39 protein-coding genes are annotated in these 46,666 nt (G+C 49.0%); 8 read left to right on the forward strand and 31 right to left on the reverse strand.

All coding sequences use genetic code 11. The features are described from left to right. Positions 1-124 precede the first annotated feature (124 nt). Entirely contained in the window at positions 125-730 is a 606-nt protein-coding gene (locus J4G07_07865; protein ID MCE2413903.1) for a hypothetical protein, read from the forward strand. A gap of 97 nt (positions 731-827) precedes the next feature. Here J4G07_07865 and J4G07_07870 read toward each other — a convergent pair whose 3' ends face one another. The 15 genes from J4G07_07870 to J4G07_07940 form a co-directional block, all read right to left on the reverse strand. Continuing rightward, complete coding sequence (locus J4G07_07870; protein MCE2413904.1) at positions 828-2,294, reverse strand: DUF2779 domain-containing protein; 1,467 nt, start codon at positions 2,292-2,294, stop codon at positions 828-830. A gap of 130 nt (positions 2,295-2,424) precedes the next feature. Further along, the gene (gene mdh / locus J4G07_07875; GenBank protein ID MCE2413905.1) at positions 2,425-3,363 is read right to left on the reverse strand and encodes a malate dehydrogenase; all 939 of its coding nucleotides are present in this window, start codon (positions 3,361-3,363) and stop codon (positions 2,425-2,427) included. Positions 3,364-3,914: 551 nt separating this feature from the next. Further along, positions 3,915-4,820 carry a phytanoyl-CoA dioxygenase family protein gene (locus J4G07_07880; protein ID MCE2413906.1) on the reverse strand — a complete coding sequence of 302 codons (906 nt, stop codon included), beginning with the start codon at positions 4,818-4,820 and terminating at the stop codon, positions 3,915-3,917. A 95-nt stretch (positions 4,821-4,915) separates the two neighbouring features. Next, a complete protein-coding gene (locus tag J4G07_07885; GenBank protein MCE2413907.1) occupies positions 4,916-5,779 on the reverse strand; it encodes a sugar phosphate isomerase/epimerase in 864 nt (287 codons plus the stop codon). Positions 5,780-6,017: 238 nt separating this feature from the next. Continuing rightward, positions 6,018-7,238, reverse strand: a complete 1,221-nt coding sequence (locus J4G07_07890; protein MCE2413908.1) for a radical SAM protein — start codon at positions 7,236-7,238, stop codon at positions 6,018-6,020. Positions 7,239-7,375: 137 nt separating this feature from the next. Further along, positions 7,376-7,792 (reverse strand): peptide-methionine (R)-S-oxide reductase MsrB, encoded by a 417-nt coding sequence (gene msrB, locus J4G07_07895; protein ID MCE2413909.1) that lies wholly within the window; start codon positions 7,790-7,792, stop codon positions 7,376-7,378. 91 nt (positions 7,793-7,883) lie between these two features. Next, the gene (locus J4G07_07900) at positions 7,884-9,098 is read right to left on the reverse strand and encodes a glycosyltransferase family 2 protein (protein ID MCE2413910.1); all 1,215 of its coding nucleotides are present in this window, start codon (positions 9,096-9,098) and stop codon (positions 7,884-7,886) included. Positions 9,099-9,121: 23 nt separating this feature from the next. Beyond that, positions 9,122-11,023 carry a DUF4340 domain-containing protein gene (locus J4G07_07905; protein MCE2413911.1) on the reverse strand — a complete coding sequence of 634 codons (1,902 nt, stop codon included), beginning with the start codon at positions 11,021-11,023 and terminating at the stop codon, positions 9,122-9,124. Then, positions 11,020-12,615, reverse strand: coding sequence for a GldG family protein (locus J4G07_07910; protein ID MCE2413912.1), 1,596 nt, complete (start codon positions 12,613-12,615; stop codon positions 11,020-11,022). Before J4G07_07910 ends, J4G07_07905 begins: the two co-directional genes overlap by 4 nt. 3 nt (positions 12,616-12,618) lie before the next feature. Next, positions 12,619-13,344, reverse strand: a complete 726-nt coding sequence (locus J4G07_07915; protein MCE2413913.1) for an ABC transporter permease subunit — start codon at positions 13,342-13,344, stop codon at positions 12,619-12,621. Between the two features lie 103 nt (positions 13,345-13,447). After that, positions 13,448-14,191 (reverse strand): chlorite dismutase family protein, encoded by a 744-nt coding sequence (locus tag J4G07_07920; GenBank protein ID MCE2413914.1) that lies wholly within the window; start codon positions 14,189-14,191, stop codon positions 13,448-13,450. Between the two features lie 182 nt (positions 14,192-14,373). Continuing rightward, on the reverse strand, positions 14,374-15,939 hold the full coding sequence (locus tag J4G07_07925) for an AAA family ATPase (protein MCE2413915.1): 1,566 nt from the start codon (positions 15,937-15,939) through the stop codon (positions 14,374-14,376). A 78-nt stretch (positions 15,940-16,017) separates the two neighbouring features. Then, positions 16,018-17,052 (reverse strand): methionine synthase, encoded by a 1,035-nt coding sequence (locus J4G07_07930; GenBank protein MCE2413916.1) that lies wholly within the window; start codon positions 17,050-17,052, stop codon positions 16,018-16,020. Between the two features lie 126 nt (positions 17,053-17,178). Beyond that, a complete protein-coding gene (locus J4G07_07935; GenBank protein MCE2413917.1) occupies positions 17,179-17,340 on the reverse strand; it encodes a hypothetical protein in 162 nt (53 codons plus the stop codon). After that, the gene (locus J4G07_07940; protein MCE2413918.1) at positions 17,337-18,905 is read right to left on the reverse strand and encodes a DUF2088 domain-containing protein; all 1,569 of its coding nucleotides are present in this window, start codon (positions 18,903-18,905) and stop codon (positions 17,337-17,339) included. Before J4G07_07940 ends, J4G07_07935 begins: the two co-directional genes overlap by 4 nt. Positions 18,906-19,216: 311 nt before the next feature. Here J4G07_07940 and J4G07_07945 point away from each other — a divergent pair, with 311 nt between their 5' ends. Continuing rightward, positions 19,217-20,371, forward strand: coding sequence for a transposase (locus J4G07_07945; GenBank protein ID MCE2413919.1), 1,155 nt, complete (start codon positions 19,217-19,219; stop codon positions 20,369-20,371). A 265-nt stretch (positions 20,372-20,636) separates the two neighbouring features. Here the strand turns inward: J4G07_07945 and J4G07_07950 are convergent, their stop codons facing one another. The 7 genes from J4G07_07950 to J4G07_07980 all read right to left on the reverse strand — a co-directional run bounded on the left by J4G07_07950 (position 20,637) and on the right by J4G07_07980 (position 30,967). Continuing rightward, positions 20,637-22,604, reverse strand: a complete 1,968-nt coding sequence (locus J4G07_07950) for a hypothetical protein (GenBank protein ID MCE2413920.1) — start codon at positions 22,602-22,604, stop codon at positions 20,637-20,639. Between the two features lie 17 nt (positions 22,605-22,621). Further along, positions 22,622-23,842 (reverse strand): alcohol dehydrogenase catalytic domain-containing protein, encoded by a 1,221-nt coding sequence (locus tag J4G07_07955; GenBank protein MCE2413921.1) that lies wholly within the window; start codon positions 23,840-23,842, stop codon positions 22,622-22,624. A 184-nt stretch (positions 23,843-24,026) separates the two neighbouring features. Then, a complete protein-coding gene (locus tag J4G07_07960; GenBank protein MCE2413922.1) occupies positions 24,027-24,611 on the reverse strand; it encodes a Uma2 family endonuclease in 585 nt (194 codons plus the stop codon). Positions 24,612-24,849: 238 nt separating this feature from the next. Continuing rightward, complete coding sequence (gene sat / locus J4G07_07965; GenBank protein ID MCE2413923.1) at positions 24,850-26,046, reverse strand: sulfate adenylyltransferase; 1,197 nt, start codon at positions 26,044-26,046, stop codon at positions 24,850-24,852. A 69-nt stretch (positions 26,047-26,115) separates the two neighbouring features. Next, positions 26,116-28,215, reverse strand: a complete 2,100-nt coding sequence (locus J4G07_07970; protein MCE2413924.1) for a hypothetical protein — start codon at positions 28,213-28,215, stop codon at positions 26,116-26,118. Positions 28,216-28,244: 29 nt separating this feature from the next. Continuing rightward, the gene (locus J4G07_07975) at positions 28,245-28,913 is read right to left on the reverse strand and encodes an endonuclease III (GenBank protein MCE2413925.1); all 669 of its coding nucleotides are present in this window, start codon (positions 28,911-28,913) and stop codon (positions 28,245-28,247) included. Positions 28,914-29,146: 233 nt separating this feature from the next. Next, positions 29,147-30,967, reverse strand: a complete 1,821-nt coding sequence (locus J4G07_07980) for a hypothetical protein (GenBank protein ID MCE2413926.1) — start codon at positions 30,965-30,967, stop codon at positions 29,147-29,149. Positions 30,968-31,268: 301 nt separating this feature from the next. Between J4G07_07980 and J4G07_07985 the strand changes: the two genes are divergently transcribed. The 6 genes from J4G07_07985 to J4G07_08010 all read left to right on the forward strand — a co-directional run bounded on the left by J4G07_07985 (position 31,269) and on the right by J4G07_08010 (position 37,874). Continuing rightward, a complete protein-coding gene (locus J4G07_07985; GenBank protein ID MCE2413927.1) occupies positions 31,269-32,897 on the forward strand; it encodes a hypothetical protein in 1,629 nt (542 codons plus the stop codon). 462 nt (positions 32,898-33,359) lie between these two features. Next, positions 33,360-33,707, forward strand: coding sequence for a hypothetical protein (locus J4G07_07990; protein ID MCE2413928.1), 348 nt, complete (start codon positions 33,360-33,362; stop codon positions 33,705-33,707). A 2-nt stretch (positions 33,708-33,709) separates the two neighbouring features. Continuing rightward, entirely contained in the window at positions 33,710-34,207 is a 498-nt protein-coding gene (locus tag J4G07_07995; GenBank protein ID MCE2413929.1) for a type II toxin-antitoxin system VapC family toxin, read from the forward strand. Between the two features lie 285 nt (positions 34,208-34,492). Beyond that, positions 34,493-35,566: an agarase gene (locus J4G07_08000; protein MCE2413930.1), complete on the forward strand. Its 1,074-nt coding sequence runs from the start codon at positions 34,493-34,495 to the stop codon at positions 35,564-35,566. Continuing rightward, complete coding sequence (locus tag J4G07_08005; protein MCE2413931.1) at positions 35,563-36,738, forward strand: hypothetical protein; 1,176 nt, start codon at positions 35,563-35,565, stop codon at positions 36,736-36,738. Before J4G07_08000 ends, J4G07_08005 begins: the two co-directional genes overlap by 4 nt. Positions 36,739-36,821: 83 nt before the next feature. After that, a complete protein-coding gene (locus tag J4G07_08010) occupies positions 36,822-37,874 on the forward strand; it encodes a Gfo/Idh/MocA family oxidoreductase (GenBank protein MCE2413932.1) in 1,053 nt (350 codons plus the stop codon). A gap of 128 nt (positions 37,875-38,002) precedes the next feature. Here the strand turns inward: J4G07_08010 and J4G07_08015 are convergent, their stop codons facing one another. The 9 genes from J4G07_08015 to J4G07_08055 form a co-directional block, all read right to left on the reverse strand. Next, positions 38,003-38,737 (reverse strand): SDR family oxidoreductase, encoded by a 735-nt coding sequence (locus tag J4G07_08015; GenBank protein MCE2413933.1) that lies wholly within the window; start codon positions 38,735-38,737, stop codon positions 38,003-38,005. A 213-nt stretch (positions 38,738-38,950) separates the two neighbouring features. Next, a complete protein-coding gene (locus J4G07_08020; protein ID MCE2413934.1) occupies positions 38,951-39,766 on the reverse strand; it encodes a J domain-containing protein in 816 nt (271 codons plus the stop codon). Positions 39,767-39,888: 122 nt separating this feature from the next. Further along, a complete protein-coding gene (gene infA / locus J4G07_08025) occupies positions 39,889-40,089 on the reverse strand; it encodes a translation initiation factor IF-1 (GenBank protein ID MCE2413935.1) in 201 nt (66 codons plus the stop codon). A 440-nt stretch (positions 40,090-40,529) separates the two neighbouring features. Further along, the gene (locus J4G07_08030; protein ID MCE2413936.1) at positions 40,530-41,321 is read right to left on the reverse strand and encodes a competence/damage-inducible protein A; all 792 of its coding nucleotides are present in this window, start codon (positions 41,319-41,321) and stop codon (positions 40,530-40,532) included. A 14-nt stretch (positions 41,322-41,335) separates the two neighbouring features. Continuing rightward, entirely contained in the window at positions 41,336-42,376 is a 1,041-nt protein-coding gene (locus J4G07_08035) for an acetylxylan esterase (protein MCE2413937.1), read from the reverse strand. A gap of 166 nt (positions 42,377-42,542) precedes the next feature. Further along, positions 42,543-43,823, reverse strand: coding sequence for a DUF1015 domain-containing protein (locus J4G07_08040; GenBank protein MCE2413938.1), 1,281 nt, complete (start codon positions 43,821-43,823; stop codon positions 42,543-42,545). A 183-nt stretch (positions 43,824-44,006) separates the two neighbouring features. Further along, complete coding sequence (locus J4G07_08045) at positions 44,007-44,936, reverse strand: cysteine synthase family protein (GenBank protein MCE2413939.1); 930 nt, start codon at positions 44,934-44,936, stop codon at positions 44,007-44,009. Positions 44,937-44,946: 10 nt separating this feature from the next. Further along, complete coding sequence (locus J4G07_08050; protein ID MCE2413940.1) at positions 44,947-45,588, reverse strand: hypothetical protein; 642 nt, start codon at positions 45,586-45,588, stop codon at positions 44,947-44,949. 19 nt (positions 45,589-45,607) lie between these two features. Further along, positions 45,608-46,414, reverse strand: coding sequence for a sugar phosphate isomerase/epimerase (locus J4G07_08055; GenBank protein MCE2413941.1), 807 nt, complete (start codon positions 46,412-46,414; stop codon positions 45,608-45,610). Between the last annotated feature and the right edge of the window lie 252 nt (positions 46,415-46,666).

Here is a 46,666-nt window from a genome sequence, read left to right on the forward strand (position 1 = left end):
AGAGGTATTTCTGTTTTACACCAAAAACATACTTATTCCTACTAAATTGACACCTATGGTGCGGTTTCTAACCGCACCGATCAATTATGGACTTTACTATAATGTCATATGGGAGATTCAATCAATGGCTTATAGCAATTTTACGCTGGAAGCAGTGGTGACGGGGTTTCAATTAGAAATCGTTGAATCCGCGGCACTCTTTGCTGAAATAGAAGCGGTAGTTCCAAGCCCCTATCTTACAGAAGTCCTAATGAAAAAGGTTCAGTTAGCTACCGCAATAGGGACAGAGAAGGCAAAGTCGGAACTGATTGTTGCTGATATTTTGTTTGAACTCCGTGAGCAATTCAATCATCGGATCAGTTTTTTTTCTGGCATTGAGTTCAGTGTTGATGAGGAAAGCGGATTAACCGGGGTATGCGATTTTTTGGTGAGCCTCTCACCCGTGCAGCATTTGTTACAGGCACCTGTCATCGTCCTTGTTGAGGCGAAAAAGGATGACCTGAAACTGGGTATGGGACAGTGTGTCGCCGAGATGCTCGCCGCCCAACGCTTTAATGCTGAAAGAGGAAATGATATCCCTTGCGTTTACGGAGCTTCCACGACAGGAATAGATTGGCTGTTCCTCAAGTTGGACGGAAAATGCCTGCACATTGATATGGTAACCTACGCGATTGAGCGGTGTGACAGAATCCTCGGTATCCTCTCCAGCATGGTCGCCCAAAAAGCATGAAACGAAAACAAGTGGATGTAACGAGACTTACGTTATGTGCAATTTCTTCTTGTGGGCTTCTGCCGAACCTATTACAATTTCTTTAGCACCTATCATATTATGCGGGGTAGGTGCTTTTTTCTTGCAACACCTTATGGATTTCGACCATCGCAAGCGTATCGAGTTTACAGTAAGTTCTCAAACGTCGATCCCATTCTTGCTTTTCGGTTTCACTGCTCGCACTGAGCATCAAATTCCAAACCGCTGGCGCGTCTCCGCCCTCTTGGATGTCTAAAGTCTTATAGGAAAGCGAAGGCACTAATACAGGAAGGACCGTCTTGAGGGATTTAGACCCACAGAAATCCGGGTGTTCGTAGTGTTTTCTGAGCACCGTTAACTGATCCCAGAGTCTTTTAATGATTGATCGAAGTGCCGAAGCGTATTCCGGAAAAGATTCAGCCAAACCTCTGAGTATCCGACGTTCGGTGGATAGATTGTAAACGACGATGGAACCTTGGTCGGAGATGTGCGCGAGCAGGGAGTGCAAGAGCGGCGGACGTGGATCGGTTGTATCAGGATGCAAGTATTCGTGATGTGTAACCACACCATCAGATTGAAGAATGTGACAACTGAACTGAAACGGAAATTCTTCGTATACCTTGAAACCGTTGAACCGTGGGACCACAGGTCTATCGGCTTCAAAGTCGAGAAAATGGATCGGATATTGCAAGTTTGCTAACGCTCGTCGAATTGCGGCTCTGTTGATGACTGGTCTGTTTTCGAGAACGCTGTCAACATAATTGCTTTGTGCCGGTGTCAACGGGAAATCGGTTGGGAGGTCGGAGAGACGAAAAATGCCACTCTCTGCCAGCAAAGTCGCTTCAGGATCTTTGATTTTCGGAATAGTAAAGACCGAATTTTTAGGCATAAACGCCCAACAGGGTGTCTTGAACGGGCATCTATAGGGTCGGTTACATAGATTTTTCCCAATCAGGACGCTCGGTTCAACATCGCTGTGGCGTATCGTATTGAACGTCCGTAGAGCGTCAGGGACTTCCTGTTCTAACACATTAACCTTATCCGTCACATCTTCAAAAACAAACAGATTGGACAAATCAGGATAGACGCACGCTTCGTTTAGGAGCAGCAATTGCGTCGCAGAGATCGGTACATCAGATGCATCCAATATGTGCTTTTGTAGAGCCAAGTTAAGGAGATATTCCTTTTTGATCTTCTTCGATGCTCTAAATTCAATGATGTGCCACCCTTTTTCGTTTTTTTGGAGAATATCGGATTGGACGAAAGCACCATTTGAATGGAAGGCAGCGTTGAAGATACAGGATTCGCCACGGCTTATTGCGGTTTCGGTTTGCCAGACGGCAACATCAGGCTCTTCAGCGTCAATGTACACACCCTCTGGGAATCCGGAGTAGACGAGGGTTTTTAACGCTTTGCGTTGCTCGAAAAGTCTCTGTTGGAACAAGGAGAAGGGCGGTGCTTTTTCGGGATGTTTTTCTTCATACCAGAGCCGTTTGAGACAATGGATGCCGTTCAAATACTTTGCTGTTGTGAGGTAGCTTGGCATTGATACGTTTGGGAATAATGAAGGTTGGGCGGGCACTAAACCCGCCTCTTAATTGTGTTTCGGCGATCTAACACGCAGAACGGAGTGCTCAGTTGAAATGCTGAGGGTGTGGAAAGGTTACAAAGATTACTTAGTACCCCAGCAATTCGATGCCTTCTTTATAGGTCGCTGCGGAATGTTGTAAAGAGCCGATTTCGTCATCCGTTAATTCGATCTCAATGATCTCTTCCACACCGTTTCCACCGAGTTTAATCGGAACACCGATATAGAGGTCGTCAATACCGTATTGTCCGGTGAGGTGTGCAGAGCAAGGGAGCAGCCGTTTCTTATCGAGGATGATAGCTTCTGCCATCTGTGCCAACGAGGCACCGGCGGCATAATAGCCACTCGTTTTAAGAAGGTTAACGATTTCAGCACCACCGTCGCGAGTCCGTTGTGCCATCGCTTCGATGCGGTCTTCCGGTATGAGTTGCGGGATCGGGATACCGTTGACGGTCGTATAACGTGGGAGCGGAACCATCGTGTCGCCGTGGCCACCGAGGACAAGCGCATGGATGTCTTCCATGGAGACACCGAGTTCGAGCGAGATGAAATAGCGGAACCGTGCCGAATCCAACACGCCTGCCTGTCCGACGACGCGATCGGATGGGAAGCCTGAGACCTTCCACGCATGGTAGGTCATGATATCGAGGGGATTCGTGAGCATCATGATAATGCAGTCTGGCGAATTTTTTACGACGTTCTCTGTGACGCTACCAACGATATTGGCGTTCGTTTGCAACAGATCTTCACGCGTCATTCCCGGTTTTCGTGGGGAACCTGATGTGATAATTACGAGATCGGAGCCTGCGGTTGCTGTGTAGTCCAGATCTCCGTCGATTGCAGCATCAAACATCTCTACGGGACCCATTTGTGCCATGTCCAATGCCTTACCTTGCGGGACACCGTCTACAATGTCTATCATGACGACATCCCCGAGTTGTTTTTGTGCGATCAGAAACGCCGCTGTTGCGCCGACGTTTCCCGCACCGATAACACTGATTTTTTTTCTTGCCACTTCTGCCTCCATTGTGAAAATGTATGATTTGTTATGCTTAGTTGACCATACTAAATTATACCCCAAAATTTGAAAATAATCAAGTTTCCTGTGTTTCCTGTAGAACGGATTGGTCAGCCATGAGGCGCGGGCTCCTATCGGAGGAATCGGGGACCAGGCCATCCGATTACGAAAGAGGATGCGGAAATGATACCGGCAACTATGAGGATATAAAACCACCAACGAACGGTACGAAACTTCGGATATATCACCTTTAAACAGTAATACCGATAATTTGCTAACCATATCACAATGCATTCAATGCCGCCCTCTATTATGCGATCGTAACTGTTACCTGAAATGAGACGAATAATGTAGACGCTTCCAAGAGATACAGCAGTGATGGCATACGCAAGTGTGAATCTATCTGATGTCCCAAAGGTGATAATCTGTTCCTTTAAGGCTGCCCTCCGTTCTTTTAAGACCTGGTTAGGTTTTTTGAAAATTTCTTTCTTCATCGTTTAATCGAGGGCTTTTGAAAAAAAAAGGCGAGGTGGATAACCTCGCCCTAAGAAATTACGGAATTAAGCATGCCGGGGTCCCATCGCAAGCGTAGGATCGTCCCCAAGGTTTTCAAGAAGCCATCCGCGCAGCGGCACATCGTCTTCCGAAGGGACGTAGCGTCCGTTGTTTCGGGTAGCGGCACCGAGCAGTTGTCGACGAATCGCATCGCACTTTTCATAGAGGGGTTCGACCGTCATCTCGTCTTTCGGACGGATCCAACGGTAGCCGTAGCCGTAGAAGAGTGCCTTTCGGGTCATTTGGGAGTTGTTTGGACTCCGCGAGTGCCAGAGGCGTCTGTCGAAGAGAACAGCGGTTCCGGGTTCCACACAGACCGGCATCGCGTCGTCAGGGATGTCCTCTGCGGTTGCTTCGCGTGGGTCGCGACTGATTTCGGACGTTGGAACAGTCATATCCGACTTTAGATGGCTGCCGGGGCGGATGTAGAAGTTACCACGTCCGGGTTCAGAGACATCTGTGAGGAAATATGCCACTTTCAAGGACAAACGCGGGCGTGGATCGGTTTCCAACTCGATGTTAACGCGTCCACTGTCTTGGTGCCATTCCAACCATCCTTCACCCTCTTCGGCATCGGGTGGGGCTGGCGGTTTAACGTGCATGTGGGCGTGGTATAGGTAGATATTCCATCCCAAAATTCCCCAGACTTTCGGTAACGTCGTGTGCAGATCAACGAGATTTAAGAGCGCGTCGTCGGCACCTAAGAAATCCGACCAACCCCAGTGTGAGTCGGGCTTTGCTCTACCTGTAGCGAGTGCTTTGTTGTGCAACGTGTCCACGGCGTGTATGAGTTGTTCCCGCATTTCAGTAGAGAGGGCGTTCGGGATGTATAGGTAGCCATTTTCTTCAAAATGAGTGCGCTCTTCTTCTGTAATTAGGTGAGGAAGATACTTCTCAGGCGAAGCTTCCATGCCCATCTTAAGAAGTTCTTTCATGATAAATCCTCCTGAGTTGCGCCGTTGCTTTTTCTAACGCGCGGGGCGCGTCTCTGCAAACATGGGACGGATTACCGGACAAACTCCGCGAGGAATTCGCGTGAGCGGCGCAGACCGTCCGATTCTGCTTCCCACGTTCGCCAATACCGGTAATCTTCAAGTTCTACGCTGACGATCCCATCAAAACCCTCGTCTTCTAAGCGTTGAACCACCCTCAACCAATCCACTATCCCGTCACCAGGGATCGTATAACGCCACCAATCTTCACCGAAACCGCGTGCAGATTGGAAACTCGGTCCCAAATTACCGTGTAGGTAGAGTGCTTCTTCGTCGAAGGCTGTGTCCTTCCCATGGACATGTTTGACGTAGGGCGCGAATTCGTTCAGGGCGCGGATATAGTCGATACCGATTCTGACGAGGTGTGATGGATCGTAGTTAAGTCCTAATCCCGGGGATGAACATTCTGCGAACATCGCACGCCACATCTCCGGTGTACAACCGAGGGCAGGATACGCGGGACCGGGACCGGGCCATCCCTCTACCGCGATCGTTACACCTTTAGAGGCGGCGAATTCGGCGATAGGTGGGATGGTTTGCTTCCAAATATCAAAGTTTTTTGCTCTGCCGAGACTGGCATCTTCTGGCACAAAGACACAGAACATAATATGGACATCGTTGTCAGCGGCGGCTTCGATGGCGGCTTTTGCTGCCGAAGCCCCGGCTCTCTGTTTAGATTTTTTTGCGCTGAGTAAGTCGCTGACACCCGGGAGATCCGCGCTCCCGATCACAAGACCGGCATCTCTTGCTGTTTGGACAATTTCGGGGGTCGTTTCTCCAATGTCAACGGCTTCAAACCCGTTATCCGCACACCATTTACAAAAATCTGCGAAAGGCAATTGTCGGGCTGTGCCCGGAATTCGTAATCCTATTTTCATATTTTTAACTATGGTCCTTTGAGCATCGCTTCACTATGTTTCTGGATGGTTTCTGGTTAAGTACGAAGGGGTTTCAGTGTAGGAAACTGTTGGTCGCCTACGCACGAAGAGGCACAACCTAACAGGTTATGCTACAATAGTCTCAAACCCGTAGCCCGTAATGTAATGGAGGGCGGATTTGAGAAAGGTACTTCAACGTCGAAACGTCCGTTGTTCCTCCGCAAGGTAAAATTAAAAATTAAAAACCCATGAGTCCGCAGCAGCGGCGACAGACGGGCATCGGTCCATCATTACTCACGGACTGTCGGAACTTCATCGCCTTCTGGTTGTTCCACATATCGACAACCTTGTCCGTTTTGATATTACCAATGATGTAGTCGTGATAATCGCGACAGAGGCTGACGTCACCGTTGCTATCGATCTCCATAGTCATGTAGATACTGACACACTGATTGTACCCAAAGGTCTGCTCGTGATCTGTGTAATAGCGTTGGATTTCGCCTTTTGTGTTGAGCCTCGGCATCATAATCGGTGGACAGCGTTTCTGTTCGTTGGAGAGGCTTTCCATCTCTTCAAAGCGATCCAAGATGACACCGTGATCAAAGTCCTTCCATGTCCCTATCCACCCGTAATGCGTTTGCGGTTTGAATCCGAAGCGTTTTTCAAACTCTTCTGTGTGTTCCTGCGCCGATTCGGAATCTATCCACCACGTCAAATAAAATATTTGCGCATCGGCATATTGACTCGTGAACTTATAGAGATCCACGACATAATCGATGTTATACATTGTGACGCAGCTCAGCGGGACAATATAAGGGAATGCGACATTCCGTTTCTCTTTTTCCGCATTGAGTGTTTCCAGCGCGGCTTTGACATCCTTGAAATTGTCATAGTTTTCAGAGACACCGGGACGCTGCGTGTTGTGGATCTCCTCATTCGGTCCATCAACGCTCAGATAGATAATTTTGCAGGTTTCCAAGATGTCATCGGCACGTCTTGCGATGTTGGTTGCGTTACTGACGAGTGATATCGGCATTCCGCGCGCTTTGATGTAGTGCATCAATTCGATGATACCCGGGTAAAGCATCGGTTCACCACCCCAGATGTACCAAACTGGGGACCAACCTTGGTCGACAATCTGATCGACGAGATTCTTGTAGACTTCGACAGGGACTTCGCGTTGTTTGAGATCTTTGAGAGATTCCCCGACAAGATAACCGTTATCTCCCCATTGTCCACAAGAATGGCAACGGAGGTTACACATGTCGGTAATGCGGAGGCTTACCAGTTCGATGGGGTCTCCTTTGCCGTGTTTCGCACCGAGCGGGTGCCGCCAGCTGAAACTTTCTTTGGCGAGTTGGTAACGCATGAACTTCCGCGAAGTCCCCCAATCCTCCGATATGGCGGTGGCGAGTTCGTTAACGAGAAATCTTGATGAGATTCGACTTCGTAGTGCCATCAATGCTCCTTTATGTTGTGACTATCGGCAGTTAGGTCGCTGTGCTTCCAGCAATTAGGTCGGATGGCTACGCGATCCTTTCAGCAATCTCTAACAGTTATTTGACGTGGATCAAATCCTCTGGTCTGACCGCCATTTTAAGATTTGTCTTCCGGTTTTACCAGTGTCAGTGCCGCAGAATTCATGCAGTAACGCATGCCTGTCGGTGGCGGTCCGTCGTTAAAGACGTGTCCGAGGTGTGCATCACACCGGCTACAGACGACTTCGGTGCGTGGCATGAAAAATATGCTACGGTCCGATTTCGTCTCAATGGATTCTGGGGAAACAGCGTCCCAAAAACTGGGCCACCCCGTTCCTGAATCGTACTTGGCTTCGGAACTAAAGAGCGGGCTTCCACAGCAGATACAGTGATAGGTGCCTTCCTCTTTGCTGTCGTGGTATTGCCCTGTAAAGGCGCGTTCTGTCCCCTTCTTCCGGGTTACCTTATATTCTTCTGGTGTGAGTTGTTCTTGCCATTCTTCTTCTGATTTAATAATTTTTTCGGCTTCTGCCATTTCTCCTTCCTCCATGAATGTAGTGAGTTTCCTACATCAATACTATACTACATTCTAAAAAAAAACGCAAATGTGTTTCAAAATCTTAACTTTAATCGTTGTTTTTCCGTCTGGACTTTACCGTCCCTAAAACCCGACATTTCGTTGCCGACAAAATTTCGTAGCGCACCCCACCCCAGGTAATTTTCCGCTGGAATACTGCATAGAGGGCGTTCAGGCCTCCGAGCAATAGCGAAACTGAAGCGACATAAGAGGTTACGCCAATTGTCTCCCGCATCTTCGGCATTTCGCGAAGCCATTTTGGTAGATTTTTGGCGTAGAGCCTGTAACCAAATGCTTCCAGAAACGGAATGAAGACAATCGGCAGAAACCCGTCACGATAAAATAGGAGTGGAATCATTCCAAACACACAGAGACTTTTCGGGAGAAGCACGATGAGGCTCGCGAGCCACTGCTTCCAAAGTCCCATGTGGAAGGTCATAATCATCTGGCGGTTCGTGAATTCCACAATTTGGCGCCATGTCCGATTGGTGGTGCGTGTAATTGCTACGCAATCTGGGACAAAATGCACCTTGTGTTTAACATCTTTCATTGCCAAAGTCGTATTGTGATCTTCGATGGTGGCTTCTTCCCAGCGTTGAAGGATGTGTGCCTTCTCAAGCATCTCGCGTCGAAAGGCGTTAGAACCGCCCCAGACCATTGAGAGCGGATGATCACCTTGGAAACTCATCTGGAAGTTTACCCAGATGGCTTCCACCAGAGATGCGATATTCCATGTTTGCGGGAAATAGAAACGTCCACCCACGGTTGTCCCTATTTCTGGTTCTTGAAGCGGGTTCACAAGCAGCGTTAGCCAATCTTCGCGGATACCAACATCGGCATCTACAAACGCTATGACTTCGATATCATCTGGGAGTTTTTCTATCGCTGTCATGAGGTTCTGCACCTTTTGTGAGCGTGGCAGTTTGTTATCAACGATATTCGGTGCTAACAACACGTGTGCATGCGGATGACCGTCAGCAATGTCGCACAGATATGGATAAGAGACATCGTGTCCTACGTCCGCTTTCTGATGTGTGACGAAGAAGACTTCATATTCACCCACATACGTTTGATACAAGAGTCCTTCGGCGTGTTCTGCTGTGTCGGCATCCCATCCATAGTGAGGCGCGATGATTGCCACCTTTGGGGTGTAAGTCGGTCGATCCGCCCTACGTTCGCGCCGAGCGTACCGAAAGGACCGGCTAATAATCAGCAGTTCGATAATAACGAAAAAGTAAGCGGTTGCGATAATATAGATCTGCATAGTGGTTGTTGGTTAACTGAAAACTATTGCGGCGTCCGAAGCCGTGTAAGTGTAGTTTTCAGTTTCGGAACGAGTTCCGCATTAAGCAGAAAGATTAAATTCGGTTCGTGTTGAAGCCGAGCGTAAAAACGCCCGGATGCCTCTGTCGGGTTTCCAACTTGCAAGGTATACACCTTCTGATTCCGCAATTCGATGGTAATTTGGAACTGCGGGGTGCTGAAGCCTGTCACCGCATCGGTGAGTGCGGGTTCGCTCCGAACATAAGTGTCTGCCATCAGATCATCGAGTTCGTAGATGATAGCGTTAACTTCTGCGTTGTTCGCCTCTTCTTTCACCGGCGAGGTGAGTCGCCAGTTCGTCCCGAGGCGTTGGCATGTCAGCGAATCTTCTCCGTGCAAAGTGAACCGAATCGCGTCGTCAATGTGGAAGTTGAGAATCTGTTTATCTCTTAACCATGCCGCACCGAGCGCAATCTTGTCGATTAAATCGCGTTCGACACGGGCGATTTGATTGGACGGCTCGGCTCTAACGTAGACGGTTCCGTCTTCGGTAGAGTCTCCAATATGTAACACCGCTGGTTTTTCTTCACCACGTTGCGTAAAGGCAACCTCAATTGACGGTGACGCTAAGCCGTAAAACGCAAGGTTTTTCGGAGGCGTGTCAACAAAAGCAGCAGCTTCGAGGGAATCTACGCCAAAAATCAGATCATCCACCACTTTCGCATCTGCCTTCACTTTTCCTGTCGGGGTTTGTAATTCCCATGTATTATCAGAGTTTTTGGTGCAGACAGTCGTCTCCTGATCCTGTTTGATTTGGATACGAATTGTATCCGTCCGTTGGAAGTCTATAATCCTTTTATCGCGCAGATCGAAAACAGATGTATTGAGAAGTCGATAGATGTCATTGCTGACGGTGTAGATGGCGTCTTGGTGAACGGATTTGACGTAGACGTGTCCCAGAGTCCCATTTTCTGGCGGGACTTCTGCACCGATGTTAAGCCCGTAGATGCTATTTCCATCTGTCAGTTTTATCTGGACGCGTGGCGTGTCTAACCCGGTCCTTTCTAACTCCGCTGGCGTATTCGCGTCTGCTTGGTCGGCTTCAAATGTTGACACCTGCAATGAACGCAATTCCGAAAGAAGATTCTCAATTTCTTGGGTGTCTGCTTTTGCTTCGATCGGATGCGTGACACGCCATGTCCCATCTCGCTTTTCGCAATTAAGGGTTGTATAGCCGTCAGCTTTCAGCAATCGGCTATCGGTAAGGAGGTTCTCTTTCTGACCGCTATTCCGCTGACCGCTGACCGCTGATCGCTGATCGCTATTCCGCCCTATATCTCTGGACGCAAGCTGAATCTTAGACACCGTTTCCGCGTTGAACTTAATAACCGACGGGTCGCGGAGGTCTGTCGGGGATTTCGTCAGATCGTCAAGCGCACTGGATTCGATCAAAAAGATATGTGCTTCGGATCTCTCTTTGACATAGACAGAAAAATGAATCGCTTTCTTACCGATAGAAAAGGTTACCGCTGGTGATGCCTGTTCTGTCCACAGCGAAAGTATGATGCTCGGTATATCCAGACCGTACTCTGCCAGCGTTGTTACCTCAAGCGTCTGCTTGATGCGTTTATTGAGTATGTCGTCTAACATTTGGTTCACTTTTTCACTGTCCGCATCTGCTTGAAAAGGGTTTTCCAATTGCCAGTTCCCAGACACACCTTTTACCAATTTCAGATCTTGGTATGCCTTATCCGCGAACATAACTTCCACCTGTTGGACCTTTTCTCGCGTTATACCGTAAACCTGATGGATCGGCGGTTTTTCACTTGTTGATGCGTTCTCTGGCGATTCCTGAAAAAATAGGAAATACGCGCCCGCAATGCCTCCGAGGAGAACTATAATGATAAGGGTCGTCCTGAAATTCACGCGTCCTCTCCTTTACGGCGTTGCCACCAAACGATAAGTCCAGCGAGAAAGACGGTTGAAGGTATCAGGAATACAGATGTTATTTGAACTAAACGTGTATCGTGAACGCGCATTTGGCGCAGCGTTTGCCCCTGTAAGTCGATAGGACGGATCGCGATGAGATCCTCTTCTAATGTAAGCCAATTGATTGTAGAGAGAAAGAGGTCGCGGTTTGCCTCTCGGAAAGCCGCATTCGCTGCGAAATCTGAGTCCCCAAAAACAACGATTCGCGTCGGACCGCGTGCGGCATTCCCATCGCTGTTTTGTTCGGCTTTTTTCTCAGCGGCAACGGCAACAGATACCGGGGGCGGCAGGTCTGTGCCGGGCGTGTAAGTAAACGATCCACTGAACGTGCCATCCGTGTCGCGTTGCTTTTCGCCCCAGCTGTCGTCTGTGCCACCAACGGTTTTGGCAAGCGATTTGACGCTGAGGTGCGAGACGCTATCTGCTATCGGTGTGACAGAGCGGGTCACAGGAAATGCGACAGGATCTCTCATCGCACGCGTAATCTCGTGCAGTTCAAACCCTGGGACCGGTGCGCGGGGTCCGAACAGCGGTACGAACTGGGTCTCGTCGATGACAATATCATTTCCGATCGCGATTCCCCATCTCCTCATGAGTCGAACGAGTCCTCTGTTTGCATCTTCTGCGGAGGCTAACGACGGATCGAGCATCAAGAACAATTTTCCATTACGCCTTAAGTATTTCGCCACTATGTTAATTTCATTAGCCGTCAAGGCGGTTTTTGGACCGGCGATGACAAGCAATTCACAATCCGCTGGAATGTCCGGTTCTGTCAAGAGCGAAAGGGAAAACGCCGCATAGTTCTGATTCTCTAACTCCGTCCGAACTTCACTATATCCGTCATTATTGAAATCACCGATTTCATGTTCTTTGTGACCCACAAGGAAGTAAACCTTTTTCGTCTCCTCTCGGATGAGTTTAAGAATCGCACTCGTGAATTTCTGTTCCTCAACCGCTCCGACTTTTTCGTATCGGTCCTCGCTATCGAAAATGATTGTCCCATCGTATCGCAGTTGATATCTGGTGCTCAGTTGGAGGTCGATGTAAGGATTTTTAAATGAAAAGGTTAAAAGTTCAGTTTCACGCTGGTACAATTCTAATATATCTTTCGCACGAGCCGCTGACTGTGAGGTTTCGTCGCTGAAAAACGCTATGACCCGGATTTCCTTTTTAAGGTCTTTGAGAACGGTCTGCGTTTGTTCCGAAAGCGTGTAAAGCTGCAACTTTGTTAAATCTATCTGTTTATCAAACTGACGGACAACAATAGCATTGACAAAAACCACAATGCCGATAACTCCAACGATACTTAAAGCGACGTTCGCTCCGTAACGCGCTTGGCGGCTGATGAAGAAATTCCTAAAATCAGTGAATCGTAAGCATGCGAAAATGCCGAGTGAGATCAGCGCGAGCAAGAGGCAGATCCAAAAAACGAGCCTCGCTTGAAAGAGCCAACTGGCGATCGCAATGAAACTGAAAATTAGCGTTAGGAAACCGAGGAGCGGACCTGTCACCCTTTTGTTGGCTTCCATGTTCTACCTCCACTTTGATGATTCAATCGACTTGAACGTCGCAAATAAGCAGACACATGTGAAACTGACGTAGTAAATAACGTCTTTCAAAAGGATGATACCGCGTGAGAAATCTCGGTAGTGTTCAGGAAGCGACAGGTAACTCAGGAATTTCGTTATCGGTCCACCGCGGGCTGAGAGTGAACCGATCACCCATAATGTTATGAGGATGCCAAAACTTGTCAACGCCGCGACGAGTTGGTTTTTACACATTGACGACATCAGCAAACCTAATGCCAGAAAGGAGGAACTGATGAGGAGGATACCGAGATAACCGCTGATGAGGAGTCCGCCGTCCAAATAACCGAAGCGTTGGGTCAGGAGTGGAAACAGAAGCGTTAAGCCAAGCATAATAAGGACCAATGTGCAACTCGCCAAAAATTTGCCGAGAACCACTTGTCCGTCTGTGATTGGGGAGGTAAGAAGGAGTTCAATCGTTCCCGATTTCCGTTCTTCCGCAAAGAGTTTCATTGTCAGCACTGGCGTAAAAAAGAGTAAAACAATCGCCATGTTACCGAAGAGTGTTTCCATCACATATCCACCGGTTCCGCCGACGTTGCTGGCACTGATGAGCAGGATGGAGAACAGGAACCCCGAAATCGCTGTAAAGACAAAGCAGACGAAATAGGCGATCGGTGAAACGAAATAGGTATAGAGTTCTTTTGTGCAAACGGCAAAAATATTTCTCATTATTTTTCTTGCATCGCCACGCGTGGAGATAGGCAATTAGGGCGTTAGCGGTTTTCGCTTAAGGTCCGCACGCGCCGTTGTTGCATACTACTGGCATTTTTTTCTATGCACCTCTCGCAAATTGTTTCCGAACTTTTCCAACGAAGAAGGGACCGAGGGATTCGATGTATTTCGTGGTCTGCTCCGTTTGACGCATATCCTGTATCAAGCGCGATAACGGATGTAGATCGGGACCAACCAATCCAATAACGAATTCGTTGTCGTTTGTATCTAATCCGAAACATGCGAGTCGGATGTCACTGGCGTATCCACCCGCGGCGTAACTACGACCGAGCAAGGCGTGTTCGCCTAAGATTCGACCCCGCTCACGGTATTCGAGACGATAGAACTCAGATTTTCGGCGCAGTGGATACCAAATCGCCCACGGAAACTCAGGATTGAGAACGTTTTGGAGGGGTCTGTTGAGGAGCCACTCTTCCAGATTCGGTTCTCTGCCACTTGAATACGTTCGACCTGTCATCGTCATTTCTGGACGATATGCGAGTTTCGGCGCGTCCTGTGCTTTTACGAGTAGGGCGCGTGACTCTGCCATTAACACCGCTGGGTCTTCTGCAATGAACAGCACACCGATCCCTGTCGGATGGTTTAAATCGTCGTATAGGACCGCGTTGAGACTTCCTTTCTCAAGTATTTTAACGAGAAGTCTGTGATCATAGCATTCTTTAAAGATGTGCAGTTGAAAGAACAAACGTCGGTCGCTCACCTGCAGTTTTCCGTCGATGGGCGCGCCGACTTCTTGGATATCCGGTGGTTCAGGACGTTGTGGCTTCTTCTGTTCGGTATTCATAAATTTAGGGTGAATCCAAAAAAATAGACATTTCAATGGGCTGTTAGAACGATGGTGCTCTACCACCGCTGGCGAGGTTTCCTAACCTCGCCGTTACTAAGTTCCAATTAATCCAAAATCTACCATATAATGGTTTTTCGCTTTATGACTGATGGCTGACGGCTGATCGCCGACTGCTATATTCAACGCTTTGTCGTGTACGACTCGCGAATCCACTCTTCGAGCACCTGATCGGGATTTTCCAAAACAGCCTTTGGGAAAGTGAATGTGGATTGTCCTGTGTTCTGTTTAATTAGGTTTAACCCGTGCTGGTAGCTGCCGAGGAGTTGGTCGCAGACCTGCTGGACTGTTTGTGCGTCTGCAATCGCACGTTCACAAATAAGCGCAGTTGCCTCATCGTCGAACTGAATTTGCAGTTGATGTTCTGCGTAGAACTGTGCTTCATACCGGCGAACCTGTTCATACATCACTGTCCTGTGGTTGTAGTCGGCGTCTCCGATGATTCGCTTGAGTTCCACATCAGGCGCATCGACAACTTCAGTGGTGACAACAAATTCCTCGACACCCGTGGACGGAAGTTCAAATTTATAGTTGCGCAGAACCTTTTCGCAGACCGTCATTAAAGCACGCGCTCCTGTTTTTTGCGCAATCGCTTTTTCGGCGATTCTTCGTAAACCGCAGTCTGAAAACAGGGTCGTGATGCCATACGCGCGAAACGCGTTTTCATATTGTCGGATAATGGAGCCTTCGGAGTGTTTCAGGATATAGAAAAGGTCATCTACGCCGAGTTCCGTACAAATGACGTGTACAGGCAGGCGTCCGATAAATTCGGGTTCAAAGCCGAAGTCGATGAAGTCTTTCGGTGTAACGTTCTCGAAATACTGGGTCGTATCGTCGGTTTGGCTGGTAATCTCAGCGTTGAAGCCGATTTTGTTTTGATGCATACGGTTCTTGATAATATCTACCATACCCGTGAACGCACCACTGATGATGAAAAGGATATGCCGTGTATTGATAACCTCTTTCTCGACCTTGCCGCTTTTCTGGAATTCCATAGCGGCACGCATCTGCGAGGCGACATCGTTTCCGCTACGCAGATCGACTTCGGTTTCCTCCATCAATTTGAGGAGCCCAATCTGCACGCCACGTCCACTCACATCGCGTCCCATAATATTTGGCGGTGTCGAGATTTTGTCGGCTTCGTCGAGATAGATGATGCCGTATTGCGCCAATTCGAGGTTATCTTCGGCTTGGGTTACCAACTCACGGATGAGGTCGTCAACGTTCGCACCGACGTAACCTGTTTCACTGAATCGGGTCGCATCCGCTTTGACGAACGGCACGCCGATGAGTTTGGCGATGTGTCGGATGAGGTAGGTCTTACCGACGCCGGTCGGTCCGAGCATGACGATGTTCTGTTTGGAGTAATCAGCCTCCGCAGCATCTGGATTTTCGTGGCATTCTCGGACGTGATTGTAGTGGTCACAGACAGCGATCGCGAGTGCCTTCTTTGCCTCGTCTTGTTTAATCACATATCGGTCGAGGTATTGTTTAATCTCCTTCGGTTTGAGGTCGAACTTCAGATCGAAGGTTTTTTTCGGCTCAGGTGCTTCTTCTTCTGCTTCAGACGACAGATCATCTGCAGATGCGTTAATTAAACGGACGCTCCCGCCGTATTTCTGTTGAACGAATTCTTGGAATTCCTTTTCAATTTCTTCGGGTGTGGGTACCTTCTTATTTGTGCTCATGACTATATACTACCTATCTTCTGTAGGAGGGAACTCCGATTCCCGACTCTCCTTCTAAAATGGGAAACCGAACCTAATTTAAACGGACCTACCCGCGAGTTCACGGCGGACAATTTCAGTACCGGCTACCATCGTTTTCAGTTTCGCGGCAGCTGCCCATCGTGCTGTTTGACTGAATCCACAATCCGGCGTGATGGACAGTTTTTCGGGACGCACGTGCTTGAGTGCTGCGCGCAGCAATGTCGCCACATCCTCCGGTGTTTCTACATAGTAGTTTTTGACATCGATAAGCCCAGCGGCGAGTTCTTTATCGTTCGGAAACTCGCTCCACAATCCGATTTCTGCCAATTCTCGGTTTGCGAATTCCAATGCGAGTTGATCGAAAGCTGCGTCTAAAATATACGGAAAAAGCGGACGATACGAGCGTTTCCCGACAGCTCTGCCGCGGTAGTTCCCGAAACAGATGTGCAGTCCGATCTTTGCAGAGACACCTTCAACGGTGTGATTGAACAGTTTAACGAACGCTTCAGGACGATCGGGATAAACGGCGTAAGAGGGTTCATCTAACTGGATGAATTCTGCACCAGCGGCGGCGAGTTGGCGGAGCTCTGTATTGATAATCTCCGCGCAGGCGTAAGCGACTTCGAGACGTTCTTTATAAATACCACCCGTCTGGATGCGTCCAGAGAGAGTGAACGGACCGGGACATGTCACCTTAAGCGGTTTCGTCGTTTCGTTCTTCGCGAACTCAAATTCCGCGAGGATACCGAGACCATCGGGAGCCGCGAGCGGGACAGAGGGCAACCATTTACCGCGTTGATCGTGTCCGTCGGGTCCCTGTGTTCTGGGTGCTGGAAGTTCTTCTAACCCGGTGAGCCGTTCATAGAAACCGAGCACGAAGTCTTGTCGGCGCATCTCACCCTCTGTGATGATGTCAACGCCGGCGCGTTCTTGATCGGAGATAGCAGTGCGGACTGCGTCGTCGAAGGTCTCGTTAATATCGGTTTCACCGAGTTCTCCGCGTCCGATTGCCTCTAACGTAACGCACAGCCAACTCGGTGGCGCATAACTTCCGATAGTGCTGGTGGGTATCAAAATGTCCGTATTTTTCATTTGTTTGTAGGTTTACCGTTGCCATCGTTTGATGCGGTTATGTTGAAACTATGAGAAAAACGCCTTTATCGCACCGCCGACACCAACCGCGGCGGCAATTCGGAAGAGCCAATTCATGAGCGTTTTCTAAAAAGTTGTCACTGCTTTTTTGCCAGCGACGGCTTCCTCCACTTTTCGTAATCGATCCTCCAAACCATGTATATCCGCCAAGAGGCGTGCCTCCGAAGATTTTATATCTTCCCGCAGCAACTGAAACATATCCAGCGTCGTGATTTTTTCGTCGTTCATTGTGAGCCTCCTTTAGAACCCCCAACGTTTGCATAGAAGAACGGCGGCATCGTCAAGGCGACCACATCGTCTTCCCCAGAGATTTCACGCGCCATCGCGAGTGCATCGTCTAAGTTTTTCGCCCAGTCAACACCAAGCCGTTGTGCAACTCTCGGTTCCTTCGGACCGACGAGGATTACCTTCGCGAGGTATTTCAGCGGATATGTTGCCCAATACCAGACAGTGAACGGATGGAAACCGTGATGCGCAAACCTGTTCCGATAGCAATCGATAAAATACTCGTCTTTTGCGTATTTTTCCTGAAACTTCTGCTGCATCTCAAAAGGTTCTGTCGTTTCGGCGAGGACTTCATCATAAAATTGTTTATAGGCGACGTGATACTCGTCGTGAAAGATCTCGTAGGTCGGGTTCATGATGATAACGACACCGTTCTTTTTGATGATGGGTTTGTTATAGAACCAATTGAAGACGTAGCCTAAAACATCGCTCACCACCAAAACCGGGTTGATACGCGCATCAACGGCGTAGGGACTCATATCGGGAAGTCCGAATACCAGCGTGCTGAATTGGCGTGGAATATCTATTGCCAACTGATCCTTCATTGACACTAACGTTTTCGCATGGACTGCATCGATGTCGCCTGCGTTGATTTGTATCGGTTCGTAGTCCGTTTGGACGCTCTTGAGTATCTTGTAACGCAACGATTCAGGCAGCAGCGATAGCGTCGCCGGTGTGAAGGTTTTCAGCACCCTCTCTGCGATGTTGCAGTCGCGGTTCGGTTTCCCGACGTAGCGCAGATGAAACGGATAAATCGCGCCATTCATCGCCGCTTCGAGTACCAAGATGGGTGTCTCTTTCTGAATCAGACGACTCATCCGCTCGATACAGGCGTGCATGTGCGAACCTTCAGGTTGCATGACGTGCGGGCTTTCCGATGTCATGTGCGGCGAGTGGTGCGGTGCAATGGAGTTATACGTCCCAAGACCCACCGCGACAGATTTATGCCCACCGTTGAGCGGGATCTGTATCATATCAACATAAATCACCAGATCGGATTCAAGGACTGCCTTATCCGTCTCAACGGTTTCGTCTTTTTCTGTCTGCCCTACCTGAACAATCTGTTCTGCATCCTCAGCATCGAAGTTTCGGAGTTGATGCGGATAAAACTCGTCCATGATGTCTTTTCCGAGCATATAGGCGAGTTCGTGTTCTTTCATCTTTCGATGCAACGCAACAGCGCACATCAGTTGGATGTTCTTTTTCTCCACGCCGTAGCTATAGAGCATCTTCAGAAGCGTCTCGGTCATGATCTGCCGCATATCCGGCTTTTTGGTGGCGGGGAAAGGTTGGCAGTTATCATCGAACAGGATAAGCACCTTTGAGTTGCCGTTAACGAGTTCGCGTAACGAGGGCATCTCAAGTGGGTTTTCAAATGCGCGCTGTGTATGTTCGCTCAGTGCGGCGCGCTTGATTCCCGGTAGCGGAGGTTTCGCGTAGTAAACCTCTGAATTGTCCGGCAATTTCGCGTTGATGAGATGATTTCCGAAGTAGGTGAAGTATTTCATTTATACGGGATAACTCGCTTCTTGAGACGGTTTCAGTCTATGTTTTTACGGCTTGCAATCACCAATCTATTTTACCATAATTTGTGGGAGTGTGCAAATTTTTTATCAAAGTTTCCGAGTCTAAAACCCCTTGCTTCAGCTGGGGGATACAGACTCGCCCTTTTGGAAAGGACCAAAGTGTTCATTTTTTCCTTGACGTTTGGCGAAAAATATGGTATAATAGCCTTACATCGTGGCGGTGGATTCTACCTCCTGCTTGGGAGTGCCACCGCACCGTTTAGAAGCGGTATCATGATGTAAAGAAAAACACGATGTATACCACAAACTATAAACTTTTCCGTGCGCCACGTAATCGGAATCTGAAACGAAAGACGTGGATTGCACACACAATATGGAACTACTTTCTCGGTTGGCAACGCACACGATATTCTCTTGGGCTATCGTATTTATCCTACAAAGAGATGTCGCAAGCGTTCACGATTCTGCGTAAGTCACATCCAGAGATGTTTGCACAGTGGCGTGAGTTAGATTCATGGGCAGCACGCCAAGTTTTAAAACGTCTTGATGAAGGTTACCAGCGGTTCTTTAGGAAAATCGCGAAACGCCCTCCAAAATTCAGATCGGTTCGTAAACCTTACTCGTTCACAATGTGTCCATCTGGATACAAGTTTGATACGCCTATAGCGGGGGATAAAGGATTTGGAATCTATAGCGATCGCGTGTCTATCATGGGAAAAACTTACCGATTTAATCTCAGTCGCCCTATATTTGGCAATATCAAAACTGTTACTATCAAAGAAGATGCACTTGGCGATTTTTACATGTCTATTGTTACGGATCATATTCAGTCCCATCTCAAGCCAATGACGGGTAATGCTGCGGGGTTTGATATGGGCATGAAAACAATGCTGACCTGCTCCAACGGTAAACACCATCCATCGCCTCATTTTCAGATCGAGTCTATGGATAAAGTTAGAGCCACGAATCGCCAATTGTCCAGAAAACAACGTGGAAGCAATAATAGAGAACGCGCCCGCCAACACCATGCCCGTATACACCGCAAGATTACAAGGCAACGCGAAGATCACCAGTGGAAACTCGCCCTTGAACTTGTGCGTCGGTTTGATGTTCTGTTCTTTGAGACGTTGAACCTTGACGGCATGAAACGCCTTTGGGGACGAAAAGTGTCTGACATCGGATTCTTCGCATTCTTGCAGAAACTCAAGTGGCAAGCAAAGAAACGTGGTAAGCGTGTTGAATTTATTGATCAATGGCAACCGACAACTTCCGTCTGCCATATATGCGACAGACGCATTTCGCTTGAGTTGAGGGATAGAACATGGACATGTAGACATTGCCATACCTATCATGACCGCGATATTAATGCGGCTATTAACATTCTTCAGGTTGGGGCATCAACCTTTGGAGTAGAAAACGTTAGACTTGCGATAGCAGGCGGTTCTTAATGATACCAGAATCTCCCATGCTTTAGCAGGGAGAGTATGTCAACAGATTTAGACATTTCTACTATAGCTGCTATGAGCAAATCGCGTGCCAGTCTGGGTAGGTATTCCACTGGTATTTGGGGCAAAAATTGTACCGAATAGGGCAAATCTCATTCCAGATTGCACGAGGTGGGGCAGTTTCAAAGTCTCGTAGGTTGGGTAGAGTGTAGCGAAACCCAACACTTTACACGATCCATGCCTGCTATTTTTATAGACGCACACTGGATCAACCCGGCAATAGACGATACCCAATGCCCGTAAAGAGTCCAACAACGATCCAGATACCGCCGATGAAGCATTCTCCTAATATAATGCCTAACACGAAAGGACGGAGTTTGCGATAGAGGGTGACGCCGCCGAATTTCAGGACGGTGTATTTGAAAAGCCAACCGATGAAGAATGAACCCCAAAAACAGAAGGTCGCATAACTCGTCATCAGGAGAGAGCCGATCGGATGTAGTTTCCACCAGAGGTAGTGGTGTCGCATCCAGAGCATCCCGAACATCGTGGCACCGCCGAAGATGAACGAACCGAGCCGTTCCAACTCAATGCCACTTGGGTTTTGGAGGATGCTGGTAAGTCGGTTAAATGGGACGGTCGTGGAGATCATGTAGGTCCAGTGTTGCAAGTTCACCGCGCCGTGCGTGTAGGCAAGGTCTAAGGACGTGTAGTAAGAGACACCCATCGCCAAGACGATCGCGATCCCCATCGCAAGTAGGAACGGACGCTGCTTGAGGCGCAGCGGTTCTGCGAGTTTGAAGTTGTTCATGATTCCCGGCATGAGGATCTCCCGCATATCGAACATCAAGACCCGTTCATACGAGACCAACGTCCAGCTCGGGGCGTTCACACGAGAACTACCAAACAACGTAATCAGGAATTCACCGGGGAGGTAAGAGTAGATGATAAACAACAAACCGCCGTTCGCAACCATCCACGTTCCGACCGTCGTTATGGCGAGGAAAATCCCCAGCATAACAAGTGCGACCCACACACTCATCCCTGCCATGCGACATATCAGCGTAAGTAGCAGGATACCGACGATTAAACCACCGACCGCCCAAACGTAAGGTAGCGGTTCGTTTGTGTCATCTGCCTGTTTCCCAAAGATGGTAGCGAATGCACGTCCGAAGTGGCGTTTGCCGATAAAGAGGATAAATCCGATAAAGACGAGCAGTGCACCCATCTGTTGATTCTGGTGGAAGTTCCACTGATTCACTTTCGAGCCTGTTGCGTAGATAAGCACCGTCTCCATCTTTCCGAGTAGGAAGAAGAACCAGAAACTAAACGATATCTCAAGGGTCAGTAGATAGACGATGGCAACAATTGAGGGATAGATAAACAGATGCACCGTGGGCCACCATCCAAGTGCAGATAGCGGTTTTTCGGTGAAGAATTGGGCAATCGGGAAATCGAGGGGCGGTCTCGGAAAGGCTGGGAAATACGAGTTCAGTCCTCTCAAGCCGTGCAATATGACAGGCAGCATGAAACCGAACCACATCAGCCGCGATTTGAAGAACCGATTCAGAAGGGTACCCCCTGACGGAGATTGGAACATCTCCTGCGGCAATTGAACGATCGGAAACGTGAAGCGTTCGTGTTCTACCCACTGTTTTCGGAGAAGTACCGTCCAGCAGATGGTAACGAAATAGAAAATCAGGACAAACGCACTCCATCCGACAATCGGTTTCAGCCATGCTCGCCACGGGATCGAATCGCCATCGGGTAATTTCTCATAAAAATAGAAGACGGCTTTTGGGTCTTTCACGACCATCCAATCTGGAAGGTGCTGATGAAAAAGGGTAATCCACTCGTTTTCGGCGGTTGCGAAGTAGTGTGGACTGACAGCGAGTGGAACGAGGTATCGCATCAGACCTGAGGAAGGAATGCCTGATGCAACCACCATCATTCCCCAGATAATGAGGAGTTCGCCACCTTGCAATTCGGTGCCGGGTTTCAGTTTCTTGAGGAGGACGTTAATGCTGAGGACGAAAATCAGCATGACAAAGACAACGGCGATCGGTAAGTGATTTCCCGCAAGGTAGGTGCCACCGACGTGGAAATCGTTATAGGGAGTGGCGAAGCATTGGCATATCACGCCTCCCATACCGATAAGCACACTCCGCAGTGTAAGTCCAGTGTGAGCAAGATGGGTGGTTTGCTGAAAATTCTGAGAGGTGGTGGGGGATGTCATAGGAGGTGTATGTCATTTTACCGTAAATCAAAAGCCGTTTTCACGGTCGCTGTTTTTCCTGTGTTCAAGGCAGTCTGGATAGCACGTTTGTAATCTCGCAGTGGAAAGAGCGTGCTGACCAGTGGACGCAAATGGGATTTCATTTTTTGGAGGAGACGCATACCGAGTGTGAAGGTATGGACCTGTTCTCCGTTATGCGTTTCGAGTCCGTACGTATAGGCACCCGTTACGCGCAACTGCTTATACCAGATTGAAGTCCAGTCAACGTTTTTCGGGACCCCCGGCATACCGACCAAGATGACCTCGCCTCCCGCTCGGGTAAAACGGAGCGCGTCGTCTATTGTGACGCTGGAGCCGATACAATCGAAGGTAACATCCACACCACCCAGTAATACCTGTTGTCCTAATTCAGGTTGATACGATTTTGCCCCTGTGAGTTCACAGAACGCCGCATACCGATCACTATTCGGTGATAACACATCATCCGCGCCGAGTTCCCTCGCCAATTGCTGTTGGTGCGGATATTTGGCGAAAATGCTAATTCTGTTGCGATGTCCAAGGACCCGAAGTGCCGCAACGGTGAGCAGTCCGATAGTCCCGCCGCCGATGACACAGATAGTCGCTGTTCTGTTGGACGGAATTTTCAGAACGCCGTGTAGCGCGCAGGCAAAGGGTTCGAGGAGCACCGCCGTTTCGTCCGAAATACCGTCAGGAACGAGATGGAGTTGCGACTGATGCGCGAGAACATATTGGCTCCATCCGCCCCCTGTATCGCGGCAATAACCTGTTTGAACCCCTTCAGAGATGTCGCCTTTTATGATGTTTTCGCAGTTGGCAAAACGTTGATTTCGGCATTGGGAACACGGCGGCGAGATTCCTCTCACGGGACACGACAGTGCCGGTTCGATCACCACCCGTGTCCCAACAGAGAACCCCTCCACAGCATCGCCTATCTCCGCGATTTCACCGACGATTTCATGTCCTAATACAAAAGGCGTTGACGTGAACGGCGAGAAATAGGGACTCCCTTTCGCAGTGATTGTTGCCAAATCGGAGCCACAAATGCCGCTGAGTCGGGTTCTGACTTTGACCCATTCAGGTGTTGGCAGTTGTGGCTCCGGAATATCAACGAGACGCGTGCAGGAAAATGGAGACGTATAAAGACTTCGCCACCGTTTCCCAAGATAGCGCATCGCCAAATAACGAGGGATGCTTTTGGTATATTGAATAGCTTCCACTATGTTGTTTCCAAGGAGGTCGCGATTTTACCCGTAGGTTGGGTTGAGCGGTGCCCCATAAAAGAGTGGTAACGAAAAGACACTTTCAAGGTCACATTCGGCTTAAAACTCCCGAAAAACAAGTGAAACCCAACGCTTACAATTCCCCGCACACTAATGCGGTGCCGTAATATTCAAAGATTTCTTAAGGACCGCTATCAAATGTGACACGTCTGTAGATGTGCCGTAACGGTAACTCACACCCTATAGAGATAAGCGGCATTACATCGTCAAGTCCCCGGAATTCTGTTGCCATCCACTCAGGTTCTTGACGACAATACTGCACGACTTCTGCTCTGTCTTGTGAAATCAGAATGTATTCCTGCAAAGTGTCAATCTGGCGATAGTGCACGAATTTCTCGTCTCTGTCATACGTTTCAGTGGAGGCTGAAAGCACCTCTACAATGAGTGTCGGATTCACGAGTGTGTCAAAGGTATTATCCTCAGCCCGTGGTTCTCCGCAAACAACCACAATATCCGGGTAAAAGTAGGATGCCGTTTGACTAACTTTCACACGTAGATCACCTGTAGAGGCGACTTCACAGTCGCTATCCATCAATTGGCGGCTAAGATAGATCGTTGTATCTAACGTGATGAAATTGTGTGCGAAACTGGCACCTGCCATCGCGATTGTCTCTCCATTCACATATTCGTTTTTTGTTATCGCCTTACGTTCCAATTCGAGGTATGTTTCAGGAGTTAAGTGAGTCGGTGCTGCTGGAGTTGCCATCTGACTGTCTCCTTTGCCGGTGTTTTTACCTGAACGAAAGGCGGGACGATAGAGAACGCCCGCCTACAGATAAATGACTTAGGACTTACGCATTGCCTCTTAAAGTCCCCCTGATAAGGGGCGGGGAATGCCATAAGGCATTCATACCGTTGATTCTTTAGGAGGTTTAAAGGACGAAAATTACCGCTTTTTACGTCTAAATGTCCGATATTTGCTTAATTTGCGTAAGTCCTATGACTTATGCATTTGCTTCGGACTGATAGTACGCCATCAGGATCTCCGCAACTTCAGGGCGCGCAATTTCCGGGGGCAGCGGTTCACCCGCCGCGAGAATCTCACGCTGCCTTGTGCCAGAGACGTTGAAATAATCGTCGCCACCGTGCGGGCAGTCGCGCATCATCACGATCTCATTGCACTTTTTGCACCAGACTGTGAAGTCGCCACGGAAGATACCGATCTCTAAGGCATCTTCGGGGATTGTGTCGAAGACCTCTTGTGCCTCGAACGCACCGTAGTAATCGCCTGCACCCGCGTGATCCCGTCCGACGATGAAGTGTGATGCACCACAGTTCTGACGGAAAACGGCATGGAGCAGTGCTTCCCGCGGTCCAGCGTAAAGCATATCGAATCCGTAGCCGGTGATGGAGACGGTGTTTTCGGGGAAGTAGTGTTGCACCATCGCACGGATAGAGGCATCGCGAACGGCGGCAGGAATGTCGCCCGGTTTTAACTTGCCGAGGAGCATGTGGATCAGGACACCGTCGGCGTTGACTTCCTTTTGTGCAATCTTACAGAGTTCCTCGTGGGCACGGTGCATCGGGTTCCGCGTCTGGAAAGCGACGACTGTATCCCAGCCACGCGCCGCGATGTCCTCGCGAATTTCAACCGCTGTGCGGAACGTATCAGGGAAATCCTCGCGGAAGTAAGAATAGTTCAGGACGTCAATCGGACCGGAGAGAACGTTGTCTCCGACATCCGAGAAAGCGGGGACACCTGGGTGTTCAGGGTCGGTCGTTCCGAAGGTCTTTTCAATGAGAAGTTGTTTCTGTTCTGTTGAGAGTGTCTCGATAGCCGAAACCTTCATAACAGCGAGTGGCGGATTGCCTTCAACGTTCGGATCGCGTAGGGCAATTCTGTCGGCGTTCTTTACGGCATCCGTGAGTTGTTCCGATGAAACGATGTTCATCACGGGGACGGGCCAGAAGAGTCCGTTTGACAGTTGCATATTTGTTGCGACGCTTGTCGCTTCAGCGATGTTCATATAACCCGTAAGCGGTGTAAAGTACCCTGACGCGAGCATAACGGCTGATGCGGCGGCACCTGACGAGATCAGGACAGACGGAAGTTGCTCCGCTTCTTTGGTGAGCTCAGCACGTTGTGCATCATCCGAAACGTAAAGCGGGTTTAAGGTTTCGGCTCCATGTGGTTTAATCATTCAATCAATTCTCCTTTTCAAAAAAAACGATTGTAGGGGCAGGTCTTGTGCCTGCCCACATATTCTGCATTATTTTGATTGTATTTGTTCGACTGTGCAGCCGTTCCAAATCCAAAAATGATTTTTATGCCCCCAGTCGGCTTCAGCCCGCACCCGGTCTTTGGGTGTAAAAATAACTTGGGTGAGATAACCTTCCATAACTTCGATCGTATAGGTATGTTGAAGCACGTCATCAGCGTCTGATATTGTAAAGTCCTTAAGAATTTGCTCTCCATTGGCTAATAGATTGAGCGTATGTATTGCATCTTCTCTTTCAGCAAAGGTGTTGGTTACGCGATAGGTTCCATTGGGTAAGTCGATTTTGAATGCAGCATCTCTCTGACCCCAAACACCGTCCTGTGCGAGTTCTGTCGTCCTTCTGTTGACTCGATAGCCTTCGTGAGGTGAGCGTGTATGCCACCCGAATTTGCCGCTCTCATATTCTGTATCCGGTCCGATAGCGTGGTGGTCTAAGGCGGTTGCACTGCCGTTGGGTTGCATGTCGAAACGAATTATCAAATTCCCTTCTTCCGTCCTGTTCCACAATTCAAGTATGGGTCCAACCGCTCGCTTTTTCCGATAAAGCTGGAGGTGTTTTGTCTCATGGATGATTTCGTGATCGGCGGTATACGCCCGAAATTCAGCCGTATCCGGCGGATACCACGCCACCACATAGTCTACGGATGCTTGATGGTACCATAGATCTTTATAATTCGTTGGGGCGTTCTCGTCGTTGCGGTTTACCGGAAAGTAATTGAATTCGGCTTCGTAGTTGGACAAATGTGCCACATCCTCTGCGTATACGCCATAGAGCGCCATGTGGTGGACAAAGGGTGTGACGTATTCAATCTTTCCTAAAGCGTCAGATTTGTGCCAATCCGCACTTCGCATCTGGTAAGTTGTATGCGGTTCGATAAGATGTGTACCCGACACCAATTCCGCAATCTCTGGTGCTATCCGCGCGTGATCATACGCCGTCCTGCCAAAGTGGAGTAAGCTAAAAAGGACGAGGCACGCTGCGACAGCGTAACGAAAAGATTTACCCATATTCGGAATGAGTGATGCTGCCAACATCGGCAAAATATAGAGATGAATTCTATCGTTAATCCATCCCCCCGGTCCGTAGCTCCACGGTGCCCGCACGAACATATAGGTAAACAGGAACGCAATTAACAGAAACGCATCCGTCCGTTTCACCCACTCCTTCCGGTGAATTCGGTAACCGATGGAGATGATAACGGCTATTCCTAACACCGCGAGAAGAAAATAGTTCGCTCTAACATGCCAGTCGGTGAAATAGACGATCGATTTAACGCCCAAAAAATATTCCCAAACCCATTCCATACCGCGATGGTTCCCCTGTTGATGCTGTTTTGTGCTCTGTAGGTAATAGCCTACCAGCACAAAATACATCGGCACCATATAGAGGAACAGACGAAAGACGGGCTTGAGGTAGACAACAAATTTTTGCAGCAGCGCAGTGAACCCTTCTCTGCGTGTTTGCCACACTGCGGCTATCGCTGGTGCACCCCACAAGCAGCCGCCTACTACAGAGATACCTAAAACGACCAAGCCATAAGAAGCGATATGTGACAGATACGTAAGCAGTAGCAATACGTAGAGCCGAACCAGATGCCTTACCTGCAGGTCGTCTTTGTGCTTCCACCAGAACCCGAAACTAAAGAAGAAAAACGAAATGCTCAACTGGAAGTTGTAAAACCCCATGTAGAGAAGGTAGTTGTAAGCGAAAGGGAAACCGAGCCAGGCATATATAGGTTGACCTCTCTCATCTTTGTGGACAGCATTAAAGAAATAGAGGAAAGCGATCGGGACCATGCCTATCGCGATTGTAAGAAAAACCTTCTCCGAGATGACGGGTGGGAACACGTAGAGCAATGCTAACAAACAGATGTGCGACAGCCAGTTCGGAAAGATCGTTATATTCAGTTCCCATGCATTCCGCATCTGATAGTTTTCATGTTTCCCATACTCCTTTAGCACCAAACCGTTGTAAACGTGGCTCGCACCGTCTTGCGAAGGAAAATACGCAAAGATCCAGAGCGGGAGAACGTGTAGTAACAGCAGCACCACAAATAGATGTTTCCACGACAAATTTCTCCAATTAAACATTATGTTCCCTCCGATGCAGGGAATGCTGCCTAAGTTTGTGAGTTCTCTCTAAAGTAGAGGCAGTGCTCTGTCAACGCGCACCGTTCACATAACGGCTTTCGGGCATCACAGATTTTTCTACCGAAGTAAATCAGGTTCATATGGAACGGATACGCCTTATCCTCTGGCACAATCAGTGGCAAGAGTTGATGTGCTTTCTCTGCGCTGCAATTCGGTGGAATCAGTCCGAGGCGTTTGGAAATTCGCAGGATGTGTGTATCAACTGGGAAAACCTCCCGACCACACGCGAAGGAGAGTGTAACGGATGCTGTTTTAATACCGATACCTTTGTGTTGACACAGGAACGCTAATGCTGCTTCCGTTTCCATGTCGTGCATGAACTCCAGTGAGAGTTCACCACGTTCGGTTTTAAGCCAAGTGAGGAAGTTTTTAATAGTAAGGCTCTTCTGTTTTCCGAGTCCAACAATCCTTATCGCTGCCTCTATCGCTTTGGCATCGGCGTGTAGCACATCCTCCCACGTTGGAAAGCGATCTTTCAACACAGCATATCCTTTATCGCGGCTAACATCTGTTGTATTTTGTGACAGGATCGTTAGGATAAGGCATTCTAACACGTTACCCGCACCTTCACGGGTCGGTACACCGAATAAGTTTTCCAGTGCTTCTGATATAATTTCCGCTTTCTGCTGTAATTCCAATTGTTTGCTTCCAAGGCATTGCGTTTTTAACATTATAACACAAACAGAAAAAATAGCAACGCCTTTTACGAATGGTCAGAGACATTTAGTTCTTCTGTAGGAGGACGGAAACGCCCAAGCAAAAACACCCCGACTCCCGACGCTTGCTAATCGCTGGCTACGAATCGCTGACTGCTGACTGCCGACCGCTGGCTACTAATTGCTAACCGCTAATCGCTGACTGCTGATAGCCACTAAAATAGAAAGCGATACATCGGTTTATCGAGCATAACAGCGAGGAGACTCCAGAACGAACCAATCACAAACTCACCGAGCACAATGCCGAGGAAAAACGGAACCGCTTTCCGATGCAAGTGGAGTCCACCGTATTTCAGCACGAGCCATTTCAGCAACCATCCGACAAAAATTGAACCCACCATCGGGTTAATCGCCCAACTCCCTGAGATAGCATAACCGACAGGGTGTAAGTTCCACCAGATGAACCGCATCCGCATTGCAGCGAGGAGTAGCGTCAGGACGAATCCAAACGATGCAAAACCAATCGCTGGGACATCCGGCGGTGTGGTGTAGGTGAGCCATGTCTCTAACCGATTAAAAGATTCTCGTCCGAATCCTGCGAAACCACCCTCCGAGTAATACATAGACAAGTATGCCCAGAATGAACCGAGCGCGCCCAAGGCGGAAGCCAACATCATGAGAAGCGCAAACCGTCGCAGTGGGATGTTAGCACCCTCCGCCAATTTAAAGCCTTCAAGCTGGTGCGGCATGGCGTGTGAACGGTGGGCGCGGTTCAGGCAATACAGATAGGCGAATCCCGTTAAGTTCACTGCTCCCAACCGGCGAATCCCCATCAAACGTGGTAACATTTCATCGGGCCCAATGAAATGCAAGTCGTGCACGGGTGAACCGAGTTCCGCACGCAAACGTGTGATCGCCATCGCAATCGCGAACCAGATGGCAAAGTAGACGATGATGATCCAAAAACTCATGCCCATCTTCAGACAGAACCCAACAATAAACCCCGATGCACTGAGAAACCCAAGAACGATCAGGCGATATGAAATCGGTTCGTCTGCTTTTGGGGACACGAGTTGGCGTGCAATTCCCATCAGATAGCGTCGGCTCATCCAGATCGCTACAACGCAAAGCCCTAAATATGCACCGTGGGATTGCTCGGCTTCGTAGGGGAAGCGCGGCAGTCCCCGCCATCCCGCGATAACCCCCAATAACCGTTCCGCTCGCCAAATCAACCAGAATGCCCAACACGAGAAGGAGAGGTCCAGCGGGATAAAGAACGAAAGTCCAACACCGAACGGGAAGACACCCAGTGGACTCCAACCGATGCCGCTCCATGGGCGTTCTGTGAAGATCTTCCGCAGATCATACAATTTTCCACCGAGACTCGGAACCGCAGGAAACAGGAAGTTTAACCCATTGATGATGTCGATGGAGACACCGATCGAAAGTCCAAGCCACATCCACGGTGAACGGAAGAAATTACGGGTACGGGTCGTCATCTCAAAGGGTAATTGGATGATCGGATAACTGAGTCGCTCCGATTCAACCCACTGCTTCCGAAAAATCAGGCTGAGGCAGAGCATCACGAGGTGGATAGCGACTAAGAAAAGCGTCCACCAGAAGATCGCGGGGAGCCATCCCATCAAGTAACGCGATTCATAGATACTCGCGAACCCGTGGTAATATCCCTCAAGCACACGTTTATCGCTGACAGCCAACCAGTCTGGAACGTGCAGATGGAACAGGTTTGCCCAGTCGTTCTCCGGTGTCGCGAACCAGTGAGCATGCCCGATAATCGGCATAAGGACAAGGAATCGGTCCACGCCTGCAAGCCCCGCACCGACTGAAATGCAAGTGTAGATGACAAGCAATTCAGCGCGGTTAAGCGCGAGCGCGTGATGCAAACGGCGCAAAAGGACGCCGATGCCCAGTAGAATTAAAATGGTGATAACGGCGTTATAGAAAAGCGAAACCTGCGTCGGACTGCCACCGCCACGGATAATAGAAGCGGACACCCACCAACAGTTGGCAGGCACTAACACGCAGATGAGGAATATAGTGAATGGCCGAATTTTAAGATATTTGGTCGGAACAGTGTTCACCCTCTTTCAAGAAATAACTCTAATATTTTACATCATTTTTCGGCTTCAGGCAACATTTTTTACGACTCTGGCTGGATAGACTGCGATCGCGCTTCGGAAACATACCGAATCTCTCCTCAATTTGATTGTTTACCGAAACGAGGTGTGGTATAATCAAATGGTTGGGAAAATTCACTGGACGCTTGAGAAACCGCTGGCAGAAGTTTTTCTGTCGTAACAAAGGTCTCAAAAACCGATGCCTCTAAACAAACGGAAAAAAATCATTTTTATTTCCTTAATCGTTCTTATTGGGGTTATCATTTTGCTATCCATTATCTATCAACGGACTGCGCTGTGGGAACCGGAACAGCATCTTATCACGCTACTCCCGAAATCTCCTATTTGCTATTTGACGCTCAAGGAATTGAAAGGCTTGGTGGAAACCTTCAATCGTAGTGAATTCGGAAAACAGCCTGCTAAAATGCCGATTCTCACGGAGATTCAAAAGCAGCTCTGGTGGAAACAACTCGTCTACCAGAAGCAGCTCTGGGAATACGAGGTGGGGGGTAAGCTCGACCTGAAGACGATCACCGGTTATTTTGGGGAGGAAGCCATTCTCGCACTCTATCGGCGTGAAGGAGAACTCTCGTTTCTGCTCATCTCCGCAGTCGGCGCGCCGGAGAAACTGAGCATTGAAGCGATTACGGCGACGGATGTAATCAACCCAAAATACGAACGGATTCAAACCGATTACAACGGGTTGACGATTAATACCATCATAGGGTATCCACGCAATTTTAGTTATACCTTCATCGGAAAGATTGGGATCTTAACCCTCAATCCGTTGTTATTAGCTGAGACGCTTGACCTCTATACCGAGCTTTCTGGCACAAAAACTGACCCCAAAAAGCAAGGATTTCTTGCTGAGCACCCCATGGCGGCGGAGATACAGGACGATTATCAGCAGAACAAAAACACCGGGTATATAGATTTGCAGCAGTTTACGCCTTTAGTGGCTGGTATGAGTTCCGATGTGCTTGCTAAACAGATTTTGGGCTGGTTTGGGGATTCAGGAACTTGGGCGTTTAGCAACCGATATGAAGAGGGTGTGATTGTGTCACGGCATCGGTTCCGAAGCGGTATTGACACCACCCGTTCTCATATTCCAACTGCGGATGCCTCAAACTCGTTCCTTGCTTACCCTGAACGCACTGCCTTTGTTGCTTCGCTCCCGATCCTGAAACAGCTGCAAGAACTCTTCGGTGATATAGATCTCTCCGAAATTTTGGGTCAAGACTTAACTGTTCTGTTAGTCGCGCCCGATCCGGGTGAAGTTTCGGTTGTGCCTTCATTGGTTCTGCTGGCGCATGCGAAGGCTCCCGATGTCCTAAACGAGGTTTTGGGGGTCGTGAAGGCAGGGAAGCCCGCAATTGCTGGCAAACCGCTCGAATTCCTTGAACCGAAAGATTATAAGGGCATCAAACTGCAACCTGTGCAGCTCCGACTCAATTTTCTATTAGCGATTACAGGTGGATACGCAATCGTTGACGACTATTTCGTCTTGGGGACAACGCTGGCGGGATTGAAGTCTTTGGTTGATACGACGACAGGTAACGCGCCTGTCTTGGAGGGTATAGCGTTTTCCGCAGAGGCAAGTGGCGTTCAGACGTTCGTTCAACCGGAGTTGTTTGTGCCGGAGTTGAAGCGTTTCCTTCCGATCGTAACAGTGCTTTTTTCTTTATCGGGACAGAAGTTAGATGCAACAGTAACGCAACATATCACGGAAAACCTCTTTCCACTGGAATCTCTCGGTCCGGTTTCCACTGAGATGAATTTTGGTGAGCACGGTATCGATGCAGAGATTCGGATTGTTTTGGAGAAGTGAGGGCAGAGGCATTCAGTTCTCTTGTAGGAGGGAACTCCGATTCCCGACTTTCCTTTTCAACCCCGTAGGGGTGGCATCTCTGTAGAAAACTGTAGAACGTTATGAACCCTAACAGTGAACCCCGTAGGGATGACATTTACAATCTTTGACTTCGCGGTATGTTGACGTGACATTCACTGATTTGTGTGGTATTCTAATAACATGAGTTCAGTGTAAAGATAAAAACGAATATTAGAAAAGTAGATTTATCGTAACATAACGCCAGTTTGAAAATAAATCTGTAGGTGTTTTTGCTTGGGTGTTTCCCCAGGTAGAGCGGTAAATACACACCAAAAGCCACTTTTCAAGACACTTGCTGCCTCAATACCGGTAGCGAAACCCGACATTCCACTTTTATCAAACTCACGTTAACATAAACTGTTAGTTTGTGCCATTTCGGAAAAGATACAGGAGGGTTTTACAATGGAAAAAGACACACTCGAAACCATCGCCCAACGTTTGGATCGGTTGGAGAAGATGATGACCGAGGTAAATCAGACGCTTTCTTGGATCGTTGAGAAAGTGGTACCAGATATTCCGAAAGACCGCGAAGCTGCCGCTACGCTGAGGGGAGCTGAAGCACTAAAAAACGACAAGCGGGATGCCCATCGCGCCAAGGAAGCCTTGGACAGAATATTTGAAAAAATGGGAATTCCACCTGATTTTGAACTCAGACCTCTTAAGGAAGTTCGTAAGAGTATGGTCGAAAGCGGCATCCGACCGGAGGACAACGAGTTCAGTCGCGCAATTATCGCTGAGCGAGAGAAATAGCCGTGTACTATTTCTACTTTGACGCTAGCGCACTTGCCAAGCGATATATTGAAGAAATTGGTAGTGATAAAATTGATTTTCTTTTTGCAAATCTCTCTTTGACGCATCTGCAGTGCTTGGTAATCGGGGCGATGGAAGTATTTTGGATCTGTGTTCGTAAAAAGAATGATGGTCGCATCACTGCGGATCAGTTTACTCAGGCTACTGGACACTTAGAATTTGAGGTAATTAACACCCAATCCGATTTCAAAACTATTCCGATTCCGGATTCGCTTGTTTGGGACTCAATGGATTTGATTGAAACTCATTCGCTCAATAGTGTTGATGCAATCGTCTTGCGTTCTGCCTTGAACGTTGCAGCAGAACTCCGCCGCGCAGGCGATACATTGGTACTTGTTGCATCAGATCAACGTCTTCTCAGAGCCGCTCGCGCTGAGGGATTGCAAGTTTTTAACCCAGAAATAGATTCACAAAAAATACTCACAGATTGGATAAGTTAACAGAATGGAAACAAAAATTGGTATCGGCATCATCAGTTTGCGCACGTATTGGAAACCCAATCTAAAAAATTCTGCTACTTAACGTGAGTTTGACATAAAAATCTACCTTTAGATCGGATCGAACAGAAGAAAATAGAACACTACCTATCCAAAAAACTTTGACCCTCCTGTCAATATCTCATTTTAGTCAGGGGTCTATGGTAAAACCTATAAATAAGTGGACATCTTTGTAGCATAAACTTTTAGTTTGTGTCATTTCGGAAGAGATAAAGGAATTTTGCGATAATGGCAGACTTTTACACAATTGAGAAGCAGGACGGGCGTTGGTGGTTCATCACACCCGACGGCGCGCGGTTCTGGTCCATCGGCATGAACCATATCGACTCGGCTGCGTTGCGATATGTAGAGTCGGACGGCGTGTGGGAACGCGAGTTCGGCAACAGTCAAGAACAGTGGTTACGCACGGTCGCTGATGATCTGCGTGATTGGGGTTTTAACACGATTGGCTGGACCCAGGAAGTCGTAATTATCACTCCAGGCTACCACCGCCATTCGCGACCCTTCACCTATGAGGAATACCAGTGGGCAGATATGCCTTACTGCCACCTACTACCTTTCACCGAGGCACATCAGTGGCAGGTTGAGGTCCGTATGCCCGATCTGACGAGTTCCGACTTCGAGGAGTGGTGCGACTACGTCGCCCGCGATGAGTGTGTACGCTTGCGCGACGATCCCAAGCTTATTGGCTATTTCTACTGCGATTGTCCTCAGTGGGTGCACACCTCTCCTGACACGCAGTGGCGTGGGTCGTTAGTCGATCCAGAGTTGCTCGAATCGGAGGCAGGACGCCGCGAACTCTCTGTCATTGCTGAACGCTACTACAGGATCACGCATGACGCTATCCGCCGTTACGATCCGAATCACCTGATCTTGGGGGACCGATGGGAGGCAAACGCAGTGCTTCCTGAGGAGGTGGTCCGTGCGGCACTGCCCTACGTCGATGTACTCAGTTTTCAATGTTTTGGGACAGTAGAGAATATCGCCACGAAGATGCGACACTGGGCAGACTTCGCAGACCGACCGGTTCTGCTGGCTGACGCGGCGGGGCATATACGCGCCCATAGCGACACCAGTTGGCCCCCCACCGCAGACCGCTTGCACGATACAGACCACTATCGTCAAGTGATGGACGCGCTCGGGGATATCCCGCAATGCATCGGATATCATCTATGTGGGGCATACCTTAAGAACAACGCGCGCATGTGCGGATTTCGAGACCCGGCAAACAATCAAATTAACGAGACGGTGGCTGGTATTCGCGCCGTCAACGCCGAAAGGCAGCGGAGACAAAACCCATGACACATACACTTGATGCGTACGGCGGCACAACCCAACTCAGGGGAAAAAGCACCGGTTGGTTTCATCTGGAGAAACTGAACGGACGCAGATGGTTCATCACACCTGAGGGCAACGCCTTTTTCCCGGTGTCGCTGTCTCATCTCTACACCGGCAACAGTCAGCCAACCGTGCGAAAACTCTATAACGGGGACAAGGATACGTGGATTGAAAATTGGTTCGCTCAAATGCGAGCACTCGGATTTAACTGCGCACTCGCAGGCGCGACGAGTCAGTGTCGGGATCCTAAGGGCTATGTGGAGGTCGAGAAGGTGGAAGCACTGTTTCGCCGTGAATCTTTCCCATACGCTGCCGGACTTTTCCTGATCCCTCACCCCAACGAACTACCGAAAAGTCAGGAACGCCCGGATATCTTCGCCGCCGCTTATCAGGAGTGGGTAGAGGCGTTAGTCGCCGATGTTTGCTCGCGGTACGTCAATGATCCGATGATGATGGGATACTACTACGGTTTCGGGACCTTCATCAGACCGGGGAGTTGGATCGATGCAATACCCTCGCTCGACAGTGAAGCACCAGAGCAGGAGAATATCCGAAAAATGGCAGTCCACCTGTACCGTATGGCACACGATGCGATACGTCGGCATGACCCCAACCACCTGATTCTCGGACCTTATGTCAAGGAGCAGTCCTTCGACTTGGAAACGTGGAAGGCTTTGACGCCTTATGTTGACATGCTTTCGCCTCAGCACTTCAACCGCAACATCAGTTTTGCCGAACAGAGTGCCGCAACAGGCAGATCCGTGTTGGTTTCTGATGAGGAATCGGGTCATATTTTCGATGCGCCACGCCAGAATCCGCGCAGTGTGACGTCCGAGCACAAGGGACGCATCTACAGCTTGCTGCTTGACCGCCATTTGCGAGACTCGAACGTGTGCGGCATCAATTTTTGCGCGACGCTGTACGACCTTGACGATGGTCCGTTGATGGACATGGCGGGCATGATGGAGGGCTTGTACGACTGGGACGGTAACCCTAAACCCGGTCTGGTGGACGCCGTAAGGGACGCCAACAAGGAAATCTATGGACGCGCAACAGAGCCTTGTGGTTCTGCTCTCGACGAGTTGGATGAAAAGTTGTGTCGCACCAGAGATAAAGTCCACGAACACATTCGTTAGAGCCGCTCGCACAGAGGGATTGCAAATTTTTAACCCAGAGATAGATTCACAACAGACACTTGTAGATTGGATAAGTTAATAGTATGGAAACAAAAATTGGTATCGGCATCATCAGTTTTGCACATGGACACGCCAACGCCTACTGCAACCAGATGCAGACGTTTGACGATGTTGAACTCATCGCGTGTTGGGACGATAACGTTGAACGCGGGGAAGCCGCCGCAACACAATACGGCATGCGTTACTCGCCGCACCTTGAAGATGTCATCAACCACCCAGATATTCACGCCGTTATCGTGACGTGTGAGACGAATCGGCACGCCGAGATGGTGGTCGCCGCCGCGTCGGAGGGAAAGGATATCCTCTGCCAAAAACCGATGGCACTCACGTTGGAAGATTGCGATCGCATCGCCGAGGTTGTCGAGAAAACAGGTGTAAAATTTATGATGGGGCATCAGATGCGGCGCGATCCAGCGAACATCGCCATGAAAGAGATCATTGACAGCGGTGTTCTCGGTAAAATCGGTGTGCTCCGCCGCCGACACTGCATCAATGCCTTGTTCAGTGAAGCCTTCGTAACAGGACCCAGTCGTTGGCACATCGATCCAGAGAAGAATATGGGGATGTTCATGGACGATGCCTCTCACGCAACCGATTTTATCCACTGGATGCTCGGTAAACCGACGAGTGTTATCGCCGAGATTGATAACATCTTGACGGATGTCGCACCAGATGACACCGGGTTGGCTGTCTATCGGTTTGCGGATGGTGAAATGGCGATTCTGCTGAATACATCTGTGACACTCGCCGGTGAGAATACGACCGAAATCTATGGCGATGAAGGTGTCGTCATTCAGAACTATGGCGATGCACCATCGTGCAATATCCCGCGTCCCGTGGATGCTGTTGCACTTAAGTTGTATACGCGAGATGAACCCTCGTGGAAGGATCTGGGTATCCCAATCCCAGATGGGCACGGAGAACGGATTGGCGGCGTGCCTCGACCCTTTATTGACTGCCTGAAGAACGGAACGGAACCCGATGTTACAGTGGAGGATGGACGGGTTTCAGTAGAGATGATTTTGGGAGCGTATCGTTCTGCACAGGAAGGACGGCGCGTTACATTTCCTTTGTAAAAAATATTGGGTTTATAGTGAATCGAAAAAATAAATGGACGTTCACCCCTCCCGGGTAGGTGCGGTTTCCCAACCGCATCGGTGTGGAGTGTCCAATTAATTCTAAACTTTACTATAATACTTGGTCATTACGGACTATTTCGACGCATGATGCTCAAAATCTGACCCGTCATGCCGCTTGCAGGCGGTTGTGCCGCGAGAAACAGTGCCGAGGCCACAACCTGCTCCGGCTCTTTCCACGGATCACTTTCTGCCCTGAAGGTGTCCGAATTCTCCCAAGCGGGTTTTGAGAGTTCCGTTCTCACGGGACCGGGGATGAGAACGTTCGCGATAATGCCATCTTTCCAGACCTCTTCAGCAATCGATTGGGTCAACCCGTGCAACGCCGCTTTCGACGCACAGTAGACGCTCAGGTTTGAACGTCCCACCTGTCCCATACCGGAGCCGACGTTAATAATATTTCCGCTTCCCTGCCGTTGCATGATTGGTAAAGCCGCACGACAGCAACGCACAACACCCATAACATTAATCTGCCACCCCTGTTCCCATTCCTCGGCTGTACTCTCCAAAAATGGACCTCGTGGATTGATACCAGCGTTATTGACGAGGATGTCTATCCGTCCGAACCGATCTACAGTTTTCTGAACGAGGTTTTCCACTTCTGTCTGGATACGCAAGTCGGTTGGTACAGTGAGGACTTCACCACCCTGATTCGTTATTTCTGCGGCGACTTCATCAAGTTGTTCGGTGTTTCGCGCGGCGATGACAATCCGTGCGCCTTCAGCGGCATAGGCGGTAGCAATGGCTCTGCCGATGCCGCGTCCGCCACCCGTGATAATAGCGACTTTCTCTTTCAGTTGCATGATTGATTCCCTTTGAGGATATAGGTTCAACTTAAGGGCATAGTGCGTAGGTTGGGTTGAACGGGACACTAAGAAAATGGCACAGGGAGGATAACTTTTAAGGTTCGTATGGACACTTGACAGCATAAAGATAAAAGTGAAACCCAACGTGTCCTGAAAATCCTTAAATCCTGATTCAGACAATTAACATCGCACATTACCGATTGATATAGATTACTTTGAACGGTGCCACATATTAATTAAGCGTACGAGCTGTCCTCGGCTTGCCTTGATTTTTCGCTCTAAATCTTTAGCGAGAGTTGTCAGCAGATCCGTCCCCATCTTTTTAGCGGTTTCTACCTGTTGTTTCAGTTGATAGGTGCGTCCCGCCTTGAGTCGGTTTATCTCAAATCGCAATTGACTCGCGGCTCGATTAAGCCTTCGCAGCTCTGTTTGTAGTGCTTTTTGTTTCTCGGTAGCAGTTTTTTCTCGGACGTGTAGTTCTGTTTCGCCCAGACTTAGCCGCTCTAAGGTCTCAATGTCTTGTTCGTTATAGGCTCGGTTAATGAGCGGCATGAGTTGTTTTCGTCGTTCCGACGTTTTGGCATCTATAGCCTTGTCTGGATGGTGCCGTTTGGCGAGTTTGCGGTAGAGGTCTTGTAGGTGCTTCGCTTTGGTATCAGGAAGTTTGTCCTCTATAGGCGTTGGTTCTGATTCATTTACCGCCTCGTATGCGTTGACACGTGCGCGACTCGCCCTGAAACACGATTCCACCCGTGCTTCTATCTCTTCTTCGCTCACGTTTTCTCGGCGAAGTTGTAACCGGAGGCGATACTCCTTCATTTCGAGTTCAACTTTATCAAGTTCGAGATAGTATCGACTGATATGCGCAGTGTAGCGTCGCTCGAATACGTCAACTTCTGACTTCAACGTCTCGATTGCGATTGTAAGTTCTTCAACCTGCTTCTGTTTCGCTTCAATATTCTCTATGAGTCGGGTTGTTTCCTGTTCAGCGACGATGTTGGCGTGAATTAATGCGGCAGGTTTCATGGGAATATCCGAAAGCGTGATAAGATCGGTTTTGCAATACAGGCGTGGTTGCCGGTGTTCGGGCTTACGAAAATTGATGACCGGTGCGCGGCGGGAAACCGCGCCGACAAGTCTATTTGAAACTACTTTTTCCGGTAGGTAATACGTCCCCTCGTGAGATCGTAAGGGGAGAGTTCTACAGTCACCTTATCTCCGGGCAAAATCTTGATGAAGAATTTTCGCATTCTGCCGGAGATATGTGCGAGAATCTGATGCTTGTTTTCCAATTCCACACGGAACATCGCGTTGGGTAAAGGTTCCACAACGGTGCCTTCAACCTCTATTTTATCGTTTTTAGGCGGCGTTTGCGTCTCGCCTTCGGCTTGGGCTTCCGTATCCACGTTGACATCAGGATCTCGCCCTTTCTTGGGTTTCGACTTCCGTTTCGGGTTAGGCCGCCGCGTTTGCGGTCTCCTGGCATTTCTATTTCCTGAGGGTCTGCGATTCACAGTATAAATCTCCTTTTTGTGATGCGTTAAAGGGTGTGAAGCATAGATACTTCACACGTAGTTACAGAGTAAAGTTAAAAATGTTTATCCAAAGCACGTAGTCTGTAATGAAATGGATGGGTCTTTGCGAATCAACACTGGATTTAGTCTGAGGATAGACTAAATCCGTTCCTTGTATTACATTTCCATTCCTTGTATTACATTTGGGCGTGTGGCATTCCGTGGGGTGTTTCTCCAGATTTAAGAAAGGCACGCCGAATTCCAAACCCGTTCGTTTAGTCGCAAGGTAAAGTTAAAAATTTTCCTGCTTCAACAACAAGTTCTCGGAAGTAAGACGTAGCGAGTTCCAATTGCGTTTCGGCATCCGCTTTGTCCGTGCTCGTTGAAACAAGATCGACTGGCATTGTGTCCCCATCCGCTTTGCGGAGAGCAACATACGCCTTGAGATAGACATCTGGGTAGCGTTCCATCACTTTCTGCATCAGTGGTGAAACTTGGGCTTCAAACATGTTGACATGAACCCGCACTGTGGTAATTTCTGAACGGTAACGTTCCGCAATTAAGGGTTGAATATGTGTTTCAAAAACTGCCTTCATCTCACGAGGTGGACCAGGCATCATCATGATTGTGGAAGACTTGTGTGCCACACTGATGCAGGGTGCCCATCCTGCCGGGTTCTGCAAAACGACAGCGGTTTCCGGCACAATTGCCATTTTCATTAGTGCTTCGCTGATGACATCGTTCTCTGACATCTCACGACGTTTCCGAAATTCAGCGACAGTTTCTTCGCTCACGACAGATTTCGTGCCGATGAGTGAAGCGATCACATCAACGGTCATATCATCGGGTGTAGGTCCAAGTCCACCTGTTGTGAGAATAAGTGATGTTTCGCGTTCTATTGCCGAATCCAATGCCTCGGACATCTCGTCGCGGTTGTCGCGTAGCATTGTGACTCGCCGGAGTTCGCCACCAATCTGGAGGATTTGCTGCGCAATCCAGTGTGCATTGGTGTCCTGAATCTGACCAAGTACTAACTCTGTGCCGATCGAAAACAGTTCAATTGCCACGCTATCCTCCTTGTTTATAGGACCTGTTTAAGAAACTCGAACGCACCAACACCGTGGAAACTATGTCCTGCCTCGAATACTTCAAGTCCTAATTTGTCTTCCGCATTGAAGAGTTTGTAAATGGCTTTTGCCTCATTAACCGCAAAGCGGGTGGCTTCAATTGGAAAGATTGTGTCTTCCGTACCGGATTCAACGAACATCGCGCGCGGTGCTATCAACCCCGCGATGTCGTACATCTCCGCATATTGTAGCACATTTGGTATATAATTGTCTATACAATGGCTGAGACTCAAGATACTGTCCCGAAACGTGTTGAAGTAACCGCTCACAACAGCTGCCTTGACACGCGCATCAATTGCAGAAGTGAAGAAGGTGGTTGTGCCTCCGCCAGAAATGCCCATCACACCAAGACGGTTCATATCAACCTCTGGACGGGTGTCCAGATAGTCAAAGGCGCGCATCGCATCGTAAACCCGCCATCCTACCATCGTATGACCTAAAAGGAGTGCAGCACCAGCACTCGGTTGACATGAAGAACTCCCACCGCCCTTCTCATGCGCGACAGGATCCCGTCGATGACCAAACCCGAATTGCTCAATGGCAAGCACGGTGTACCCGTTTGCCACGCATTGAAGGGCAAAGTCGTTCTGATAACCGCCATATTCTGCGCGCATGGTGCCATCTTCCTCAATGCCGACGATGTCATCTACACCGCGCCCGTGCCCCGCTAAACAGAGAATCGTGGGCTTCGGGGTCGAACTGTCGAGAGGTTTCGGGGAAAGGAAGTATCCGAAGATATTAGCGTGTGAACGACTCTGAAATTGCACTGTCTCGCGGAAATAGGTGGGAAATTCACAAGAATCCAGGACTTGCGGTTGTAGGGCGCAGGGTTCCGGCGGAAAACCACCAACTAACTCGATGAGTTTTGTCCGCAGTTCGCGCTGCCACACTTCCGCTTCTGCAATACTCGTCGCCTGAAATGCAAGTTGACGCGGTGTCTCCGCATATAACTGATGCGAAAATGCTAATGTATCTCGTGCCTGTTCGTAATACATTTTTAAGTTTTCCTTGCAGTTAAACAGCGGACGTTTGGCCTTTGACGTGGGTTCCTCAAATCCGCCTGCGTGTTTTTGCTTGGGTGTCTCTGCGTATTTCTGCGTATTGTTGCAGGTTACGTTTTTGATGATACCTTGAGGAAACCTATATGAGGCGCAACCCTCTTCATCGACTGCTGATTGCTGACGCATTCAACGGGTTTAAAACGAACCCTGTTGCCATCTTCGGATAGAAGTAGGTGGACTTCTGCGGCATTGTTGATCCTGCCATAGCCACATCTAAGACCTGTTCAACAGGAGTCGGGTTCATCAGGAGTGCGACGCGGTCTGCTCCTTCTTTCACATGGGAAACGGCATCATCTGTGTATGCGGTGTAACTGATGTGTTCCGATAGTGTTTCAATCTGAAATAGATTTTTGATGATAGTTTCTTGAACAAGCATTACATCCAATTGTTTGGGGGGTGTTGAATGCGGAATCAACAGGCGATAGGTGTCGTCTGCTGTGTACATACCAACTGCACGGGATTTCCCGCTCATCGCACCCAATTTTGCCATGAGGTTCGCCTGCGTGTCAATTTCATGCACCTCAAACGCCTCTGGGAGTTTCGCGATAGCGTATGCGATCTGATCTGCGCTGAGGTTAGACAAGAGGCGATGAATCGCTAAGACCGCCAAACCCGGTGATTCCATTCTGACGAGATTCACCATCATGTAGTCGTAACCGCTGGATACGCCGTTTGGTGTCTTCTGAGCTATTTCGTCTCGGAAGGCGAGAGCGGTTTCATAGCGATGATGTCCATCGGCGATTAGGAGTGGTTTCGTTGAAAAAAGAGCCTGAATTTCACGGTTACGTTCTGTGTCGTCTAAACACCAGAGTTGGTGCGTGCTTCCAAAAGTTTCAGGACAGTCGATGTGGGGCTGATTTTTATCGGTGAAACTCTCCATGATCCGTTCAATATCCCCAGCGGGGTCGGCGTAGAGGAGAAAGATGGGACTAAGATTGACGTGACATTCCCGCATGAGATTGAGTCGATCCGCCTTCGGTCCGGCATGTGTTTTTTCGTGCGGTAGGACCACCCGATTTTCAAAGGGTTCGAGTTTCACGAGTGCTATTAAGGCGCGGCGCGTGTAGTTTTTCCCATCCGGAGCATTAAAGGATTGGTCATAGATGTAATAACGGGGGGTTGCATCCCTGACAAGCGTGCCATTTGAAATCCACTTGTTCATCCTTACAGCGGCACGTGTGTACTGATTTTCGTCGTCAGTATCGTTATCTTGTGGTTGACTTAGAATTAAACGAATGATATTGGCGGGATGGCGTGCCTCTAAAGCGATCTGTTCATCGGATTTGATGACATCGTAAGGCGGTGCGATGACATTCGAGATGCTTTCTACCTGAGTCGTGTTGTAGCGTAAGCCTCGAAACGGAATAACGGTTGTTTCCATATTTATAATTTTCCTTGCGGTTTGTTCAAATTGATCTTCGGAAGAGCGTTATTCTCCATTTAATTTTGTCAGATCACTAATTGGAAAGTGATGGTAGCCTGCAACAACGGCGCAGGCAGTGGATAAGCAAAAATCGTTATGGAGCTTATCCCTTCAGTGAACGCCTTGCGAATTATTAAAAAATCAATCCCATAATCTTGTGCTGAAATAGCGTTCGCCGAGGTCATTAAACACTGTGACGATAATGCCTTCCTGAATTTCTTGGGCGACTTTATATGCGCCGTAGAGATAGCCACCCGATGATTGTCCAACAAACCAGCCCCGGCGTGCGAGACGCGTACACATTTCGTGGGCATTTTCAATCGTCGCAGGAATCCGGGAATCAATCACGGATTCGTCCAAGATTTCTGGAACGATGTCGTCTGGATGTCCGAGCGGTTTGAGTCCTTCAATACCGGGGAATGCCTCTGGTGAAATAGAGCAGACTTGGATGTCGGGATTATAACTTTTAAGCCGCCTACCCACGCCAGTGATGGTGCCACCCGTCCCTACACCCGCGACGAAGTGTGTGACTTTCCCGCCTGTCTGATTCCAAATTTCGACACCCGTTGTTTCATAGTGGGCACGCCAGTTGTTGTCGTTTTCGTATTGCGATTTGAAGAAATACCGCTCAGGATCCGCTTCATAACGCCGATCGACTTCTCGTAGGGCTTCATCGTAACCAAGGATCGCATCGGTATAGACAATGTCCGCACCGTGTGAGTGGATACGTTTTTTTCGTTCTTCGCTGGCGTTGTCTGGAATCACAAGTTCAACTTTATAACCGAGTGTGGCACCTATCATCGCGTAGGCGATCCCAGCATTACCGGAGCTGGAGTCGAGGATAACTTTTTCTCGTGTGAGTTCGCCGGAAGCAACCGCCTCAGTGAGCATCCTTAGGACCGGTCGGTCTTTAATCGAACCTCCGGGGTTGTAGGTTTCTACCTTCGCGTAGATGTCAACGTTCGGTAACTCGTTTGAAAAAAGATCTATTTTAGCGAGCGGTGTTTGTCCTATTATCTGAAGTAGTGGATATTCTGAAAGATTCACCTTTCCAGGCTTTCGCTTGCTCATGTAGTCTTGTTTACCCTACCTTTTTATTTTTTGCGGCGATTGAAGATATTTTGAGTCGTTCGCACAATAAACGTTCCATGTAAGCCTTCGCGGCATCTCCTGTGAGGTGTCCGTTGAGAATCGGTGTAACTTCAAATTCGGCTAACCGCACAGTTGGATTGAGACCGTGCAGGGGCGGTAGCCAGTCCCGAAACGTGTCAAAGAAAGCGCGTTGTGCGGCGCGCCCGTTAATGTATGAAAAGTCCGCTGTGCGTCGTCGAAACCGTTCCGGTCCTTTTGCGAGGGCTGCCACGTGGTGTTGTCGACAAAACTGACGGTATTTCTGCGGTTCATAAGCGAGCCGGATGTTCGCCGGGTAAAACCGCAAGGTCTGCTCTCGATAGTGTGTAAAATGTTGAAGCTCGTCAAATTCAAAGATAAAGTGATACGGCTCCGGGAAATAGGCATCGGGAATCAGGTGACCGTCAGCTTTCGCTGTTGTGCGTTGCCAGTCCCCTTCTAATTCAGCATAGAGTGCCATCACAGCATCGTAATGCTCGCCGAAATCTTTGGGGCGTGGTTTGTTACGAAGCCAGTCAAATTGAGTGCGGCGTTCTGCGGGTATTCCGAAGACCTCTTCTACCAGTGCGATGATACCAACTTCTAACCGCATGCAGACCGATTCCTAAATTTTAGACGGGTGCGATGTCGAGATCCTTCAGCGTTTCCCCGTTTGTTGCGTTAATTAAACTCGCAAGATAGTCGCGGTCGCGTTGGAGTGCCTCCAATTTGTTATCGCCATGCACGAACTCTACTTCTAAGTATCCATTATATCCAGCCGCGCTCAGCGTTTCAACGATTCGGGTGTAGTCTACCACGCCGTCTGCGATGGGGCATCCTTTTCCAGTTTCGTCAAAATTTTGGGCGTGGACGTTTACGATATGTTCGGCGAGTTTTTCAGCGGCAGTGTGTGGTTCATCGGCATCCGAACGTGCGAGGGGTTGATAGTAAGTTTGCAGCGACGGCACTCTCACCCCTTCAATCGTCTCCAAGATGCTGGCGACACTGTCGGTGAGCTGGTTGTTGTGCATTTCCAATCCGAGCCGAATGCTACGGAAATTTGCCCACTGTGCAAGGCTTACCAATCGAAAGTTAATCAGGCGTTTATCCGAGGGAGCGATGGATTTAGAGGGACCGCCACCCGACCAAATTCTGACGAGATCCGTGCCCAATTCATGCGCGATTTTGAAGGCTTCCTCGAAATGCTTCTGGTGAAGATCCATCAATGGGTCCACGTATGAGCCGAATGCTGAGATCGCCAATCCCTTCCGATGCGCCATATCCCTAACGTTTTTGACGTAATTCTCGTCGTAGTCCGCTGGTAGATGCGGCGGCTTTCCCCAAATTTCGATACCCTCAAAGCCGTAATTCGCAGCTATGTCGATGACCTCTTCCAACGGTTTTTCCTGAAAGGCGATGGTGCATAAACCTAATTTCATCAAATTCTTCGGTGTGGAGACCCCTGTCTTTAGGCAGGGAGGAAACACCGCTCCTTTTTTACTTTAAAATGTAAAGTGCTGTTTTAACACCACCCGCACAGTGGGTGTTTGGATTCAGATGGGGCTGCTTCGTTGAACAGAACTCGCACTTTCCGTCTCATAGACCTGACCCAGTGTCCTACCAAAAGATTTTGTGGGTAATCTCCCTCTCGGGTTGTATGTTTCCCCTTCCACATCACAGTATCCAAGTTT

The sequence above is a fragment of the Candidatus Poribacteria bacterium genome (assembly GCA_021295715.1).
Lineage (GTDB): Bacteria > Poribacteria > WGA-4E > WGA-4E > WGA-3G > WGA-3G.

Coding starts and splice junctions, on each gene's coding strand:
- J4G07_07865 (MCE2413903.1), top strand. CDS start 125: ATGGCTTATAGCAATTTTACGCTGGAAGCAGTGGTGACGGGGTTTCAA.
- J4G07_07870 (MCE2413904.1), bottom strand. CDS start 2,294: ATGCCAAGCTACCTCACAACAGCAAAGTATTTGAACGGCATCCATTGT.
- mdh (MCE2413905.1), bottom strand. CDS start 3,363: ATGGAGGCAGAAGTGGCAAGAAAAAAAATCAGTGTTATCGGTGCGGGA.
- J4G07_07880 (MCE2413906.1), bottom strand. CDS start 4,820: ATGGAAGCTTCGCCTGAGAAGTATCTTCCTCACCTAATTACAGAAGAA.
- J4G07_07885 (MCE2413907.1), bottom strand. CDS start 5,779: ATGAAAATAGGATTACGAATTCCGGGCACAGCCCGACAATTGCCTTTC.
- J4G07_07890 (MCE2413908.1), bottom strand. CDS start 7,238: ATGGCACTACGAAGTCGAATCTCATCAAGATTTCTCGTTAACGAACTC.
- msrB (MCE2413909.1), bottom strand. CDS start 7,792: ATGGCAGAAGCCGAAAAAATTATTAAATCAGAAGAAGAATGGCAAGAA.
- J4G07_07900 (MCE2413910.1), bottom strand. CDS start 9,098: ATGCAGATCTATATTATCGCAACCGCTTACTTTTTCGTTATTATCGAA.
- J4G07_07910 (MCE2413912.1), bottom strand. CDS start 12,615: ATGGAAGCCAACAAAAGGGTGACAGGTCCGCTCCTCGGTTTCCTAACG.
- J4G07_07915 (MCE2413913.1), bottom strand. CDS start 13,344: ATGAGAAATATTTTTGCCGTTTGCACAAAAGAACTCTATACCTATTTC.
- J4G07_07920 (MCE2413914.1), bottom strand. CDS start 14,191: ATGAATACCGAACAGAAGAAGCCACAACGTCCTGAACCACCGGATATC.
- J4G07_07925 (MCE2413915.1), bottom strand. CDS start 15,939: ATGAGCACAAATAAGAAGGTACCCACACCCGAAGAAATTGAAAAGGAA.
- J4G07_07930 (MCE2413916.1), bottom strand. CDS start 17,052: ATGAAAAATACGGACATTTTGATACCCACCAGCACTATCGGAAGTTAT.
- J4G07_07935 (MCE2413917.1), bottom strand. CDS start 17,340: ATGAACGACGAAAAAATCACGACGCTGGATATGTTTCAGTTGCTGCGG.
- J4G07_07940 (MCE2413918.1), bottom strand. CDS start 18,905: ATGAAATACTTCACCTACTTCGGAAATCATCTCATCAACGCGAAATTG.
- J4G07_07945 (MCE2413919.1), top strand. CDS start 19,217: ATGTATACCACAAACTATAAACTTTTCCGTGCGCCACGTAATCGGAAT.
- J4G07_07950 (MCE2413920.1), bottom strand. CDS start 22,604: ATGACATCCCCCACCACCTCTCAGAATTTTCAGCAAACCACCCATCTT.
- J4G07_07960 (MCE2413922.1), bottom strand. CDS start 24,611: ATGGCAACTCCAGCAGCACCGACTCACTTAACTCCTGAAACATACCTC.
- sat (MCE2413923.1), bottom strand. CDS start 26,046: ATGATTAAACCACATGGAGCCGAAACCTTAAACCCGCTTTACGTTTCG.
- J4G07_07970 (MCE2413924.1), bottom strand. CDS start 28,215: ATGTTTAATTGGAGAAATTTGTCGTGGAAACATCTATTTGTGGTGCTG.
- J4G07_07985 (MCE2413927.1), top strand. CDS start 31,269: ATGCCTCTAAACAAACGGAAAAAAATCATTTTTATTTCCTTAATCGTT.
- J4G07_07990 (MCE2413928.1), top strand. CDS start 33,360: ATGGAAAAAGACACACTCGAAACCATCGCCCAACGTTTGGATCGGTTG.
- J4G07_08000 (MCE2413930.1), top strand. CDS start 34,493: ATGGCAGACTTTTACACAATTGAGAAGCAGGACGGGCGTTGGTGGTTC.
- J4G07_08005 (MCE2413931.1), top strand. CDS start 35,563: ATGACACATACACTTGATGCGTACGGCGGCACAACCCAACTCAGGGGA.
- J4G07_08010 (MCE2413932.1), top strand. CDS start 36,822: ATGGAAACAAAAATTGGTATCGGCATCATCAGTTTTGCACATGGACAC.
- J4G07_08015 (MCE2413933.1), bottom strand. CDS start 38,737: ATGCAACTGAAAGAGAAAGTCGCTATTATCACGGGTGGCGGACGCGGC.
- J4G07_08020 (MCE2413934.1), bottom strand. CDS start 39,766: ATGAAACCTGCCGCATTAATTCACGCCAACATCGTCGCTGAACAGGAA.
- J4G07_08035 (MCE2413937.1), bottom strand. CDS start 42,376: ATGTATTACGAACAGGCACGAGATACATTAGCATTTTCGCATCAGTTA.
- J4G07_08040 (MCE2413938.1), bottom strand. CDS start 43,823: ATGGAAACAACCGTTATTCCGTTTCGAGGCTTACGCTACAACACGACT.
- J4G07_08045 (MCE2413939.1), bottom strand. CDS start 44,936: ATGAGCAAGCGAAAGCCTGGAAAGGTGAATCTTTCAGAATATCCACTA.
- J4G07_08050 (MCE2413940.1), bottom strand. CDS start 45,588: ATGCGGTTAGAAGTTGGTATCATCGCACTGGTAGAAGAGGTCTTCGGA.
- J4G07_08055 (MCE2413941.1), bottom strand. CDS start 46,414: ATGAAATTAGGTTTATGCACCATCGCCTTTCAGGAAAAACCGTTGGAA.